The sequence below is a fragment of the Acinetobacter sp. YH12145 genome (genome assembly GCF_013418335.1).
In the GTDB taxonomy this organism is placed as follows: Bacteria; Pseudomonadota; Gammaproteobacteria; order Pseudomonadales; family Moraxellaceae; genus Acinetobacter; species Acinetobacter amyesii.
Map to the genome: position 1 here is coordinate 57,672 of NZ_VPCE01000014.1, position 45,671 is coordinate 103,342.

The window sequence follows — 45,671 nt, forward strand, 5'->3', positions numbered from 1 at the left end:
GCCGAGTTGATCAATATTTGGAAAAGCTCGAAAAAAACCATTGTTTTTATTACTCACAGTATTGATGAAGCAATTTATCTGAGTCAGCGTGTGGCGATTATGACCTCAAGACCGGGGCGAATTAAGGAAGTGATTGAAATTCCTCAAAGCCTGCGCAGCTCCAGTGAAGATGTCCGTTCATTGCCTGAATATGGCCGAATTCGCCATAAAATTTGGTCATTGCTCAGTGAAGAAGTGATTAAAGCGCAAGCCCTCGAAAAACATAAACAGCTTGCACATAACTAAAATATTCAGAGGATTTATTTATGTCATCGACTAAACAAGCCATCAGTTATACGCAAACCTATAACGACATTAAACCCCGACTACAGTTCACATGGTTAAACATGGTCTTTAAACGCACCATTGCCATTGTGGCTTTTTTCTTGCTGTGGGAGATTCTGCCGCGGAGTGGTGTGGTCAATCCGGCTTTTTTACCGCCGTTATCTGTAGTGTTGGAAACCACATGGCAGCTATATCAAAGCGGTCAATTAGGCATCCATTTCTTGGCCAGTATAAAGCGTTCAATTATTGGTTTCATTTTGGCCCTAGCGATCGCTATTCCTTTAGGTCTCATCATTGGTTGGTACAAGCTCGTGGCTGAAACCTTAAATCCATTGTTAGAATTGTTTCGAAATACCACAGCATTGGCATTAATGCCGCTGTTCATCTTATTTTTAGGTATTGGTGAAACTTCAAAAATCAGCCTGTTGGTGTATGCATGCACATGGCCGATTTTATTGAACACCATTACAGGCGTACAAACAGTCGATCCTTTACTGATTAAATCGGCACGAACCATGGGCCTAAAACCCTATCAATTGTTCCGAAAAGTGATTCTGCCTGCATCGGTTCCGACGATTTTTGTCGGTATCCGTCTGGCAGGGGCGATTTCGATTTTGGCCTTAGTTGCAGTAGAAATGTTTGGTGCCAAAGCAGGTCTGGGATATCTGATTATTTATTCGCAATTTAGCTTTGAAATTCCACAAATGTTTGTGGGTATTTTAGTCATTACCCTCGTAGGCTTATCCTTTAACTACTTCTTGATTGGACTAGAAAAATACTTTACAGCGTGGAAACGAAACCCCGTGGAATAATCTAGACAAAATGGAAAAATAAATAAAAAACCTCGGGATATACCGAGGTTTTTTATTACTGATTTTTTATACTTAAAATAATGCAATGAATAAAGAATAATGTAGATGAATATTTATTTATCAGTTTTTGGGATTATTATTTTAATGTGGAATAAATAAAAATATGACTTATTTATAATAAGCCATATTTAATTAGGCGAGTGCGAATCACGTTCCTTGTCACTCCAAGCAAACGAGCCGTATGCACTTGATTGTATTGACAGTGCTGATACGCACTTCGGATAAATTTTTCTTCAATCAGCTCATTAATATTGTCATGCTTAAGTTGATTTGCGGCTTGAAAAATTTGTAAAAAGGTCTGCTCAAGTAACTGTCCAGCATCTTGAATATCTTTGATGTTGGCTACAGCAGAGGTGGCATTTTGTAAGTTAAAAGGTTCTGCACGCGAAAACGACGATGCACTTTGAATACTTGAAAAACTAATATCTTCTGGTTCAATTACACCTTTTTCACTGACTAAAATCGCATGTTGAATGGTATTTTCTAATTCACGAATATTTCCCGGCCAGCTATGTAAATGGAGTTTCTTGAGCGCCAATGGGCTGAGGCGTAATGGTGTGTCATGTGGGTTGGTTTGATAGACCTGAATGAAATGTTTAACCAAAGGCAAAATGTCACCACGACGCTCTGAGAGACGTGGAATGCGTAGCAACGCCACATGTAAGCGGTAGAATAAATCTTCCCTGAAACGCCCGTCCTGTACGGCATGCTCTAAATCGACATTGGTTGCGGCTATGATTCGGACATTAATTGGAATAGATTTGAGTGAGCCGACTCGAACGATCTCTCTTTCTTGTAAAACACGGAGTAATTTGACTTGCATAGGCAAGGACAGATCACCAATTTCATCTAAAAATAAGGTGCCATTATGGGCTGCTTCAAACCAACCGACACGGCTATTAATTGCCCCTGTAAAGGCTCCTTTTTCATGTCCAAATAATTCGCTTTCGACTAATGATTCGGTAAAGGCACCACAGTTCACTGCGATAAATGGACCTTTGGCACGATGGCTCAATTGGTGGATTTGGCGTGCAACCAATTCTTTACCTGTGCCTGTATCACCAATGATGAGTGCATTGGCCTCACTTGGTGCAATTTGTTCAATTCGAGACAACAACGCTTGCGATAACGGATCTGCAAAGACCGTTGCTGTTGCCCGTTTATGTTTCAGTGCAGAGGGCACTGCAGGGTGGGTCAAAATAGACATATCGTTTCTTATAGTTGTTGAAAATGCAGATCATGATGAAAGATTTAAAAATAAAAGATAAATAATAATTCGATATTTAAATATCAGTTTCACCGATAAATTCATGCGTGGATTATTTATCTGATTTTAAGATAAATAAAATCGGGATAACTAAAGGATAAATCAAGATATAGCAAGTGATTGAACTGTTTTATAGTAAAGCTCTCTAAATAACAAAAGGCATAATTAAAATGGCGATTACTTCAGTAAATGTGCGAAACCAATTCAAAGGCGTGATTAATGAAATCGTAGAGGGTCCTGTGGTTTCAGAAATTGATGTGGAAACCAAAGCAGGCTTTTTTACGTCTGTGATCACGACGCGTTCGGTGAAGGATTTAGATTTAAAAGTAGGTTCAGAGGTGGTGGTGTTAATTAAATCGACGGAAGTGTCGCTGGCTAAACTCTAAGGTTTAGTCCAGCAAAGTTTGTCAGCACAAATAGAGAATAATGATATGAGCGTAGAACAAGCTGGTTCGGTTTCTATTCAGCAGTTAACGAAACATTATCCCACACAAAAGCAAGAAGACTTAACCGTACTTAAGGACATTAACCTGAATATTCAGCCGGGTGAGTTTATTAGTATTGTGGGAAGTAGTGGCTGCGGAAAATCCACATTATTACGGTTGTTGGTTGGTCTAGAGCGTCAGTTTCAGGGCCAGATTTTGGTTGATGGTCAGCCTATACAGGGCACGAGTTTGGAACGTGGTATCGTGTTTCAAGATCATCGCCTGTTTCCATGGTTGACGGTACGGGAAAATGTACGGATTGCATTGCATAAAAGCCAGTTTAGCCGTGCAGAAGAAGATGTATTGATTGATGAACATTTAGAGTTGGTCAAATTAACCCAATTTAAAGATGCTTATCCTTCGCAGTTGTCTGGTGGGATGAATCAACGTGTGGCGATTGCCCGTAGTTTGGTGAATCGACCACAGATTTTACTGCTCGATGAACCCTTTGGCGCACTTGATGCGTTGACGCGTCAAAATTTACAGGATGAATTACAGCGAATCTGGCAAAGTGAAAAAATCACCATGATCATTGTCACCCATGATGTCGAAGAGGCTGTCTTTTTGGGTGATCGGGTGGTGGTCATGCAGCCACATCCGGGACGAATTAAACGTATTGTAGATATTCATTTAGCCCATCCGCGTAAACGCGAAGATGTCCGTCTGACCAATATTAAAAATGACATTTTGACTGACTTTAGTGATCCAGTAAAAGATCAGTTGCTTGAACCTTTATCTCACCGATTTGCCGATTATAAATTTGCATGGTAAGTCTGAATTGACCATCACCTAAACTTTTAAAAGCCCTGAATTCAGGGCTTTTTTAGGCTTATCAAATATAGGTCAGTATGATCATCGCTTAAGTTGGATCAATATCAGTCCATAAAAATGCCCCAGTTGGGGCATTTGTTTTTCAGTTTTATCAAACGTTGGTTTATGAGGCTTGGGAGGTATGTCTTTTTTCTAAAACATATTGGTTTTCAGGTCGTTTTAAACCTAAGTTTTCTCGTAAGGTCTTGCCTTCGTAGGCCGTTCGGAATAGACCGCGACGTTGTAGTTCAGGAACGATGAGATCGACAAAGTCATTTAACCCCGCAGGTGTTGTTGGCGGCAGTACATTAAAACCATCGGCAGCGTCATTCTCAAACCATTCCTGCAGTTGGTCTACGACTTGTTCCGGCGTGCCGATCAAGGTCCAATGTCCACGGGCTGAAGCGATATATTGATAGAGCTGACGAATACTAAAATTGTGCTTCTGGGCAATATCAATCATCATCTGCTGACGACTGGAGAAATTAATGTCTGCATCTTCTATTTTCGGGAAAGGGGCATCTAGATCAAATTTGGCCAGATTAATGCCACCTGCCAAAGCAGACAATAAACTTAAACCCACTTCTGGGTGAATTAAACTATTTAAAAAGTCATATTTTTCTTGGGCTTCTTGCTCTGTTTTGGCAACAAAAATCGAAACCCCCGGCATAATTTTCAGGTCATCTGCATGGCGGCCATATTTCACTAAGCGGTTTTTGACATCACGATAAAAGGCTTGGGCATCTGCTAAATTCTGCTGTGCTGTAAAGATCACTTCGGCATATTTACCGGCTAGTTCACGACCGTCTTCAGATTGCCCAGCTTGAACAATCACCGGATAGCCTTGCGGTGGGCGAGAGACGTTGAGAGCACCCAGTACCTGATAGTATTGGCCCTGATGATTGGGCTGATGTTGTTTTCGGGCATCAAAAAATTGCCCAGTTTCTTTGTTGTAATGGAAGGTATCATCCTCCCATGAGTCCCAAAGTTTTTGAGTCACCTCAATAAATTCATCGGCACGTTCGTAACGTTCTTTGGGTTCAGGGTGCTGCTGAATGTTAAAGTTTTTTGCGGCATCGGCAGAAGCTGTCGTTACCACATTCCATGCAGCACGACCTTTAGAAATATGATCTAAAGAAGCAAATTTACGCGCCAAAATATAGGGGTCTTCATAAGTCGTAGATGCTGTGGCAATAAAGCCAATATTTTGCGTCACAGCAGACAAGGCTGCAAACAATGTGACGGGTTCAAAGCCAACGCCTTTATCGCCCAAACCTTTCTCACCTTCGACAGCAGAACTCCAACGGACAGACAGACCATCGGCAAGAAAGTAGGCATCGAATAGACCACGTTCTGCGGTTTTTGCCAGTTCAATTGCATAATCAATATTGAGATGATCTTGTGGGCGAGATTCAGGATGACGCCAACCCGCGACATGCTGTGAGGTGGTTGGAATAAAAGCCCCAAGCTTTATTTGACGTTTAGACATAAAAAATTTCTCATCCCAATTATTCTTAAAAGATAAAAGGGATAAGAACAAAATCTATGCCAAACCGTAATTGTTTGAAAATATGCAATTTTTAATTTTAATTGGTTCTAGGTGTAGATAAATCAACAGGATATAAAACCAAATGTTGAAAAATAAACAGCAGTTTAACGGCAAACTTTATGCATGGATCTGTACAAGATTTTCCATATGTAAACTTAAAGCGTGTATTGGCATTGAACGCTATTAGCAAACTTTATAGCAATACTTTGATGGCTTTTCGTCTCCATACCAGTTGGTAATACAGCCCTTGTAAAATACATAAGCTGACAAAAGCCAAAGCATAGGCATACCAAATGCCTTTTAAGCCCCACCATTCACTAAATAGGTAGGCACACGGCACTTCAATGCAAATAATCGCCATAATATTAATAATCATCGGCACGGTCACCGTTCCGCTAGCCCGCATAATCGAAGCAAAAATCGCACTGGCACCAAAAAATAAAATCGACCAAAGCACAATGAACAGCAATTCTTGACCGAGAACCACAACTTCAGGGTCTGTAATAAATAGCGCCATTAAATATTTAGAGAATAAATAGCCTAATGCCACAAAGATGCCAGTAATAATGAAATTCATCCCGATGGCCGTACGTTTCACGCGATTAATTAGTTCAGATTGACCCGAACCGATGGCTTGCGCGGCAAAAATAGAAGCTGCAATCGCGATGGACAAGGCCGGGAATTGGATATAGTTCAAAACCTGATTGACCGCGCCATATGCAGCAGTGGCATCAGCACCATGGCGGTTAACTAAACCGACAATCACGAGACCGGCCACAGAGGTCGTGACCATCTGTATACCCGTAGGAATGCCTAGTTTTAAGATAATTTTGCTGAGATCATGTTGATGGCGAATATGACGAAGCAATGCGAAGTCGAGTTTGAGCGGGTGATCTTTCTTTTTTAAGTAGAAATATAAAAATACCAAGGCAATTAAAAAGCCGATATGACTGGCAATGGCAGGGGCAATAATACCTAAACTTGGAAATCCAAATTTTCCTGCAATTAGTACTGGTGTAATGATCAGCCCTGAACCAATGGTCATACCCGATGCAATCAGCGGTGTTGTACTGTCACCGACCCCACGCAAAATCGAGGTGTAAATAATATAAATAAAGAGTAGTGGACTACCCGCAAGCATCCATTGCACATAAGGCAAAGATAAATGCATCACGTCAGGGGCTGTGCCTAAGGCCAATAAAATGGGCTTGGCAAATATCACCCCTAAAAAGGCAATGATGCTGCCACCAATCAAGGTCATAAAAAGGGTGGAACCCACCACAGTACGAACTTTTTCAAGGTTTTGCGCGCCCCAAGCTTGACCCACCAACACGGTTGCACCTGCCGAGAGTCCAATCACAAAAGCCATTAAACAGAACAAGATCGGGAAAAATACCGCAACGGCTGCAATGGCATGCACCCCAAGCATCTGACCGACAAAAACGGTGTTAATAGTCCCAGATAAATTCTGCAAAATATTGGTGGCGATCAAAGGCACCAGAAAAACTAAAAACGTTTTCCATAAATTTTGCTGAGTAACGAGGGACTGTTGTTTTGACATGCTCAGGTCCTAGACGCGGCTTTTTATGATTTTAAGTTACTGATAACACTATCATGTTGGCATTCAAAAAAGCCTTAGTTTTTGAGTAACCAAGGCTTCATTATTTCTACATGTCTGTTTTAAAAAAACGTTTGGGCAGATACGGCTTTAAACCGCGGAGAGAATCTCTGCAGCTTGATCTAAGGTGGAATCTTGTTTGGCAAAACAGAAGCGTAATAATCGTAAATTTTCCGGCGGTTTTTGATAGAACACTGAGACAGGAATCGCCACGATTTTATGTTGCTCTGCCAACAACTGACACATTTCCACATCGCTTAAATCTGGGCGTATGGCACTGTAATCAAGGTTTTGGAAATAGGTACCTGCGGACGGAATCAACTCAAATTTAGAGTGGCTTAAGCCCGCATTGAAACAGTCACGCTTGGCTTGGTAAAAATCGGCCAATTCAGCAATGTGCTCAGGATGTTCTGCCATAAAGTTAGCCAATGCCATTTGTACGGGCGTAACACCACAGAAATTGGCAAATTGATAGATTTGGCGAAACACTTTCATCAAGGCTGGCGCTGCAATGCAATAACCGGTTTTCCAACCTGTGACGTGAAAGGTTTTACCAAATGAGCCCACGACAAAACTGCGTTCACGCAGCTCAGGAAATGACAAAGCAGATAGATGCTGACGACCATCAAAAATTAAATGCTCATAGACCTCATCTGATAGCACAATAATATTTTTATCTTGAATCAGTTCGATCAAGTTGAGCCAGTCCTCACGATCCCAAATAGCACCTGTTGGATTATGCGGTGTATTGACAATAATCATCCGGGTTTTATCGTTAATCGCAGCGGCAACACGATTCCAATCCACAGTAAAATGTGGCGTCTCTAAGGCAATGTGAATGGGATGAGCCCCAACCAATTTTACACTGGGCGCATAACTATCATAGCTCGGATCAAAAATAATCACTTCATCATCCGCATGAACCACGGCTTGAATGGCACTAAAAATACCAATGGTTGCACCCGGGGTAATGGTCACTTCGGTGTGAGGGTCAATATTTAATTGGTCTCGATGGGCAAACAGTTGGACCAATTGCTCACGTAAATGCATCAGTCCATCGCCGGGTGCATATTGGTTAAAACCCTGTTGCGTCGCATCACTTAGCGCATTTAACAGCGCTGGAGGTGCAGGAAAATCAGGAAAACCTTGAGATAAATTCAGTGCATTTAGACGCTGCGCCATTGCGCTCATGACGCTAAAAATAGTCACACCTTGTGCAGGCAGTTTGGATTCAATTGTGATCATGGAGCTTAAAATTTTTTATAGATTGCATTTTGAGTGTAGCAGCATCTCAGCGGCTGCGAAAAGTTAGCTCAGCAAAAATGATCCAGTATTGATGTTCCTATTCACTTGAATCCTAAAGTGATGTGAAAGCCAAAAAGAAGAATTCAACAAATTATTTGCAAAATAGGGTAGACGAAAAAATAAACATTTCCTAAAATGCCGTCATTAAAAAAAATTAAATACATAATAACAATGCTTAAAAATATTCACGCCATGGTGGAAAACTTTGGCTTTAGCGTACAGAAACGTGCGCTACACATTCATTTCTCAAATGAACATCTAAATTCTGAAGTTTTTATTCAACGGATTGAAGGTCAACACCGTATTAATCAAGGCTTTCGTGCAGAAATTATTTGTCTCTCGACCAATGTTCATCTGGCTTTAAAGCAGTTTATCGGTGGCCGAGTGGCTGTCGATCAAGTGACAGATTTGGGACAACTCAGTCGCCTGACTGGTGTGATTACTGGGGCTAGCCAAGGTCAAAGTGATGGTGCACTGACCGTTTATAAACTGGTGATTGAGGATGCGACAGCACTCTGGCATAAGCGTCGTAATAGCCGTGTCTTTATGAACAAATCGGTACGGGAGATGACCGAGATTATTTTTAGTGAATGGCAGAAAAAAAGTGCGCTATTTGCTGCCAGTTTAAGTCTGAACTTAGAGGGGCTGGCACGTACTTATGATGTACGTCCATTCACCATGCAGGCGAATGAAAGTGATTATGCATTTTTAACTCGCCTTTGGCGCAGTGAAGGGATCAATTGGTTAATTGATGAAGCGGAGTTATTTGTCGCATTTTCGGCTGCACCGATGCAAGCACAGAGGCTGCGTTTAATTGATACGAATCAGGCTTATAGTGCTTTAGAGCGGAAAAAGATTCGCTTTCATCGGAGTCATGCCACGGAACGTTTAGACACGATCACCAGTTTTGTGGCAGAACGCTTTTTACAATCGACCACCATTCAAACGCAGCGTTGGCAAGCTCAACATTTGGCACAAGACCAAAGTAATCCGCTCTTAAGCGCCCATGCACAGAGTGAGCAACAGCACAATGAAACCTTAAGTTTAGAGCAGGCTTGGACCGTAAGTTCGGCTTGGACAACTGACCTTAAAGGTGCAGATCAGGCGACCACTTCAAATACACAGCAATTGGATCAGTTGAATCGGCAACTCAATCAATATCAGGAATTACAAGCCAAATATTTTACCGCCAGCAGTAGCGTAAGGGATGCACAAGTTGGGTATTGGTTTGAATTAGAAAATCATCCTGAAATCGATCAACATCAAACGACAGATCGTGAATTTCTCATATTGGGCAAAGCATTTTATAACCAAAATAATTTACCCAAAGATATTTTGGTTCAATTAGAAAAGTTACTTGCCGTAAGCCGTTGGCTATCTTTAGGGGATGAACGGCAGGCCAACGAGCTGTATGTGGTCCGTCGGCAAATTTCTGTTGTTCCTGAATATGATCCTTTATTACACCGGCCACCTGCGTTTCCACAGCGGGCTAAAGTGGTCGGTCCAGAAGGTGAAAGTATTTATGTCGATGCTTGGGGGCGTATCAAAGTTCGGTTTACGTTCACCCGCAGCGATGACCATAGTCATGATGGTGGAGCAGGGAGTAATGATAATGACAGTGACTCAGCTTGGGTTGATGTGCTGACCCCATGGGCAGGTGAAGGTTATGGCGCACGTTTTCATCCTCGTATTGGCGAGATTGTGGTTATCGACTTTTTTGAGGGAGATGTCGATCGTCCCTTTGTAGTAGGACGAATACATGAAGCTGAACGATCTCAGACAATGTTTGACCTCAAAGGTCAGCTTCCTGAAACCAAAAAACTCAGTGGTATCCGCTCGCAAGAAGTTGCGGGAGCAGGCTTTAACCAACTGCGCTTTGATGACACGACGGGGCAGATCAGTACCCAATTACAAAGTAGTCATGCGGCGACACAGCTGAATTTAGGTAATCTCAGCCATCCTAAAGAACAAGACAGTAGCCATGGCCGTGGTGAGGGGTTTGAGCTACGAACGGATGCTTGGGGGGCAATGCGTGCAGGTAAAGGTTTACTTATTAGTACCTATGCACAGGATAAAGCAGTTGCCGATCATCTTGCTGCTGCTGAAGCTCAGTCTCTTTTAAATCAAGGGCATCAGAACATGAATATGCTGAGCGGTTTAGCCGTAAAGCAGCAGACCGATGCATTAAATGTGATTAATCGTTTGCCGAAGTTAATAAACTCTTTAGAAATCAAAAGTACTGCCGAAGGTGTCAAAGCGACTTTAAATTTGTTCAAAGAGGAGCTAAGTCGAGACCCATTGGCAGCGTTAAAAAACTGCAAAAGTTTTGTCAAAGAAATGGGCTCAATCGCACATGATGTCAAAAGTACAGTAAAAGAATTTAAAGCATTCTTTAATGATGCCGAAGATGCCTTTGATAACTTAAAGTCTGTCATAGATCATATTGAAGAAAATGGTAAAGATGTGATTCAGGGGAGAGTCGCAAGTCTGAAAAGCAACCTAAAAGAGGATCCATTAAAAGCATTAAAAGATGTGGGTAAATTGATCGAAGACATCAAATTTAACCCCGATGATTTGTTAAATAATGGTGGTTTTGGTTTGCCACCAGCGATGACACCCATAAAAGCATTAGAAAAAGTACAAGGCTTTATGGAAGGCTATGCACAAGGTTTAGAAAAATCTAATACAGCGGCAAAACAAGAACAAGGCAAATTATTCCGCCAAGCGTTGATGTTGCTTGCATCACCTAATGGTATTGCACTCACTACACCGGAAGATATTGTTTTACAAGCCTCGCAGGATATTGCAGAAAGTGCGCAAGGTTCGATTAATTTCAGTGCTCAAAAGAATATTGTCGGTCATGCACAAGACAAAATCAGTCTGTTTGCGGCTCAAAAGGGCCTGAGTGCTTATGCCGCAAAAGGGAAAGTTGAATTACAAGCCCAAGATGATGCTATTGAAGCAATTGCACGAAAGGTGATTAAGCTCATTTCAACAGAAGATAAAATTGAAATTACCAGTCCTAAAGAAATCGTGCTGACCGCAGGGGGCTCGCAACTGAAAATTAATGGCAGTGGAATATTTACAACAACAGGCGGCAAGTTTGAGAGTAAGGCGGGGCAGCATAGTTTTGTGGGGGGAGCGACTGTAAATGCACAATTACCTAAGCTGCCTGAAAGTGGGCTGTATAGTATGAGATTTGACTTAAGTCAAATATTTGATACTAATATATTAAAAAATATGAAATATAAACTTATTAACCATTCTAAAAAAATTGAAGCTGAGTACCAGTTTGAGCAACAAAGTAGTGCACGTATTTATAGTGATGCTATTGAAAATGTAGAACTGGCATTAGTACCAGGTGCTTATATAACTCTATATCAAAAAAATGCAGCAATGGATGCAGAGTCTTTAGATGAAGAAATTCAAGGTTGCGGATGTGATGACGAAATGCATCTTTGTGATGAAATTAATTTAGAAATATAGAAGGTATTATCTTGAATAAATATATTTTAATTGGATTGTTTTTGATAAATTTCTTTTCTATCAACAATATAATATACGCCAAAGGGCCTGATTTTGAAATAGTTTCAAAATGCACAGACGAATATGAATCAAGTTGCAATATTTACCGAGTAGTTGATGGGGACAATAAATTATTGCTAGAAGATGTTAAGTCTCCAATTATCACAAAGATTAATAGTGATATATTTAGGGTTAGAGTTTCGTGTGGATCTCCATGCCAAGTAAACTTTTTTTATGGAGAAACTAGTGAAGATTCTACTAATGAATTTATTGCTTTTAATGAAAATAATCATTGTTTGATAGAAAGTGATAGTGTTAAGAAGAAAATATATGCAAGGATAATTTTCACTGGTAGGAAAAAAATTATTGCTGATTTAAATGATAAGGAATACTTGGGGTTAAATCAAAGATTTGATTATTATAATTATTTTAAAAAGAAAAGTAAATTTTTAGAAAATGGTAATTTAATATTGTTGGCAGATGATTATTCAAGTTTATTAATTAAAAAAACAATAATAAAACCATGCGGAGAAAATAATGAAGTATTCAGATGAATTTATAGCATTTGTTGCAACAATCTCTGGAGAAGCAGGTGTTTGTAGCATTACTTCAAAAAAAGCAGTTGCACATTGTATTATGAATCGATTAGGGTTTGGTGAGTGGGTAGGTCATCCAAGCATTATACAATATTTATATGATGATTTTGATGCTTTAACTGAACAAACGGCTGCTGTAAAAAAGGTTAAAGCTGAAATGAATTCTAATAAGGTTTCAAAGGATACTCAAGATATTATAGATGCTGTGTACCCTATTTACATGAGGGAAGAAGAAGATTTCACAAATGGAGTGGTATTATATTATAGCCCAAAAGCTCAAAAATTTTTGAATAATAAGGACCCAAAAAATTATAAATATCCACCAAATTTTGTCAACGAATTAACAGAAGAAGTGAAAATAAATGGTACTGAAAATGATGATATGTGCTGGATAAGGTATAAAGGAACTTCACGATTTTTTATTAAATTCATCGATCAATCTGCTAAAAGATTAATGGGATCAAGAGTCAATGTAAGTTATAAGAAGACAAAATATATTCCAACAATGAGTAATTTGTTAATAGATGAAGAGGGCTTTATTAGATCTATTTTAGTAAAGGGTGGATGGGGAGCAAGATTTTCTGTTGATGGCTCATCTGTGAAAGATGAAAATAATAAAGAATTAATGTTGATTGCTGATGGAAAAAACCATCATGTCATAATTGTAGTAGATAATGGAATGGGTGGTATAAAAACACGAACAGATAAACATAACCAGGAGCTACCACAAAATAATAAAGATGGAAGAGGAAATACTGAAAATAGTAATAATCAAGAAAATAATTCTAATAAATTGGATGTAAAATTTGATCTTAGAGTTTTAGATAGTGATGGAAAACCGATTTCAAGAATTTCTTATTTTTTAAAATATAAGGGAAAAGAGAAAAAACACTCAACTGAAAATGATGGTGTTGAAAAAGGTATTCAGGCAGAAAGTGGAGAAAAAATCGCAGTTTTAGTTAGTGGAAGAGATTCCAAACAAGAAGTTGGAATTTTCACTGTATTAAATGATAAAAAAATATATGATATACAAATTAAGTTACATAAATTTGAAATAATTTTTAGGCATAAAAAAAGTGGAAAATCTATAAAAAATTTAAATTTAGTACAATGGTACAGAGGTAAAGAATACCCTAAAAAAACTAATGATGAAGGTAAGATAATTGTAAATGCTATGCCAGGTTTTGATTTAAATTATAAATTAAGAAATGGTCAAAATTTATTAACAATAAAAGTCGATAAAAATAAAACTATTAGATTCATAGATGTTGACTCTCAGGTGTTGGAACAAGCAAGTAAAGATTTAGATTTGATAAATGCTGAAAAAAAATCATCAAAAACCAAAAATACTAGCCAAGAGCAACAAACTCGAGATGAAACTCCCAAAAGAGATCAAACACAAGCAACAAGTCAAGATGGACACCCAAAAACTACAGTTAATGACAATAATGAAGAAGCAGAGTTCAGTGTTCTTACATATGATAAAAAAACTGATCAGCTATTTAGTGGTGGTAATTATTTAATAGAATATAGAGGTAACAAAAGAAATCATTCAAGTGGTACTCATGGATTAGGAAAAAAAATACATAAAGCTAATGTTGGTCAGAATATAAAAGTTATCACACTTGAATCTGAAAAGGAGATAGTCCATTTTAATGATGTAATCAGAAATGGAATGAAAGATATAGATTTAAAAATAGATAAACCTTCAATACCATTGGCAGTACAAGGAGTTAATGTTGGATTTAATGGTGTAGCTGAACAGTGGAGGAAAGATATTGTTAGTCAAAAAACAAAAAATGTACTAGCGTATCTTGCGAAGGAAGCGGGAATGAAAGAAATTCTGATCACAAGTACTATAAGAACTCCAGAATCACAAGCAAGAGCAATGTACAACACAACTATTAGTTACAGTGCACCTGGTGAGGCAGTAAAAAGAGTACGTGATGATTGTAAGAAAAAAGGCTTATCTAAAGATGCTACCATAAAAAAAATGGTTGAAAAAATTATTGAGTTTCAAGGTAAAGGACTAAGAGTTTCGCTGCATTGTGTATCTCAAACTCAGTATGAAAAGATGAATGTAGTAGACATTGGATTAAATAGTAATGGATTTGGTTCGAATACAAACTTAAGTAATTTAGGGCAAAAATTTAAAAATGTCTGTATTAAAGCTAAGTCTGAAGGAAAAATTTCTGGATTTATTCCGGGTGATGCAAAAGGTGAGGGCGCTATGCATATTGAGATTATGCAATGAATTTTTATCATATAATAATAGCTTGTAGTTTGTTAGTAGGATGTAATTCATCGGATCGCGAACAAAATATTGATTTAAATGCAGTTAGTAATAAAAATGAGAAAATATATGAAAGAGTTGATTTTTATTATGCGTTTAAACAATGCAATGTCAAACGGAATTGCAGAATTCTTAAGCCTAGTGTGCTAGATGAAAGTTATTTTCTAAATGCTTACAAACCAAATAACGATGAGTTTTTTATCAAAAAAAATGGTGAAAATTACGAAATTTTTTACAAAATTTTTATGATAGAAAATATTGAGATGGGATGGGCCAAGTTAACTCGGTTAAACAATAATGAAAATCTGATTTTTAATGTCGATAAAATATTTCAATCCTATGGAAAGATGAACCCAATAGGAGGAGGTGATTCTTTTAAAGATGTTGAATCATCTAAATCAAAAGAAAGTATTTATTACCTTAATGAATATTATGATGAATATTCATTTAAGCAACCGCAAAAAATTATTTTGGAAAAACAAAAAGACAATACTTACTTATTGGATTGTAATTCTTATATGAGTGATTTAGATCCAAAAAACAATTTTTCCGGAATTTTTTATAGAGTATGTTCTGAGGGAGAGAAAATTTATTTTAAAATAATTTGATTTTCTAAGAATAAAAAGCCGACTCTCGTCGGCTTTATTTATTTATTTAACCTTCTAAAACTTCTTCTAATAACTCTTCACTCGGTGCAAAGTAATAAGCGCCATCCATAGGAGTGACAAAGTGAAGTAAGCGGTCATGAATGCTGTCACCACTGGTGCCAAACATACGTACTAGCATGCTGTCGATAATGCTGAGGTCATGGGTATAAGCAATAAAAAACAAACCTTGGTCACCGCGGCCATCGCCATAAGGCAATGAATGACGCAAAATTGCTAGTTCTTCACCTTCGCCATTTTCAACAACGGTACGTGATACATGTGAGTTTTCAGGTTGTTCGTCTTTATCCAACTCAATCGACTCAAGTTTGGTACGCCCAATGACATGTTCCTGAGCATCTACCTTTAACTTTTTCCATTTATCTAAGTTATGTGCATAACGCTGTGCAAAGACAAAAGAACCATCAGCAAAAATACCCGCATCTTCTGCTAATAATGCTGTTTCAGCACGGTCATCTGGAAATTGAGGGTTTTCAGTACCATCAATAAAGCCAGTTAAGTCACGGCCATCGAAATTACGGAAGCAAACACGCTCATCTAAAACCTCAACTTTATCTTGAATGCCATCAAAGAAAGCTTGGCTTAAAGCAAAGCAAATATCTGTACGCTGTGCCGCAATGTGAATTAGTACATCTGCTGGGGCTACAGGCATGTTAAATGAACCTTGAATTGGATCAAGTTGTTTAAAGCCTGCTGGAGATTGAATATAAAGTTGTGCCCAAAGTTCAGGTCCAAAAGCTACAGCTGTTTTAATCTGTGCATTAGGATGTTGGGTAATTAGACGATCACGAGTGCTAAATAAGTCTTCAAGTTGTTCTTTTAATTCGCTAATCGTTAAATCTTTTAAACGTAAAACAATAAAACGAGCATGATCTGAGGGTAATGGCAAAATTACAGATTGAGCAGACATTCATGGCTCCTAAAAATTATAATTTCTGAGTGGCTGTGTATATTGTGCCTTAAGCAGCGCTGAGAGTGTAGCCTTCATTTGGCCTTTTAGCGTGCATTATTGTCATGAAAATAGAGTAAATGTCATATAATACAGACCCATTTCAAACTTGAGCTAATGATGTCCTATCAAATCTGGATTGCATACATGTTGGCATGTTGGGTGATTAGTGTTTCCCCAGGTGCAGGTGCAATTGCGTCTATGTCGAGTGGTTTGAATTATGGGTTTAAGCATGGGTATTGGAATGCCATCGGCCTGCAATTGGCACTTTTGGTTCAGATAGTCATTGTTGCAGCTGGGGCAGGGTTCTTATTTGCGACGACACCATGGGCTTTTCTGATCGTGAAATGGTTTGGTGTGGGCTATTTATTGTATTTGGCTTATTTACAGTGGACAGCGCCAACAGAGTCAATTGAAATCCAACAAGATTTACCAAATAAATCACGTTTAAAATTAGTTGTACATGGCTTTTTGGTCAATATGAGCAACCCTAAAGCGATTGTATTTTTGTTGGCGGTTTTGCCGCAGTTTTTAGATTTATCCAAACCCCAATGGATTCAATATGTCATCATGGCGGCAACGATGATTAGTATCGATCTGATTGTCATGGCGGGGTATACCGGTCTCGCTGCAAAAGTGCTGCGGTTGTTAAAATCACCCAAACAACAAAAATATTTGAATCGTACCTTTGCAGTTCTATTTGCTTGTGCGGCGAGTTTATTGAGTTTGGTGCATCAATAAATCCAGTTAGATGATTCTGAGCATCGTATTTGACGTGCAAAAAAAAGCCATGCAACTGCATGGCTTTTTTATTTTGATATGTGGCGAATTGAGCAATGAACGTTGCTACTCAAGCGACTTTCTTAAATTTTTGCATAATAAAAATCAGGGCAAAGAGCAGCGCCATAGTTAATACAATGGTCAGTCCTGTAGAGGTGTTTAAACCAGCACTTGACCATAAACCTACAGTTACACCGACTTGGGCAATGATGAAAGACCACAGTACCATTTGCTTCGGGGAATTTGCCAATAAACGAGCGGTTAATGCAGGAATCACTAACAATGCACCCATCAGCAATGAACCGACAGCACGTAAAGCCAATACGGTAAATAATGCCAGTAATAACATAAAAATCAGACGTTGCCATTTGGCACTGACACCTTCACTGACAGCAATATCGGGATCAATGGCAATCTGAATCTGAGATTGCCAACTTTTATACAGCACCGTCAGTGCCACAATGATCACCACTGCAAAGACAGGCAAATCTGACCAAGAAATGGTGAGCAAATCACCAAATAAATAGCTGAGTAATTCAGGTCTTAAGCTGGGCAAATGTTGTATGAAGAGTAAGCCTGAGCAAAGGAGTGTTGCTGAACATAGCGCGAGCAAGGCGTCATTGGGCAAGCGTGGATCGTGTAACACCCATAAGATTGCTACCAATAAAAGTGCAATCAATGTAACGCCCGTCCAAAGCGGTAGACTCATCGCACCAGCAATGGCGACACCGAGTAAAGTGCCATGTGCCATGGTATCCGCAAAAAATGACATGCGACGCCATAGCATTAAACAGCCGAGGGGTGCAGTCAGAAACACCAGCAAAGTGCCCATGATCCATGCTGGCAAAAGGAGTTGTAGCCATTCCATCATGGATTATGCTTCCGGTTCAGGGTGAATATGAGGACGAGAGTCATGCTGGCAAGGCGTTGCACTATCGCCATGTGCACAGTGATCGTGATGGTGTTGATAGAACACACGGTTTGTCCCAAAGATCGCTTGATATTCAGGATGTTGCTGTACATTTTCAGGCAAGCCACTGCAACAAATATGTTTGTTCAGGCAAACCACACGGTGCGTGCCTTGCATGACCCATTGTAAATCATGAGAAACCATCAAAACTGCACAGCCATATTTTTCTGGCAAGCTACGCACGTAGTCATACAGTTCCGCTTCAGACTGGATATCCAGACCTTGCATAGGTTCATCCAGAACCAATACATTCGGTTGACGCAATAAAGCCCGTGCAATCAGAACGCGTTGACGTTCGCCGCCCGACAATTGCTGAACTTTAGATTGTTGTAACTTGGCAATGCCTGTATCACGAATAATTTCTTGCTTGATATTGGCATCACATTTTTCTAGGGCCAATAAATCACACACACGTAGCGGTAAGCTGTGTGATGGATTAAATTTTTGTGGCACATATGAGAATTTTAATTTTTGTGTGCTGATCACTTTGCCAGATACAGGTTTTACAATACCCAACAACACTTTGATGAGCGTGGATTTGCCTGCACCATTGGGACCAATCAATGTGACAATTTCTTTTTCGTGTAAGGCGAAATCTACATTTTTTAAAATGTCACGTTCATCGATTCGGACATGAACATGCTCTAAAGCCACAATGGGCTTCACATTTAGTGTTTGCTGCGACACTGCTGACAGATCCCTGAAATTTCAATAATACTGTGATGTGCAGTAAAGCCATCGGATGCAGATAATTCATCAAGTTGCGCCATCAAGCCTTGAGCAGATGCTTCTTTGACTATTTTACAGTCTGTGCAAATCAGAAATGCTGCTTGATGTCCTTCGCGCGGATGACAACATGGGATATAAGCATTAATCGACGTTAGGCGGTGAATCAAACCTTTTTCAAGCAGAAAATCCAACGTACGGTACACCGTCGGCGGCGCTGCAGGTCGGTCAGACTCGCTTTTGATTTTAGCCAAAAGGTCATAAGCGCCCATTGGTCCTGTTGCATTTAAGATCAGTTCCAATACTTCTTTACGCAAGGGCGTAAGTCGAGCACCCGTCGCACTACAGAGACTCTCAGCTTCAGCAAGGCGCTGTTCGACATTATGATGATCGTGTACACCATGCAAAGCATTATGATGTTCGTGTGAACATGCGCTCATAGCCAACCTCGAGTACGAAACTGTATAAAGAAAAAGACTTTAAATCTTAACATGAAGCGTAAGGACTTACGAACAGACGTAGGTTTTTTTACGATTTTGTTATATTATAACACTATTCATTTTATGGTGCTCTCTCCCCATGTCCCGTGTAATTCTTTTTTGTAGTTTGGCTTTATTTAGTGTGATGAGCTGGGCGCAAGGCCTCGTTGTTTCTACACAACCGATTTATCTAATCGCGAAGGATGTACTCAAGGGTGTAGAGCAGCCAAAACTATTGCTTGACCATCAATCTGGACATGATGTGAGTTTGACGCCTGCGCACCGTAAAACCGTGCAAGATGCCAATCTCGTTTTATGGCTAGGCCAAGCGCACGAAGCGCCATTGGCAAAAATGTTAGGTGAAAGTGGCAAAAGTATCGCTATTTTAGACTCAGGCATTATCAGTGCTTTGCCATTACGGGATGTCCGTGGCAATGCATTAAAAGGCACAATCGATACCCATGTCTGGCTTGAACCTAACAATGCGGTTCGAATCGGCTTTTTTATTGCTGCTTTACGTTCACAACAGTTTCCAGAACATCGTGAAAAATATTGGGCTAATGCGCGTGCATTTGCGCAGAAACTCTTGATCACAGCCCAAAAAACAGATGTGTCGAGCCGTGCTCAGCCTTACTGGTCTTACCACGATGCCTATCAATATCTTGAGCGCTCACTGAATTTGAAATTTACCGGTGCGTTGACAGATGATCCACATGTCGCACCGACATTGGCACAAATCAAATACCTGAAAGACCATCGTGCACAGCCCAAAGTATGCTTACTTGCAGAAGCACATGCCAGTCAAAATCAGTATCAAAAGCTCGGTGGTATCATCTTTCAACCTGTTGACGAAACCATGAGTGGGGCAGGGGATTTTGTAACAGCATGGAAGAAGTTGGCTGATAAAACCCTTAAGTGCACACTAAATGCGCGAAAGTAATGTAAAAAACAAACAACTATTGATTAGTTTGAAAGCAGTTTACCAATTTAAAAAAACACGACTAAGGTCGGGAAAAGATTGCAAGTTAAGGGGTGTAACTCTATAATGCCTGCGATTAAAAATAATCATCAGTTAAACTTGTCAAGCAGAATTGCTGTGAGTGAACAAAAATGAGTCGAACTAGTCGCATGATTGATCGACGATTAGCGAAAGCTTTAGTCATCTTACAAGCAGTAATGATTCCTGTTTCAGCCCTGATTGGTTGGGTCCTTAAAGACACAATCACAGCATATAGTGCAGCTTTGGGTGCGTTGGTATGCTGGCTAGCAAGTAGCTACTTTTCATGGCAGTCGTTTCGTGCGGCTGGTGCCCGTGCCTCTAAACAGGTGCTGTCAAACATGTATCGTGGCTTAATGGGCAAGTTTGCAATCGTGATTGTTGGATTCATTTTGATTTTGATCAATGTCAAACCGTTGTCAGCGGTGGCATTGTTTTGTGGTTTTATGCTCGTACAAAGTATGTCGTGGGTCGCTCCTTTTTGGGCAACACGCTTAAAAAAACGAGTATAAGCACAACAAAAAATTGAAAAGTTTTTTGGAGAGTAACGAGATATCAGGCAGCACGCGATATTCGTTTTCTCTATTAGTTTTGACATTGACCAGGTGTGATTTATGGCTGCTGAAGAACATGCCCTTACTTCGACCGAGTACATTCAGCATCACTTGACTAACATGACCTATGGCAAAATGCCAGATGGTACTTGGAAGTTAGCTGAGACTGCTAAAGAAGCTCAAGAGATGGGGTTCACTGCTATTCACTTGGATTCAATGGGTTGGTCTATCGGCCTTGGTATTGTTTTCTGTTTGTTGTTCTGGGTTGTGGCGAAAGCTGCAAACTCTGGTGTTCCGACCAAGTTCCAGTCTGCAATCGAAATGATTATCGAGTTCGTTGACTCAAGTGTCCGTGACACTTTCCATGGCAAATCGCGCTTAATCGCGCCGTTAGCGTTGACCATCTTCGTGTGGATTTTCCTCATGAACTTGATGGACTTGATCCCTGTTGACTGGATTCCTTATACAGCTCAATTGATCGGTGCTAACGTGTTTGGTATGGATCCTCACCACGTTTACTTCAAAATCGTTCCATCTACTGATCCTAACATTACCCTTGGTATGGCATTGTCAGTATTTGCGTTAACTATTTTCTATAGTATCCGTGAGAAAGGTCTTGTCGGATTCGGTGCAGAATTTGCACTTAACCCATTTAACCCAAGTAACCCAGTTTTAAAAGCATTACTTATTCCAGTAAACATTATTCTTGAATTAGTAACTTTTATTGCACGTCCAATCTCATTGGCTCTACGACTGTTCGGTAACATGTATGCGGGTGAGTTGATCTTCATCTTGATCGCATTATTGCCGTTCTGGATCCAGTGGGCGTTGTCTGTGCCTTGGGCGATCTTCCATATTCTTGTTATTACGTTACAAGCATTCATTTTCATGATGTTGACTATCGTATATATGAGTATGGCTAGCGAAAAGCATTAATGGTATTGCTCAACTGTCAAAGGGTGGTTGGGCACACAATTTTTTAACTTAATTTGGTATAAACCTAACCTCTGAGGAATTATCATGGAACTCACTTTAGGTCTAGTTGCAATTGCATCTGCTATCTTGATCGCTTTTGGTGCTTTAGGTACTGCGATTGGCTTTGGTCTTCTAGGCGGCCGTTTCTTAGAAGCTGTTGCTCGTCAACCAGAATTGGCTCCACAACTTCAAACTCGTATGTTCTTAATCGCGGGTCTTCTTGATGCTGTGCCTATGATCGGTGTTGGTATTGGCTTGTTCTTCATCTTCGCTAATCCATTTGTAGGTTAATCAGCTTAATTCCTAAATTAAACTATTGAGGAATAGCAATGAATATCAACCTCACATTGATTGGCCAAGCGATTGCTTTTGCGATTTTTGTCGCATTCTGCATGAAATTTGTTTGGCCACCACTAATCAATGCGATTAGTGAGCGTCAGCGTAAAATCGCTGATGGCTTAAACGCTGCTGAAAAAGCGAAAGCTGACCTTGCGGATGCGCAAGCACAAGTGAAAGCTGAATTAGATGCGGCTAAAGCACAAGCGGCTCAATTGATCGAACAAGCGAACCGTCGTGGTGCGCAATTGGTAGAAGAAGCGCGTACTCAAGCTGCGGCTGAAGGTGAGCGTATTCGTCAACAAGCTAAAGAAGCTGTTGATACTGAAATCAATGCTGCTCGCGAAGAATTACGTCAACAAGTTGCTGCTCTTGCAGTTACTGGCGCAGAAAAAATTCTGAACCAGCAAGTTGACGCAGAAGCTCACAATGCCATGCTGACTCAGCTGGCTGCTAAACTTTAAGAGAGGCGGATTATGGCTGAACTCTTGACGTTGGCACGCCCATACGCTAAAGCAGCATTTGCTTACGCTTCTGAGCAAAATGCAACTGACGCTTGGTCAAATGCATTAAACTTGCTCAGTGCTGCGGTGCAAGACGAAGCATTTTCAGCTTATCTAAATCGCCCTGAGCTTACTCCTGCTGAGCAGGTAAGTGTTTTCGCAAAAGTTTTAGGTGAAGACCAGACTGCAGCAGTGTCAAACTTTTTGACATTGCTTGCTGATAATGACCGTCTGGCACTTCTTCCTGAAATTTCAGAAGAATACGAACAGCTCAAATCACAGAATAACAATACTGTGGATGTAGTGATTGAATCTGCATTCCCATTGACTTCTGTACAAGAACAATTACTTGCGCATGCATTAGAGAAAAAATTCGAAGCTGCCGTAAATGTTTCAGTAGAAGTTAACCCAGCGTTAATCGCGGGTGTAGTTATTCGTGCAGGCGACCAAGTGATAGATGATTCTGCGCTTAACAAGCTTGAAAAAATGCGGACTCGTCTTCTTGCTTAACAGCTTGAAGACTGAACTTTAAAAAGATTGAGGTATAGCGCAATGCAACAACTGAATCCATCCGAGATCAGTGCGCTCATTAAACAGCGTATCGGCGATCTGGACACCAGCGCGACCGCTAAGAACGAAGGGACCATTGTTATGGTTTCCGACGGTATTGTGCGCATTCACGGCCTTGCTGATGCAATGTACGGTGAAATGATCGAATTCGACGGCGGCTTATTTGGTATGGCACTGAACCTAGAACAGGATTCAGTGGGTGCCGTTGTCTTAGGTAACTACTTAAGCCTTCAAGAAGGTCAAAAAGCTCGTTGCACAGGTCGTGTATTAGAAGTTCCGGTTGGTCCAGAACTTTTAGGCCGTGTAGTAGATGCTTTGGGTAACCCAATTGATGGTAAAGGCCCTATTGACGCAAAACTTACTGATGCTGTTGAAAAAGTAGCACCAGGCGTAATTTGGCGTCAATCAGTGGATCAACCTGTACAAACTGGTTATAAATCAGTAGATACAATGATCCCTGTTGGTCGTGGTCAACGTGAGTTGATCATCGGTGACCGTCAAACTGGTAAAACAGCTATGGCGATCGATGCGATCATCGCTCAGAAAAACTCTGGCATTAAATGTATATACGTAGCAATTGGTCAAAAACAATCGACTATCGCTAACGTTGTGCGCAAGCTAGAAGAAACTGGCGCTATGGCGTACACAACTGTTGTAGCAGCTGCTGCAGCTGATCCTGCAGCGATGCAGTATCTTGCTCCGTATGCTGGTTGTACAATGGGTGAGTACTTCCGTGACCGCGGTGAAGACGCGCTTATCATTTATGATGACTTGTCTAAACAAGCTGTTGCTTACCGTCAAATTTCATTGCTTCTACGTCGTCCACCAGGTCGTGAAGCATATCCTGGTGACGTATTCTATCTACACTCACGTTTACTTGAACGTGCTTCACGTGTATCTGCTGACTACGTTGAGAAATTCACTAATGGTGAAGTTAAAGGCCAAACTGGTTCATTAACTGCATTACCGATTATTGAAACTCAAGCCGGTGACGTATCTGCATTCGTACCTACAAACGTAATTTCGATTACTGACGGTCAGATCTTCTTAGAAACATCATTATTCAACGCAGGTATTCGTCCTGCTGTGAACGCGGGTATCTCTGTATCACGTGTTGGTGGTTCTGCTCAGACTAAGATCATCAAAAAATTGTCAGGTGGTATCCGTACCGCTCTTGCGCAATACCGTGAATTAGCTGCGTTTGCTCAGTTCGCTTCTGACCTTGACGAAGCAACTCGTAAACAGCTTGAACATGGTCAACGTGTAACTGAGCTTATGAAGCAAAAACAATATGCTCCATACTCAATTGCTGACCAAGCTGTTTCAATTTATGCATCTAACGAAGGCTATATGGCTGACGTAGAAGTGAAGAAAATCGTTGCATTTGATGCTGCGTTGATCTCTTACTTCCGTTCAGAACATGCTGCGTTAATGCAAAAAATTGACGAGACTGGTGCTTACGATAAAGAAATCGAAGCAGCAATCAAAGCAGGTATTGAAAGCTTTAAAGCGACTCAAACTTACTAAGATTCAACGATGTTGAATCTGGTTCTGGTTTGGTTCACGGATCAACCTTCGAAAGCTCGAAAGGGCTTTCGAATACTAGGTTAAGCGTATGGCAAATTTAAAAGAAATTCGCGCCAAAGTAGCTAGTATCAAAAGCACGCAGAAAATTACTCGCGCGATGCAGATGGTAGCAGCTTCTAAGATGCGTCGTGCGCAAGAGCGCATGGCTCAAGGCCGTCCGTATGCCGAAAATATGCACCGTGTAATTGCTCATTTGGTACAAGCGAACCCTGAATACAAACACCGTTATATGGTTGAACGTCCTGTAAAGCGCGTTGGCTATATCATTGTTTCTTCAGATCGCGGCCTTGCTGGTGGTTTGAACATTAACTTGTTCAAAAAAGTGGTCAAACACGTACAACAGCAACAAGAGCAGTCAATTGAAGTTCAATTTGCTTTAATTGGTCAAAAAGCGGTTTCGTTTTTTAAAAACTACGGCGGTAAAGTTCTTGGTGCAACTACAAACGTAGGTGATGCTCCGAGTCTTGAACAGTTAACTGGTTCTGTACAGGTGATGTTAGACGCGTTTGATAAAGGCGAGTTAGATCGTATTTATCTAGTGTCAAACGGCTTTGTCAACGCCATGACTCAAAACCAAAAAATCGAACAGCTTGTTCCTTTAGCAGCTGCTGAGGAAAGCGAAGGCCTAAATCGTCAATACGGTTGGGACTATATCTATGAACCAGAAGCTGAAGAGCTTCTAAATGGTTTATTGGTTCGTTACATTGAGTCTATGGTTTATCAAGGTGTGATTGAAAACATCGCATGTGAACAGTCTGCTCGTATGGTTGCAATGAAAGCTGCAACTGATAACGCGGGTGAATTGATCAAGAGCCTACAACTTATTTATAACAAGCTGCGTCAAGCCGCGATTACTCAGGAAATCTCTGAGATCGTTGGTGGTGCCGCTGCCGTTTAACATTATTAGTTTGAATTGAGGAGACAGCAATGAGTAGCGGTCGTATCATTCAGATCATCGGCGCGGTTATCGACGTCGAGTTTGAACGTAACAGCGTTCCTAAGATCTATGACGCTCTCCATGTTGATGGTACTGAAACTACATTAGAAGTTCAGCAGCAACTTGGTGATGGCGTAGTTCGTACTATTGCAATGGGTTCTACTGAAGGCCTTAAGCGTGGTCTTACTGTAACTAACACTGGCGCGCCTATCTCTGTACCTGTAGGTACTGCATGTTTAGGTCGTATCATGGACGTTCTTGGTCGCCCTATCGACGAAGCTGGTCCTGTTGGTACTGAAGCTCGTTTACCAATTCACCGTCAAGCGCCTTCTTATGCAGAACAAGCGGCTTCTACTGACCTTTTAGAAACTGGTATTAAAGTCATTGACTTACTTTGCCCGTTCGCAAAAGGTGGTAAAGTTGGTCTGTTCGGTGGTGCCGGTGTTGGTAAAACTGTAAACATGATGGAGTTGATCAACAACATCGCGAAAGCTCACTCAGGTTTATCTGTGTTTGCTGGTGTTGGTGAACGTACTCGTGAAGGTAATGACTTCTATCACGAAATGAAAGACTCAAACGTTCTAGACAAAGTAGCAATGGTCTACGGTCAGATGAATGAGCCACCAGGTAACCGTTTACGTGTAGCGTTGACTGGTTTGACTATGGCTGAGTACTTCCGTGACGAAAAAGACGAAAACGGTAAAGGCCGTGACGTTCTATTGTTCGTTGACAACATCTATCGTTATACACTAGCGGGTACTGAAGTATCAGCACTTCTAGGTCGTATGCCATCTGCAGTAGGTTACCAACCGACTCTTGCAGAAGAGATGGGTGTTCTTCAAGAACGTATTACGTCTACTAAGTCTGGTTCTATTACGTCAATCCAAGCGGTATACGTACCTGCCGATGACTTAACAGATCCATCGCCTGCGACTACCTTCGCTCACTTGGACGCGACTGTTGTATTGAGCCGTGACATCGCATCTTCTGGTATTTACCCAGCGATCGATCCACTTGACTCTACTTCACGTCAGTTAGATCCACTTGTAGTGGGTACTGAGCATTACGAAATCGCTCGTTCAGTTCAAAACGTTCTTCAACGTTACAAAGAATTGAAAGACATTATCGCAATTCTTGGTATGGACGAATTGGCAGAAGAAGACAAACTTACTGTATACCGTGCACGTAAGATCCAACGTTTCTTCTCTCAACCGTTCCACGTAGCTGAAGTGTTTACTGGTGCTCCTGGTAAACTTGTACCGCTTAAAGAAACAATTCGTGGCTTTAAAGGTCTTCTAGCTGGTGAATACGACCACATTCCAGAACAAGCGTTCTACATGGTTGGTGGTATTGACGAAGTTATTGCTAAAGCTGAGAAACTTTAATTAGTTCCCTAATTTAGGAGATTCTCATGGCGACTATGCAATGTGACGTTGTAAGTGTTAAAGAGTCTTTGTACTCTGGCGCTGTAACTATGCTAATTGCTAAAGGTGCTGGTGGTGAGTTAGGTATTATGCCTGGCCATGCGCCACTAGTAACTTTGCTCAAGCCGGGCGCAATCCGCGTTCTGCTTGAAAATGGTACAGAAGAATTAATCTATGTATCAGGTGGTGTACTTGAAGTTCAACCGCACGTTGTTACTGTACTTGCAGATACTGCAGTACGTGCTGACAACCTTGATGAAGCAGCAATTATTGAAGCTCGTAAACAAGCTGAACAATTGTTAGCAAATCAAAAGAGCGACTTGGACTCTGCTGCTGCTTTGGCTGCTCTTGCAGAAACTGCTGCTCAGTTGGAAACCATCCGCAAAATCAAAAACCGCGCTCAATAAGACGCAGTTTGAGATTGAAAGAGCCACCCGAAAGGGTGGTTTTTTTATGCCTGAATAATAAATAAATTTGATTATATTTTGATTAATTGTTATTTTTCATATGCTTAAAAATATATCAATGGAATTAATGATGTCTAATAAAATCTTTTGTACATTACTATTATCTTTGGGATTTGTTGGGTGTGCATCCGTACCTAAAGCAGATCAAAATGCTTCAACAGCAGTAAAACAATTTAATGCCCCACAAGAAGGCAATGCAGGAATTTATGTGTATCGTTCAGCTTCTGTGAAAGGCGCTGCCTTAAAGAAAGATGTATGGGTAGATGGGGAATGTTTAGGTGAAACCTCTCGTGGAGTATTTTTTTATAAAGAAGTAATGGGTAATCAAAAACATACAATATCGACTGAATCAGAATTTTCACCTAACCATTTGGATATTGAAACTGAAGCAGGTAAACAATATTTTGTTCAGCAATTTATTAAAATGGGCGCATTTGTAGGTGGGGCAAATTTAAAACTGGTTGATGAGCAAACAGGCAAAAAGGCCGTAAGCGAATATGCATTTGCACAAGGTGGTAATTGCAGCAAAGCCACCATCGCATTGAAATAAAGGTTTATATGTAGATAAAAAACTACTCGAAAGGGTAGTTTTTATCCCTAAATTATTTGAAATTGATCAATCTAAAGTTGAATATATTTTATTCAATACAATCTTTATGGTGATTAAATTCAATCAGCTAGCATTGCACCATGAACCTTATCGCCTATGAGCCGCATTTTTGGGAACTTTATCAAGACTTTGATCAATATTATTTGAGCATTGCGGTTGATCTAAGTTCTGTCGTGTCATGTTGGGATGTTGAACTCACCCATGAAGAAGTCCAGCAATATGAACACCGTGGGCGCGTGAGTATTCAAGAACTGGCAAAATCGATGGTCGCTGCTGCCTATAAAGGTGATTTTGCTTCATTAGAAAGTCGTTTAGTGAAACCATATGAGCGTCAGGCCATGCAATCAGCTTTTAAAAAATGGCAAGATAGCCAAAAAGCAGGTTAATGCTCGTTATTCATACATGGGTAAAATTGAAAATTCGCCGTGACTGATAATTTTAATTTTAAAAATTTGATCAAAGCCTTCATCCCGTGACGGAACTTGAAGCTTTCGATAGGTCGCATGCACGCCAACTTCTGGAATATGAGCTTTGCCTTCACGTAAACTGTTGCGCTTTAAGGTACTGTCCAAATCGGTTTCAAAATAATAAGCAATGACTTCAAACCCTGCATCAACTGCGCGTTGGATATAGCGAGCACGAGCTTCCTGATCTGGGTTGGTATTGTCAATCACCATTTTGGTTTTGGATGCCAAACCTGCTTCAAAGATCATATTTTCCCGATGTCGGGTTTTCAACATATCCAAATTAATACGTAAATGGCTATGATATAAATTCAACATGTAAAAGGTTGATTTGCCAGAGGCTTGAACGCCTGTAAAAATAATCAGCTGCATAGTATTTGCAATGAAAGCACGGAATGAATAGTAGAGTATTAAATCAGCAACCTAGTTTTGCTACAATCTCTGCAAAATAAATAAGAACAAGTTGCAAAGGTCCGTATGCACAAATTTTTCAACAGTTTATCACTGTGTCTTTGTTGTAGTTTGCTCGTTGCATGTCAAAGCCAATATGTCACGACACCCAATCTTCCCACTGAAGCTGCACTTGTCGCTGAATCGGTTGATAATGGCATCAGTACGGAGCTTAAAATCCCATATATGACCGCCTTTCGAAATCTGCGACAAGCCTATAATCACTGTGTTGCGTTTACCGCGAACAATCGATACGTCTATACCGATAATCGTTTAGAAGAGCATTTGGAGCAGGGGACATTGATGGCACGAACTGAGCATGGGGCGTATTTGCATAAAATGTTGGTCGAAAGTTTAGATCCACAGACGACACGTATTACCTTATTTTTACCGAAGCAATATACCTTTGCCCAAGCACGTTTTAAACAAGATGTTCAGCGCGCACTTGGACAAGATAAAAACTGTAATACCTTTGAATTTGCTCAATCCAACTAATTGAACTTTAAGACGCTTGTGAGCTTTCCTGCTCTGGGTGCTCTACACGTTTACCGCCTTCATAACTGGCAAATCGAGCCTGATCACGTTTGAAGACCGGTGCAGGTGTTGGCCAAGGCCAATCTCCAAAATGGGTTTCACGATAGCGTTTAAAAGCCGCATCGAGTTCTTCCGTGGTATTGAGCACAAATGGACCGCGCATCGCCACGGGTTCATTAATCGGTTCACCTTCTAACCACAGAATCCGTGCTTCTAATCCACCTGCTTTGAGATGGACGTCGGCATCTGATTGGAGTTCAACCAAATGCTTCATCTGAATGGTTTGACCTTCTATTTCTAATGTATTGCCTTGATAGAAATAAGCAAAACGGTTGGAGCTACTTGTTGTTGCGGGAATCACCAACTCTGCACCTGCTTGCATGGTGATTAAATAAATGTTGACCTTATTTTCTGCGGCAGCCGCCCATGAGTGTGGCGGTCGGGAAATAGCATCAGTGGATTTGAACTGCCCTGAAATCACGCGAATATCCGATTTTTTTCCTTCATTATCCGTTTCAAAGACGTGAGGAATCTCTTCACGCCAAAACATTTTATAGTCAGCATCATGGGTTTTCTGTTCAGCTGATGAATTAAACCAAATTTGGAAAAGTTCAAAAGGATTGGCTTTATCTTCATGCAGTAGGGGGAACATTTCACAGTGTTCAACGCCATTGCCTGTAGACAGCCATTGCACATCACCCGCAGCATAGCGTCCGCCATTGCCTAATGAGTCAAAGTGATCGACATAGCCTTGTTCAACCAAGGTAATGGTTTCAAAGCCAGTGTGTGGATGCTCTGGGAAACCTGGAACCACATCGCCATAGTACATATTGAATTCATCATTCTCTGCGGCTGTTTTTGGCCCCATGTCTGCATTTGCAGCAGGAAAATGATCGATATGATGAGCAGTAAATAAGAAAGGATCTTTTAAATCTAAACGAAAGGTAGTGGGTGTAATGTTATAAATCACAGCGTTTGACATAACTGTTCCATCATTGGCTTTATTATTTAGCATTAATCTAAAAGGAAAAACAGTCGTGTTCTATAGCGGAACTGTAAGAAAAAAGCGTTAGCTCAAGGTCTAACGCTTTTTTGATTTACAACAGGTGGAATGCAATGGAAATACTAAATTTCGCTACTTATTCAGTTTTAGTGGTTGCATTAGATGAGCTTTTAGCTGCTTGGTCTTGGATCAACATACCTGCCAATTTCAGCATTTCCGCTTGAATATTTCCCATTTGATTTTGAATTTTCTGAAAATCAACTTTGCTTAAATCGACTTGTCCATTGAGAAAAGGTGAGGCCAATACTTGCTGATTCGCTGCCTGTAGATTGCTGCGAATATCATTAATCTCAGTGCTTTTTAGATTTAAATCATTCAATGCTTGATTGAAACCTTTGAGCTGCTGTTGCAGCTGGGTTGCTGCTTTTTGCAATTGGAGATGATCTTGGTTGCTGACTGCGGCTTCTAAATCGACCTGCGTTTGTTTGAGTTGTTCAACATAATTGCCGGCTTTAAGTTGCATATCCGCAACATCGCGAACGATATAAAACATATTGCCGCTTTTTAATTGGCTTTGATCTGTCGCCTGACTTTGTGTCGCAGATTGATCTTCGTTTGTTGATGTTGTTGCAGGGCGATCATTTTCTGCTGCGATTTCTTGTTCCTGTTGCGGTGCTGTGGCAGGTTCACAACCAATCAGCACCAAAACACCACTAAAAATGGCAAAAGGGAGAAGGGCATTCTGCACAAGCTTTTTCATTCAATCATCACTATGTGTTAAGTCTCTGCTTTGAATATAGGGGCAAAATGTGGATTAAAAATAGATTGTTGCAAAGCAATAACAAAATAATCGCTTGAACAAAAAAAAGAGGGCATTTGCCCTCTTTTGATGTTTTGGTGGGTTTAACCCGCAATGATTTTGATCATGGCGTGACTGATGGCATTCATTAAAATGTAGTCGCCATTCACTTTAATCCATTGTTGGTTTTTGCCTGGTTTAGATAATTTTTTGTATTTGGTGTGGTCACCTTTGTAGCGATGACCACGGTATTCAGAAGGTACTTTTTGTCCAGAACGCCAATCATGTGAAGGATTTACGGCTTTTTTCTTGTTCTGGCTTTGGTTTTTACCCGTGTGTATTGTTTAGTGTGCTGTTGGGTTTTCGTCTTTTGAGTTTTTTGCCGTGCATCTATTGTTAGCGCAGAAACACGTGCTGTCAAAAAATACATAAAACGATAGCTTTGATTAATGTATTTTAAGTTCACCTGTTTACTGCTGGATGTGAATTGATAAGACTCATCATAATGAGTATTTACAGGGAAGCTTTGAACAATGTGTATATGAAATATTAAAACAATGGGTAAAATGTGTAAATTATCAATATGTGATAATTATTAAATATTATTGTGATAATTTAAAATGATTAATCTCAGTTAAAATCACAATAATCTTAACTGAGAGATTGAAATATTGTCGAATTATTTGGCTAATTCAGCGTTAATGGCATCGACAATACGAGCATCATCTGCCTTGATGTCAGGTGCAAATCGTGCCACAACTTCGCCTTGTTTATTCACGAGGAATTTTTCAAAGTTCCAGAGCACTTCAGGCTTTGGATTTGGTGTTAATCCGTATTCGACTAAATCATCCCACCATGGGCCTTCACCAATGCGTTCAGGAATGGCTTGGGTTAAGGTTTGATAAAGTGGGTGTTTATCTGCGCCTGCAACAGAAATTTTTGCAAAAAGTGGGAAATCGACCTTGTAGTTGATCGAGCAAAATTCTTGAATTTCAGCTTCAGAACCAGGTTCTTGTTCTAAAAAGTTATTGGCAGGAAAGCCTAAGACTTCAAAGCCTTGCGACTTCTTCTCTGTATAGAGTTTTTCTAGGCCTTCATATTGCGGTGTTAGCCCACATTTAGAGGCTACATTGACCAATAATAAAACCTTGCCTTGGTATTGATTGAGTGTGGTGTCATCACCTTGGATCGTTTTTACTGGGATATCGTAAACTGAAGCTGACATATTCGTTCCTAATTGAAGTTGTGCCTTTCATCCTTGTTTTAAAGGGAAATCTGGTGAACAGCAAGCTTTTATCGATAGGCTTTTCGCATAATTTTTGTAGTAGTTTGCAGAATTCGAGCTGATGCTTGCTTGAGTGCTTGACGTTTAACTAGTGGCGCGGTGTTGGTTTGGGGTTTTTCCTGTATAGCGTTTAAAAAACTCAATAAAGCTTGAGCTATGTTGATACCCTAATTCATAGCTGAGAGCTTTAATAGACTGACCAGCGCGGAGTTGTTGAATGGCATAAATAATTTTTGCACGGTTTCGCCATTCAGAAAGGCTCATTTGCAGTTCGTTCTGACTCAGCCGCAATAACTGACGCTCACTCAAACCGACATTGGATAAGCATCGCTGTAGGCTCAAACTAAAATGATCTACATCTGTAAGCTGCGCCAAGATCGGCTTTAACACCGCATCATGGCTTTGCGGTAAATAATGTTGATGTTTGGGCGCAGTTTTTAACTGGTCGAATAAGACCTGTAGCAGGTGTCGATAGGGTGGTGTGGTATGTTGCTCTGTAGGAAAGGCCAAAATTTCTTGCACCAACAAACGAAAGAAAGGCTGGATGCTAAATACTTCCGTCTGCTTGGGGAAATTTATGCAGAGATCTGGTGCCAGTCGGATTGCCACATAATGAATGGGTTGTTCATCAATCGCGACCGAGCAATGTTCTGTATGTGGGGGAATCCACACCCCATAACTGGCAGGTGAGAGATGGTGTTGTCCTTGTATCTCATATTCGAAAATACCATCGAGACAAAAATTAAAATCACCCCAAAGACAACTGTGCGGATAGACCGTATCTAATGTGGTGTAGTGCGCTTCAAAAAGCTCGATCTGCTGTTCAATCGGTGATGACGTCATATAAGCCTAAGTTTCGATGTCTGAACTACAATACAGATGTCTGAAATCATGTATTTCAATTAAAACAGACATCACTCAAAATATCTAGACCAATCTTTGCACGATACATTGAGGAGTTAGACATGTTGCTTCAAGCACGTTGGGCGAAATTTGCAATTTGTTTGCCTCTGATTGCGGTATTTATATGGTCGCTGAATATTACCGTCACTCGCTATGTAACTAATTATATTTCACCGGTCAGTATCAGTTTTTATCGATGGTTTATTGCATTTTTGATCTTAACCCCCTTTATGCTGAAAACCGTTTGGCAGCAAAGACAGCTGATCAAGCAGCATTGGCAGCAATTGGCTGTGCTGAGTGCGTTTGGCATGGTGTTATATCAAGGCTTGGGTTATACCGCTGCGCATTATACGACTGCGACCAATATGGGCATCATCAATGCCTTTATCCCTGTTTTTACGATTGCCGTTGCATTTTTCTTAATTAAAGATGTGCCCAACCGCTATGCCATCCTAGGCTGTGCGATTTCATTTACGGGGCTATTGTTTGTCATTGCGCAAGGAGATTTCAGTCAATTACTGAATATGGGCGGACATTTCGGCGATATCCTCATGATTTTCGCAGTGTTCTTTTATGCCTTTTATGGGGTGTTTTTAAAAAAATGGCAATTGAAACTTCCGCTACTGTTGAGCTTATATGTACAAATTTTCTTTGCCGTTTTATATCACTTGCCATTCGTATTGTATTTAGGCATAGACGCGATTAATCCTGCCAATGCGCCAAGTGTATTTTATGCGGCAATTTTTCCATCACTGATTGCACCATTGGTATGGATGTTGGCTGTACAACATCTCGGCCCGAATCGCACCAGTATTTTTATGAATTTGATGCCGGTATTTACCGCAATTATTGCCTATTTCTGGTTGGCTGAGCAGTGGATGATTTATCATACCGTCGGCACAGTGATGGCGATTACTGGGGTGATCTTGGCGCAGCGTAAGTAAATCTAGTAAAAAGTTGAAAATTTATGAGAATTATTGATTAAAAAATAGGCAAACAAACTTATTTTTTATAGAGCAAATCTTTTGAAAATGGATTTTTGAGTGTAAAACTGAATTAAAAAAACAAATTCTCGTCTTAAAAATCAATCAAAAATAGATACATATTTTGACTAAGTTGTTATAAAATCACAAATAAAGTGCTTATCAGTAGTTTTATTTATATAAAAAATATATTTGTTAAATTTAAAAAAATATTACATAATACTTTCATCGTAAATGAGGAAGTAATTCTTAATAATTACTTGATATTTACCCAGAGATTGCAAGACCCTCTGGATGTGATTTTATACACATCCTTTTTTATGCTCAGCCATCCCTATATGGCTGAGCTTTTTTTTGTCTGTATTTCCCCGAAAGGCAGGTGTAGACAGGCATCCGAGCTTATGCGCGGATGATTTCACCTGTTTCAGCATCAATAATTTTACTTGGTTCTTGGCTTAGGCCGAGATCACCATTTAAATAATTGAGTTCATTGGCAAAATACTGATTGGCTTCTTGTAAGGAACGTGCAGGGGTTAATCCCGCAGGATTGGCACTGGTAGACACAATAAAGCCATTAAAAGCTTGGCATAAAGCCACACATAAAGAGTGGGTCGTCACACGGACTGCGACTTTTGGATGATTGCCTTTAATCCATGTTGGAATATGGTCGCCAGCCGGTAATAACCATGTGGTTGCACGTTCATTGGGTTTACGGTTGGTCCATGTCGCAATGACTTGCTGACGCATATCTTCTGTTAAGCCTTGGAGCAGGTGTTCAACTTGAGCGACATTGGCAGCCAATAAAATCACGCCTTTTTCAATGGGACGTTGTTTTAAGCGCAAAATTTCGAGAAAGGCTTGCTCATTGTAGGGATCACAGCCCAATCCCCAAACAGCCTCTGTAGGATATGCGAGAACCTGACCTTTTTTAAGACAGGAAGCTGCTTCTGCAACAGAGGTGGTAATCATTTCTATAGACCTTAACTGATTCGACAAAGGACTATTGTGAACCTAATTTACCCATTCGACAACGTAAGTAGTGTCCGGCTTGTTGTGTGGCATAGCCCATTAACTCTAATTCCATCAGTTGACTGGTCAATGTCGCGGTATCAATTTTGAGTTGAATGGACAATTGATCAAGGCCTTGGCCGACCCAATCAAGCTGCCGATACAGCGCAATTAAATGTTCTGGGATAGGTTCGGGTGGCGGGGTGTCCGGTATTACTGTTTCGGGTGTCGCTATTTCGGTGGTTGTTAAGGTTTTAGCAGCCTGCGATTGCCATTGTGTAGCCAATGCCAAGTCTTCAATGACCTGTTGTGGATGATCAATCAAAATTGCACCTTCGCGTATGAGTTGATGGCAACCTTGATGTGACTCACTATAAATATGGCCTGGAATGGCAAAAATAGATTTGCCTTGTTCGGCAGCGCGTTGAGCCGTGATCAGTGAACCACTTTTTAACGCTGCTTCCGCCACGATGACACCAAGACTAAGCCCACTGACGATACGATTTCGATGTGGAAAATGGTGTTGTAAGGGGGGAGTGTGTGGGAGAAACTCACTGATTACTGTTCCCCCATGTTGGATGATCTCTTGTCTTAAACTTTGATGTGCAGTCGGATAAGTTTGATCTAAACCTGTGCCCATCACGGCAATAGTTCTGTGGTGTTGTATGGCAGCGCGATGCGCCGCTTCATCAATTCCTTGTGCTAAACCGCTATTGATGTAGAACCCTTGCTCACTCAGATAATAAGCAAAATCATAAGCAATTTGCCGACCTTGGGGACTAGGTTTGCGGCTACCCACAATCGCAATTTGGGGTTGCATCAAGGCTTGGGCATTACCTTGCCCAAATAGAATGGGCGGCTTGTCACTATAAGGTAAAAGCTGTTGTGGATAGTTGAGGTCTTCAGGAATCAGTACAAAGTCACTGTATTGTTCAATATCCTTGAGACATTTTTTAAAGTTAAGCTGTCCACTTGGGCTATGAAATTCTTCAAAGCGCTGTAAATGATTTTTATGCAGTCCCAATTTTTGCCATGTGGTGATTTGATCAGGCTTAAGGGCGTGGTGTAGGGCAGGATAGTACTGCTGAATTTTATAAAAACTACGAAGTGAGTGTTGCACCAAAAACCACAGGCGAATGTAATCTAAATGCAAGTCAGTCAATGAGTTGAGCATAATGAGACCTTTGAAAGTGTCTTCTTTTTATGGTTTAAAATTATCAGTGATATCGTTGTTGGATAATAAAAAATGAGGCTGAAATACAACCTCATTTTTGTGGATTTAGAATTAGTCATCCATCAGTGGGGGCTGAATTGTTGCACCTACGTTGATTGGTAATTCGCTTTCAAGTACATAAGCATAGCTTAAGTTATCAAACGTTTTGAATACCATGATGTTACCAATACGTTGTCCTGGAAGTTGAACACGTTCTTTGGTTTTTGGATCAGTCACGATTTCACCTTTTTGGTTCACGCTAAAGACTTGACCAGATTGAACGCCTTGCAAGCTACCACGGTCGATCGTCACAACACTGTGAACCGCTGCAGTACCAATCGAGCCCATGACACGAACAATACTACCGCCAGCAGTGACATTTTCAGCATTGGTTGGATAGAACAGCGTTGGCAGCATTGGGTCATATTCAGGAAGAACACGATCGCCACGACGAACTTCGGCATTATAAGTATCGGTCAGTTCTAAAGTGGTAATGTCATTTTCACCACGAACGGCAACACCTGAAGCGACTTGAGTCAGTTCTAAGCCTGCATTGTATTTTTTGCCGTTTGCATCGGTAAAGATGTACGGTTCGCCTTCACGGTAAACAGCATAACGTTGACCGACTTGCATACCTTGGCCGCGTGCATAAACTGTTTGGCCTTTGGCAGCTAATACACGTTGATCAGCTGTACCTAAAATGTAAGGTGTGCCTTCCACAGAATCAGCTGCAACAATCATGCTACGCTCAAGCCATTGCTTAATATATTCTAATGGGATAACCGGAATCGCACTGTTGAGGGACTCAACACGAACTTGTGGTTGAAGTTTAGTGCCACCTGTATAGCGACGAATGATACCTTCACAACCATCACCTTCATCTTTACCGATGATTGGGCGGCCATTGTAGGTACACATTAATAGGCGGTCACCTGGGAAAATCCAGTGCGGATTTTTCACGTGTTTATTGCTCGCCCAGATTTCAGGCCAGCGCACGGGATTTTTTAAGAAACGCTTGGAAATATCCCACAACGTATCGCCTTTTTTCACCACATAAACTTGAGGGGCACCTGCCTTCAATGACGGTGGATTGACGTTACGAGCAGGGGCAGCTTCTGCAACACTGACCATTCCCATCCCCACACTTACACAGACTGTAAGTGCCAATAATTGTTTTTTAAACCCCAAGGCACTAAAAGTTGGCATGCCCTTCAAAACCTTTTTCATTATCATAATTCCTAAAATTATGTATGTAACTGCGTTATAATAACGATATTACACACAATTTTTTGATGAAGCATTCCTTCATTTTGTTTTTTGATCAATGGCATAAGTGAGGACGTCGTATGGCCTTATTACCTATTTTAAGTTTCCCCGATCCCCGTCTTCGTACCATTGCAAAACCAGTCGAAGAAGTTACTGATGAAATTCGTCAGTTAGCAGCCGACATGTTTGAAACTATGTATGAAGCACCGGGAATTGGCCTGGCAGCAACACAGGTAGATCACCATATTCAGCTGATAGTCATGGATTTATCTGAAGAAAAAGATCAACCCATGGTGTTTATTAACCCCAAAATTACGCCATTGACGCAAGAGACGCAGCCCTATGAAGAAGGCTGTTTATCAGTGCCTCAAATATACGATAAAGTTGAGCGCCCGTCACGTGTAAAAATTCAGGCAATTAACCTTGAAGGTCAATCATTTGAAGTGGAAGCGGACGGACTTCTCGCAGTTTGTATCCAACATGAAATGGATCACTTAAATGGTAAGTTATTCGTCGACTATCTATCGCCTTTGAAACGTCAACGTGCACGTGACAAAGTGGAAAAATTGGTTCGCCAGCGTCAAAAAGATAAAGTCGCAGTTAAGCGTTAATTGATCGCGGTTAAAAAATACCTGAGACAAGCCCAATTTCGATTGGGCTTTGTTATACTTGGGTCAGACAAATGTTAGGGTTTGCCTGTATTGTTTCGTAGTGGAGTGCTGCTGTCCTTTGCAGCCGTTTTTTTGCAGATTGCTGTTTTTTTACAGCCATTGTTGCCCAAGCAATATCAAGTTGCTCCGGTCTGCGAAACCATTACGCGTGCACTTTTACTTCCCAATGTTCATGCTGAACATACCGCACATTCAGACCAATCATCTTCCGCTCACGCTGAGCAAGTTCAAGTCGATCATTCTGCCCATGAACATGATGCCAGTCATCAATGTCAGTATTGTACGGTCTATGGCAATTTGGTTTTGCCCCCTGAACTTGATGTGAAAGAAGTGCTTGATCGAATTCAAGTTCGTTTAATTGCTTTTCAAAAAGCTTTCAAGCATGTCTGGTTTGTTCTTCAACAACTCTTTTTACTTCCGCAAGGTCGAGCCCCACCACTCGCTGCATAAATCCGACGTTTTTTTTAAACTTGGGTCTTTGAGGACTCAGGTACGCCTTTATTTATGTATTTTGTGAGATAAACATGGCTCAGCCTAAATTTTTTCTACAGCCTCTTGCGGCTGCAATTTGTATTGCCTGCTATTCAACTTCTGTGATGGCTGACGAGATGCCCGTAGAGATGACGGAAACCAATGCAGTACAGACTTTGGCACCGATTGTGGTGACATCACATCAAGGGAATGATGCCAATGGTTTAATTGTCCGTGCCAATCCCAAACAGCCGATTCAACCGATACCTGCCAGTGATGGGGCAGATTATTTAAAAAGTATTGTAGGGTTTAGTGCCATTAAAAATGGGGGAACCAATGCAGATCCAACCTTCCGTGGCATGTTTGGTTCACGCATTAAAATTTTGACCGATGGCACAGAAAATCTCGGGGCGTGTCCAAGTCGTATGGATGCACCAACGTCTTATATTTCCCCTGAAAGTTATGACCGAATTTCAGTGATTAAAGGACCTCAAACGGTTCAATATGCCAATACAGGTTCTGCTGCAACAGTCTTGTTTGAACGAAAACCTGAACAATTCGATGCTGATAAAAACTACCGTGGTCAAGCCAGTGTGATGATCGGTTCTTATGGTCGTTTAGATCATAATGTCGAAGCGGCTGTGGGCGATGAACATAAATATGTGCGTCTAAATGCCAGCCGTTCTGTTGCAGACAGCTACCAAGATGGAGATGGCAATACTGTGCCGTCAGACTGGGAGCGTTGGAATACAGATTTGGCTCTCGGTTGGACACCGAATGAAGATACATGGGTAGAACTTACCGGAGGTAAAGCCGATGGTGAGGCGGTATACGCAGGCCGTTCAATGGATGGTTCGCAATTTGCCCGTGAAAGCTTAGGCCTTCGTGTCGAGAAAAAGAATGTCACAGAGGTGATTAAAAAAATCGAAGCACAGGTCAACTATAGTTATAACGACCATATCATGGACAACTTTAGTTTGCGTGAGCCACCTTTAGCTGAAATGACTCATCATGGTATGACTATGCTCATGCCGAATCCAATGGCGATGCAGGTTACACGCCGTACATTAAATGCACGTATGGCGGTAACCCATGAATGGGATAAGCTGCAGTTCATTACTGGACTGGATACGCAGAATAATAAGCATGCCGGCAGCATGACGTCGAAAATGATGCCTTCGATGAATAAGCCCTTAACGCAAGATATGGCATTTCAGTCCTATGGCGGTTTTGGAGAAGTCAGTTATCAATTGAGTGATAACAACAAGTTGGTTTCAGGACTTCGTCTCGATCAAGTGCAAGTGAAAGATGAGCGGGCAGCTTCGAAAGCGAGTGGCTATAACACGGAGCTGAATGAAACTTTGCCAAGTGCTTTTATTCGTTTTGAAAATAAGCACCCTGAACATGACAATGGTAAAACCTATATCGGTCTAGGTTATGTGGAACGCATGCCTGATTATTGGGAGTTATTTAGTCCTAAACACGGTAATGCAGGCACAACAAACACCTTTAATGGCGTTGAGACTGAAAAAACCTTGCAGTTAGATGCGGGCTATCAACATGAACATGGGGCATTCAGTTCATGGGCGTCTGCCTATGCAGGGCTGATTCAGGACTTTATTTTGATGAGTTATCACGATCATCCAAATACAGGTGAGCATGATCATGGTTCAACCTTTAGCGCGGGTGCGAAAAATGTTGATGCCACCATTGCGGGAGCTGAAGCGGGGATTGGCTATCAATTTAGCGATCATATTCAAGCCGATGTCAGCGCAATGTATGCGTGGGGTAAAAACACCACAGATGGCAAGCCATTACCGCAAATCTCACCTTTAGAAGCGCGTATTAACTTACGATATATCCAAGATAATTATACTTTGGGAGCATTTTGGCGTGTGGTTGATGGGCAAAATCGTATCAGTGCGTACCAAGGCAATATCGTGGGTTATGACCTGAAAGAAAGTGCAGGTTTTGGCACACTGTCTTTAAATGGTACTTATCATATTGATGAGGGTGTAGATGTATCTGTGGGTGTAGATAATCTCCTGAATAAAACCTATACCGAACATCTAAATAAACTGGGTGATGCAGGGACAGGTTTAGCGACCGATCAACAGTTTAATAATATTGGTCGCAATTATTGGGCACGTATTTCGATGAAGTTCTAAGTCCGGACATTTGTCATCCAAAAAGCAGAGCGATCGCTCTGCTTTTTTTATTGGTGCATACTTGCCAGTTGTTTGGCCTTACTTTGATACAGTGCTAAACCGAGTTTTTGAATCGCACGGCCTTTTTGCTGTAATTTTTGATTTAAACTCGGGACATGCTTAGCACCTGAATACAGGACGAGATTTCTAGCTAATAAATAATAGGCAAACCATGCGGCGGATTGGGGTTTGAGCCCTAATTTATGCATGCGTTTTTTGCCAATAAAAAATTGTGTCAGCTCCAGATGTTGTCGATAAGCCAGTTTTTGCTGAAATGGTCGGAGGTATTTGTATTGTCTTTCAAAAGGTTCTTTAGATAGACTTGTACCGAGAGCCATACTGCTTGCATCGGATTGAGGATGTACAAATTGCATCCAATACAGCAGTTTCCAACCGTCAGATTCTTTTTCAATTAACCATTTTTCATCAATACCCATCAACCAGCCGACATAGCGCCAAAAATGCAAAAAGCTTTCAGTTTCTTGTTTTGACGGAAAAATTCCTAAAGCACGAATGCCCACAAGCACCACACTGCTAAAGGCAAGATTGGTCATCGCCAAGTCAAATTGATTGATCGGCACCCCCCACGTTGCAAAATCCCAGTCTTTACCTTTTTGGAGTTGATGCCGTACCAAAGCATGAATAAAACGCACATAAATCGTCGATGTAAATCCCGCATGCAAACGTTCGAGTCCGCGTTCTTCAGTGATATCTACCCACCATTTAGTGGTCTCAGCCAGACGTGTACCGGCTTGTTTATTTAAAGCACCGGTCAGCATGAGCGGCTGATTGAAACCGGGGAAGAGATAACCGACCATGAGTGAAAGGTCGCGCAAAATAAAGCCATTGTTAATCCCGAGGCGATGGGTGAACTCAAGGGCTTGCTGTATTTTTTCTGGCTCTAACCAAGGTGGTGTTTGTTCAACATGCTTAAAAAAATGCTCGAGTTCGGGAATAGAAAAGGGAAGCTGTTCTACACCTTTAAATAAAGCAATTTCAAAATATTCACGATGCTGCTTAGGGTTCTGCATCATCCACGTGAGCACTTTTTCCAACTGTGGATCACCACATTGCAAGGCTTTATTGAGGGCAAGATATTGAGGGTAATTCGGCTGTGCAGCTTGGCCCGTCAAATGAGACAGCAGAAAACTTAGCAGATTAGATTGCTGCGTGGCCTGAAATGAAGACAGCCGGGTATTGAAGTGAGTGGTCATGTTTTGATCTTCAATGTTATTGTTTCATACCACACTAATATGAATATTTATTCGCATTCAATTCGCATAACACTATCGCATTGGAGAGCAATAGAATGAGAAAAAGACCACAACAACAACGCGCGAAAATGATTGTGGAAAGCATTTTGCAAGCTGCGCAGTTGTGTATTGTAGAACAAGGCTTACTGGAGTTGACGACGCCCAAAATTGCGGAAAAATCTGGCGTGAGCGTTGGGTCGATTTATCAATATTTTGAAAATAAAGAACAAATCGTAGAAGAATTACTGCTCAGAAAATCAGAACAATTGGGGTTGGCACTAAAAAATATAGTCGTGGAGCAAGAGCAGCACAGTATTTATGAGGTGATCCCACTTTGTATTCAGTTTGGCTTTGATATGTTGAAAGCTGATCGTGGCTTCTTCATTGAGATCTTAAAACATTGGCATCAATACAGTCATTCAGATGCCTCTCAGGTTTTGGAAAAGCATTTTTTTGAAGTTGGGATGTATTTATTTAATCGCTATTATTCACATTGGAACTTTGAAACGCTGAAACATCGCTCTTTTGTGATCATTAATAGTACCTTATTTACCATGATGCGCTATGTGAGCAATAATAGTTTTTTAATTACAGAACAGCAGATTAAAGTAGAATTATCAAAGATGATTTTGGCGTATTTAGATAGTGAATGACACTTAAAAAATTAAAGTTGTCTCTTAAATAATTTATTTAATTCAGATTCAAGATATGTGAAGATAGATCAATAATAAATCAATAACTTAAGATAATAAATCAGGAAAATCATGATGGTTTCTTTGAGCTTGCAGCAATTGTCCAAATCTTTTGCGGGAAAACGTATATTTTCAAATCTAAATTTAGAGTTAAACGAATTCGGAATTGTCGCTGTTGTTGCTGAGAATGGAGTAGGGAAGTCCACCTTACTTGCGATGATTGCTGGGATGTTGGATTTTGATGCAGGCAATATTTTGATTAATGATCAGCAATATGCCCCTCACAACAATGAATACAAGAAACTTGTGGCCTATGTGCCAGATAAAAGCCCTATTTATGATTTTTTACAAGGGCAGGAGTTTCTGAATTTAATATGTAATATTCGAGGGATAGCGCATGCGCAGTATCAAATCTTCATTGAAAAATTTAAATTAGAAAACTATTTAGCCACGCCATTTGCTGACATGTCTTTTGGTACAACCAAAAAGTTTTTATTGGTTGCAGCCTTAATGACTTCGGCACCTTTACTGATTTTGGATGAACCGAGCAATGGCTTAGATCAAAATGCCTTGGCTGAATTAACAAGCATACTTTTACAGCAGAGCCAATCAAAATTGATTCTATTGTCTTGCCATGATCCTGTATTTAGAGACAGTCTTGCAGCAAAAATCATCGAGCTAGATCGGTTAAAGTCCAATGAGCAGACGGCATGAATAAACAAAGACCTGTTGGGCAGCGAACAATTATAAAAACGCTTTTGAAATACCGATGGACATTTTATGTCAAAACCACAGCAGACGCAGTTGCACGGCAAAAGCATTTACTTATTTTAATCACATTAATTCTCGGGCCAATGCTATTCGGACTGCTCTTATCTTTAGTACAGCCCATTATTGATTTGGTTTATTGCAAATCATTAATCACGAATCTGTTTCTTTGGACAGGCTTTCTTGCCTTAAATGTATTTTGGTGTGCGATACAGCGTAAAGCTTTGAGTGGTGGGGAAGGGTATCACTATCTAGCGCTATTGCCCATCATGCTCAAAAGTCGCTTTGCAGTGGAAATCAAATTTTTAGGCAGTTTAAGCTTTTTGATGTTATTGCCATTTGTTTTGGCGCTTCTATATGTTTGGGTTGAGTATGAACTTTTAGCTTCCATTGGCATCAGTGTATTGATGCTACTTTGGATCTTTAATTTATTAATTATACAAATGCTGTTTTTACAACAGAATCAATATTGGGTTTTAGTCTGTCTTTTGACATATTTGCCCATTTTGAGCCTAGCGATATTGGACGCTCAACACATTGCAGTATTGTTATCTACTTTCATCTGTATAGCGGCAATAAAATTCTGGCTGCTCGGTTGGAAATCAAAACCAATTAAGCTGCAAGTACCTAGGGTATTTCTGATACAGAAATATAGTCCCCTCTGGCTCAATCAAAATAAACTCATTATTCGTCAGGCATTTCATAAAAGATTTCTAACCCATCGTATTGTTAGTATCGGTATGTCAGTTACAGCGGTCGTGATTTTGTATTGGTTTGCCACACAGGCAGATACTTGGAACATCATGAGTCTTGATTTTACCGCTTCACAATTATTCCAATTGATGTGTGCCATCTATATTGCACTGAGTTTATTCAATCTGGGTGTGATCAAAATGGACTTAAAATCAAATTTTGAATCTGCAGAGCGATTCTGGATCATTCAGGGGTTCACACTTTGGCAGCTCAGGAAATACGAATACTGTGTTTTATTGATAATTGGCTTGTTGATGAGTGTGCCAGTTTTACTGTGGCTACTGCTGACAGGTGGATTTGTAGATGTGCTATTGATGGCGACATTATTTGGTATCGGCATTCCATTTATTCAGTGGTTGTATAGAAAACCTGAAGAAGTGCACGGTATTATGCCAATTTTAATGTTTATCTTATGGGTGCCTGTGGCATATTGCATGCTTTCTGTACGCTAAAAACACTTTTTTAAGTAAAAAACGCTGATTTAGTAGAATAAATAAACAAACGTAATGAAAAATTAAAAATAAATGGAAAAGGGTGTTGCAACGGTCCTGAAATGCTGTAGAATGCACATCCATCGGCGGTGATGAGGATTAAAACTTCTGATAAAACAATGACTTGGTTGAATTGATTAAGTTGGGTTTTATTTTTTAAGTTTAAAAATAATTTGAATTACCAGTTGACTCTTTAGAAATAAAGAGTAATATAGCCGACCTAGCTTGCTGGTGACGAACCAACAAGAAGATCATTAAGAGATTATGAAGAACAACTTGTGTGG

47 protein-coding genes (1 of these 47 only partly in view) are annotated in these 45,671 nt (G+C 40.6%); 29 read left to right on the plus strand and 18 right to left on the minus strand.

Annotation, left to right across the window (positions count from 1 at the left end; all coding sequences use genetic code 11):
- On the plus strand, positions 1-285 hold the 3' portion of the coding sequence (locus FTU80_RS13715) for an ABC transporter ATP-binding protein (RefSeq protein WP_180010785.1). It extends 549 nt beyond the left edge of the window; the window shows 285 of its 834 coding nt (coding positions 550-834); its start codon lies beyond the left edge, outside the window; the stop codon is at positions 283-285.
- 20 nt (positions 286-305) lie between these two features.
- Positions 306-1,136: an ABC transporter permease gene (locus FTU80_RS13720; RefSeq protein WP_180085664.1), complete on the plus strand. Its 831-nt coding sequence runs from the start codon at positions 306-308 to the stop codon at positions 1,134-1,136.
- Between the two features lie 172 nt (positions 1,137-1,308).
- On the opposite strand, the gene FTU80_RS13725 is transcribed toward FTU80_RS13720, so the two are convergent.
- Entirely contained in the window at positions 1,309-2,403 is a 1,095-nt protein-coding gene (locus FTU80_RS13725; RefSeq protein ID WP_078194038.1) for a sigma-54-dependent Fis family transcriptional regulator, read from the minus strand.
- A 230-nt stretch (positions 2,404-2,633) separates the two neighbouring features.
- On the opposite strand from FTU80_RS13725, the gene FTU80_RS13730 reads away from it, so the two are divergent.
- Both FTU80_RS13730 and FTU80_RS13735 read left to right on the plus strand, forming a co-directional pair.
- Positions 2,634-2,849: a molybdopterin-binding protein gene (locus FTU80_RS13730; protein ID WP_067765474.1), complete on the plus strand. Its 216-nt coding sequence runs from the start codon at positions 2,634-2,636 to the stop codon at positions 2,847-2,849.
- A gap of 45 nt (positions 2,850-2,894) precedes the next feature.
- Positions 2,895-3,719, plus strand: coding sequence for an ABC transporter ATP-binding protein (locus FTU80_RS13735; protein WP_078194037.1), 825 nt, complete (start codon positions 2,895-2,897; stop codon positions 3,717-3,719).
- Positions 3,720-3,882: 163 nt separating this feature from the next.
- Here the strand turns inward: FTU80_RS13735 and FTU80_RS13740 are convergent, their stop codons facing one another.
- The 3 genes from FTU80_RS13740 to FTU80_RS13750 form a co-directional block, all read right to left on the minus strand.
- A complete protein-coding gene (locus FTU80_RS13740; protein WP_180085666.1) occupies positions 3,883-5,247 on the minus strand; it encodes an LLM class flavin-dependent oxidoreductase in 1,365 nt (454 codons plus the stop codon).
- A 253-nt stretch (positions 5,248-5,500) separates the two neighbouring features.
- A complete protein-coding gene (locus FTU80_RS13745) occupies positions 5,501-6,868 on the minus strand; it encodes an MATE family efflux transporter (protein ID WP_180085668.1) in 1,368 nt (455 codons plus the stop codon).
- Between the two features lie 147 nt (positions 6,869-7,015).
- Positions 7,016-8,170: a methionine aminotransferase gene (locus tag FTU80_RS13750; RefSeq protein ID WP_180085670.1), complete on the minus strand. Its 1,155-nt coding sequence runs from the start codon at positions 8,168-8,170 to the stop codon at positions 7,016-7,018.
- A gap of 231 nt (positions 8,171-8,401) precedes the next feature.
- Here FTU80_RS13750 and FTU80_RS13755 point away from each other — a divergent pair, with 231 nt between their 5' ends.
- The 4 genes from FTU80_RS13755 to FTU80_RS13770 are packed head-to-tail and all read left to right on the plus strand — an operon-like array spanning position 8,402 to position 15,252.
- Entirely contained in the window at positions 8,402-11,716 is a 3,315-nt protein-coding gene (locus tag FTU80_RS13755) for a type VI secretion system Vgr family protein (RefSeq protein ID WP_180085672.1), read from the plus strand.
- An 11-nt stretch (positions 11,717-11,727) separates the two neighbouring features.
- Positions 11,728-12,309: a hypothetical protein gene (locus tag FTU80_RS13760; RefSeq protein WP_180003511.1), complete on the plus strand. Its 582-nt coding sequence runs from the start codon at positions 11,728-11,730 to the stop codon at positions 12,307-12,309.
- Positions 12,293-14,605: a hypothetical protein gene (locus tag FTU80_RS13765; RefSeq protein WP_180085674.1), complete on the plus strand. Its 2,313-nt coding sequence runs from the start codon at positions 12,293-12,295 to the stop codon at positions 14,603-14,605. The genes FTU80_RS13760 and FTU80_RS13765 overlap by 17 nt, the downstream gene beginning before the upstream one ends.
- The gene (locus tag FTU80_RS13770; protein ID WP_180005344.1) at positions 14,602-15,252 is read left to right on the plus strand and encodes a hypothetical protein; all 651 of its coding nucleotides are present in this window, start codon (positions 14,602-14,604) and stop codon (positions 15,250-15,252) included. The genes FTU80_RS13765 and FTU80_RS13770 overlap by 4 nt, the downstream gene beginning before the upstream one ends.
- A 46-nt stretch (positions 15,253-15,298) precedes the next feature.
- Here FTU80_RS13770 and FTU80_RS13775 read toward each other — a convergent pair whose 3' ends face one another.
- Entirely contained in the window at positions 15,299-16,219 is a 921-nt protein-coding gene (locus tag FTU80_RS13775) for a Dyp-type peroxidase (protein ID WP_180085676.1), read from the minus strand.
- A gap of 159 nt (positions 16,220-16,378) precedes the next feature.
- Here FTU80_RS13775 and FTU80_RS13780 point away from each other — a divergent pair, with 159 nt between their 5' ends.
- Positions 16,379-16,999, plus strand: coding sequence for a LysE family transporter (locus FTU80_RS13780; protein ID WP_180085709.1), 621 nt, complete (start codon positions 16,379-16,381; stop codon positions 16,997-16,999).
- A gap of 109 nt (positions 17,000-17,108) precedes the next feature.
- On the opposite strand, the gene znuB is transcribed toward FTU80_RS13780, so the two are convergent.
- Genes znuB through FTU80_RS13795 form a run of 3 tightly spaced genes read right to left on the minus strand, consistent with a single transcriptional unit; the run spans position 17,109 to position 19,174 of the window.
- Positions 17,109-17,909, minus strand: coding sequence for a zinc ABC transporter permease subunit ZnuB (gene znuB, locus FTU80_RS13785; RefSeq protein WP_078191483.1), 801 nt, complete (start codon positions 17,907-17,909; stop codon positions 17,109-17,111).
- 3 nt (positions 17,910-17,912) lie between these two features.
- Positions 17,913-18,695, minus strand: coding sequence for a zinc ABC transporter ATP-binding protein ZnuC (gene znuC, locus FTU80_RS13790; RefSeq protein WP_180085678.1), 783 nt, complete (start codon positions 18,693-18,695; stop codon positions 17,913-17,915).
- Positions 18,677-19,174, minus strand: a complete 498-nt coding sequence (locus FTU80_RS13795) for a transcriptional repressor (protein ID WP_078191481.1) — start codon at positions 19,172-19,174, stop codon at positions 18,677-18,679. The genes znuC and FTU80_RS13795 overlap by 19 nt, the downstream gene beginning before the upstream one ends.
- Positions 19,175-19,313: 139 nt before the next feature.
- Here FTU80_RS13795 and FTU80_RS13800 point away from each other — a divergent pair, with 139 nt between their 5' ends.
- The 12 genes from FTU80_RS13800 (at position 19,314) to FTU80_RS13855 (ending at position 28,559) form a co-directional block, all read left to right on the plus strand.
- The gene (locus FTU80_RS13800; protein ID WP_180085680.1) at positions 19,314-20,153 is read left to right on the plus strand and encodes a metal ABC transporter solute-binding protein, Zn/Mn family; all 840 of its coding nucleotides are present in this window, start codon (positions 19,314-19,316) and stop codon (positions 20,151-20,153) included.
- A gap of 170 nt (positions 20,154-20,323) precedes the next feature.
- Positions 20,324-20,722 carry an ATP synthase subunit I gene (locus FTU80_RS13805; RefSeq protein ID WP_078194025.1) on the plus strand — a complete coding sequence of 133 codons (399 nt, stop codon included), beginning with the start codon at positions 20,324-20,326 and terminating at the stop codon, positions 20,720-20,722.
- Positions 20,723-20,824: 102 nt separating this feature from the next.
- The gene (atpB, locus tag FTU80_RS13810; protein ID WP_078194024.1) at positions 20,825-21,700 is read left to right on the plus strand and encodes a F0F1 ATP synthase subunit A; all 876 of its coding nucleotides are present in this window, start codon (positions 20,825-20,827) and stop codon (positions 21,698-21,700) included.
- 84 nt (positions 21,701-21,784) lie between these two features.
- Positions 21,785-22,030, plus strand: coding sequence for a F0F1 ATP synthase subunit C (gene atpE / locus FTU80_RS13815; protein ID WP_000424060.1), 246 nt, complete (start codon positions 21,785-21,787; stop codon positions 22,028-22,030).
- 38 nt (positions 22,031-22,068) lie between these two features.
- A complete protein-coding gene (locus FTU80_RS13820) occupies positions 22,069-22,539 on the plus strand; it encodes a F0F1 ATP synthase subunit B (RefSeq protein ID WP_078191477.1) in 471 nt (156 codons plus the stop codon).
- Between the two features lie 12 nt (positions 22,540-22,551).
- Complete coding sequence (locus FTU80_RS13825; RefSeq protein ID WP_078191476.1) at positions 22,552-23,088, plus strand: F0F1 ATP synthase subunit delta; 537 nt, start codon at positions 22,552-22,554, stop codon at positions 23,086-23,088.
- A gap of 42 nt (positions 23,089-23,130) precedes the next feature.
- Positions 23,131-24,675 carry a F0F1 ATP synthase subunit alpha gene (gene atpA / locus FTU80_RS13830; protein WP_078194023.1) on the plus strand — a complete coding sequence of 515 codons (1,545 nt, stop codon included), beginning with the start codon at positions 23,131-23,133 and terminating at the stop codon, positions 24,673-24,675.
- Between the two features lie 88 nt (positions 24,676-24,763).
- Complete coding sequence (gene atpG / locus FTU80_RS13835) at positions 24,764-25,633, plus strand: F0F1 ATP synthase subunit gamma (RefSeq protein ID WP_078191474.1); 870 nt, start codon at positions 24,764-24,766, stop codon at positions 25,631-25,633.
- Between the two features lie 29 nt (positions 25,634-25,662).
- The gene (atpD, locus tag FTU80_RS13840) at positions 25,663-27,057 is read left to right on the plus strand and encodes a F0F1 ATP synthase subunit beta (RefSeq protein ID WP_078191473.1); all 1,395 of its coding nucleotides are present in this window, start codon (positions 25,663-25,665) and stop codon (positions 27,055-27,057) included.
- Between the two features lie 26 nt (positions 27,058-27,083).
- Positions 27,084-27,503, plus strand: a complete 420-nt coding sequence (locus tag FTU80_RS13845) for a F0F1 ATP synthase subunit epsilon (RefSeq protein WP_078194022.1) — start codon at positions 27,084-27,086, stop codon at positions 27,501-27,503.
- A 130-nt stretch (positions 27,504-27,633) separates the two neighbouring features.
- Complete coding sequence (locus tag FTU80_RS13850; protein WP_180085711.1) at positions 27,634-28,113, plus strand: DUF2846 domain-containing protein; 480 nt, start codon at positions 27,634-27,636, stop codon at positions 28,111-28,113.
- 140 nt (positions 28,114-28,253) lie between these two features.
- Positions 28,254-28,559, plus strand: a complete 306-nt coding sequence (locus FTU80_RS13855) for a hypothetical protein (protein ID WP_168378803.1) — start codon at positions 28,254-28,256, stop codon at positions 28,557-28,559.
- Between the two features lie 6 nt (positions 28,560-28,565).
- On the opposite strand, the gene FTU80_RS13860 is transcribed toward FTU80_RS13855, so the two are convergent.
- Entirely contained in the window at positions 28,566-29,009 is a 444-nt protein-coding gene (locus FTU80_RS13860) for an AAA family ATPase (RefSeq protein ID WP_180024700.1), read from the minus strand.
- A 105-nt stretch (positions 29,010-29,114) separates the two neighbouring features.
- Between FTU80_RS13860 and FTU80_RS13865 the strand changes: the two genes are divergently transcribed.
- A complete protein-coding gene (locus FTU80_RS13865) occupies positions 29,115-29,582 on the plus strand; it encodes a hypothetical protein (protein WP_180085682.1) in 468 nt (155 codons plus the stop codon).
- A 7-nt stretch (positions 29,583-29,589) separates the two neighbouring features.
- On the opposite strand, the gene FTU80_RS13870 is transcribed toward FTU80_RS13865, so the two are convergent.
- From FTU80_RS13870 to FTU80_RS13890, 5 genes are all read right to left on the minus strand, one after another.
- The gene (locus FTU80_RS13870; protein WP_180085685.1) at positions 29,590-30,603 is read right to left on the minus strand and encodes a pirin family protein; all 1,014 of its coding nucleotides are present in this window, start codon (positions 30,601-30,603) and stop codon (positions 29,590-29,592) included.
- A 157-nt stretch (positions 30,604-30,760) separates the two neighbouring features.
- Positions 30,761-31,384, minus strand: a complete 624-nt coding sequence (locus FTU80_RS13875) for a hypothetical protein (RefSeq protein ID WP_111885879.1) — start codon at positions 31,382-31,384, stop codon at positions 30,761-30,763.
- A 143-nt stretch (positions 31,385-31,527) separates the two neighbouring features.
- Positions 31,528-31,764, minus strand: coding sequence for an RcnB family protein (locus tag FTU80_RS16535; RefSeq protein WP_180085713.1), 237 nt, complete (start codon positions 31,762-31,764; stop codon positions 31,528-31,530).
- 338 nt (positions 31,765-32,102) lie between these two features.
- On the minus strand, positions 32,103-32,648 hold the full coding sequence (locus FTU80_RS13885; protein WP_111885877.1) for a glutathione peroxidase: 546 nt from the start codon (positions 32,646-32,648) through the stop codon (positions 32,103-32,105).
- 144 nt (positions 32,649-32,792) lie between these two features.
- Entirely contained in the window at positions 32,793-33,551 is a 759-nt protein-coding gene (locus FTU80_RS13890) for a helix-turn-helix transcriptional regulator (RefSeq protein WP_180085687.1), read from the minus strand.
- Positions 33,552-33,673: 122 nt separating this feature from the next.
- On the opposite strand from FTU80_RS13890, the gene FTU80_RS13895 reads away from it, so the two are divergent.
- On the plus strand, positions 33,674-34,555 hold the full coding sequence (locus FTU80_RS13895; RefSeq protein ID WP_180085689.1) for a DMT family transporter: 882 nt from the start codon (positions 33,674-33,676) through the stop codon (positions 34,553-34,555).
- Positions 34,556-34,993: 438 nt separating this feature from the next.
- On the opposite strand, the gene FTU80_RS13900 is transcribed toward FTU80_RS13895, so the two are convergent.
- The 3 genes from FTU80_RS13900 to FTU80_RS13910 form a co-directional block, all read right to left on the minus strand.
- Positions 34,994-35,563 (minus strand): L-threonylcarbamoyladenylate synthase, encoded by a 570-nt coding sequence (locus tag FTU80_RS13900; protein WP_111885874.1) that lies wholly within the window; start codon positions 35,561-35,563, stop codon positions 34,994-34,996.
- Between the two features lie 31 nt (positions 35,564-35,594).
- Positions 35,595-36,776 (minus strand): DNA-processing protein DprA, encoded by a 1,182-nt coding sequence (gene dprA / locus FTU80_RS13905; RefSeq protein ID WP_180085691.1) that lies wholly within the window; start codon positions 36,774-36,776, stop codon positions 35,595-35,597.
- Between the two features lie 111 nt (positions 36,777-36,887).
- Entirely contained in the window at positions 36,888-38,042 is a 1,155-nt protein-coding gene (locus FTU80_RS13910) for a LysM peptidoglycan-binding domain-containing protein (protein WP_180085693.1), read from the minus strand.
- 119 nt (positions 38,043-38,161) lie between these two features.
- On the opposite strand from FTU80_RS13910, the gene def reads away from it, so the two are divergent.
- The 3 genes from def (at position 38,162) to FTU80_RS13925 (ending at position 41,391) form a co-directional block, all read left to right on the plus strand.
- On the plus strand, positions 38,162-38,692 hold the full coding sequence (gene def, locus FTU80_RS13915) for a peptide deformylase (RefSeq protein ID WP_078191459.1): 531 nt from the start codon (positions 38,162-38,164) through the stop codon (positions 38,690-38,692).
- An 81-nt stretch (positions 38,693-38,773) separates the two neighbouring features.
- On the plus strand, positions 38,774-39,202 hold the full coding sequence (locus tag FTU80_RS13920) for a DUF2946 family protein (protein WP_111885871.1): 429 nt from the start codon (positions 38,774-38,776) through the stop codon (positions 39,200-39,202).
- Positions 39,203-39,348: 146 nt separating this feature from the next.
- The gene (locus FTU80_RS13925; RefSeq protein ID WP_373685229.1) at positions 39,349-41,391 is read left to right on the plus strand and encodes a TonB-dependent copper receptor; all 2,043 of its coding nucleotides are present in this window, start codon (positions 39,349-39,351) and stop codon (positions 41,389-41,391) included.
- 47 nt (positions 41,392-41,438) lie between these two features.
- Here FTU80_RS13925 and FTU80_RS13930 read toward each other — a convergent pair whose 3' ends face one another.
- Entirely contained in the window at positions 41,439-42,644 is a 1,206-nt protein-coding gene (locus FTU80_RS13930) for an oxygenase MpaB family protein (protein ID WP_180085697.1), read from the minus strand.
- Between the two features lie 95 nt (positions 42,645-42,739).
- On the opposite strand from FTU80_RS13930, the gene FTU80_RS13935 reads away from it, so the two are divergent.
- The 3 genes from FTU80_RS13935 (at position 42,740) to FTU80_RS13945 (ending at position 45,348) form a co-directional block, all read left to right on the plus strand.
- Positions 42,740-43,336 carry a TetR/AcrR family transcriptional regulator gene (locus tag FTU80_RS13935; protein WP_180085699.1) on the plus strand — a complete coding sequence of 199 codons (597 nt, stop codon included), beginning with the start codon at positions 42,740-42,742 and terminating at the stop codon, positions 43,334-43,336.
- A 111-nt stretch (positions 43,337-43,447) separates the two neighbouring features.
- Positions 43,448-44,089: an ABC transporter ATP-binding protein gene (locus tag FTU80_RS13940; protein WP_180085701.1), complete on the plus strand. Its 642-nt coding sequence runs from the start codon at positions 43,448-43,450 to the stop codon at positions 44,087-44,089.
- Positions 44,086-45,348: a hypothetical protein gene (locus FTU80_RS13945; protein WP_180085703.1), complete on the plus strand. Its 1,263-nt coding sequence runs from the start codon at positions 44,086-44,088 to the stop codon at positions 45,346-45,348. The genes FTU80_RS13940 and FTU80_RS13945 overlap by 4 nt, the downstream gene beginning before the upstream one ends.
- Positions 45,349-45,671: the final 323 nt, after the last annotated feature.

Coding starts and splice junctions, on each gene's coding strand:
- znuB (WP_078191483.1), bottom strand. CDS start 17,909: ATGATGGAATGGCTACAACTCCTTTTGCCAGCATGGATCATGGGCACT.
- FTU80_RS13825 (WP_078191476.1), top strand. CDS start 22,552: ATGGCTGAACTCTTGACGTTGGCACGCCCATACGCTAAAGCAGCATTT.
- FTU80_RS13865 (WP_180085682.1), top strand. CDS start 29,115: ATGCACAAATTTTTCAACAGTTTATCACTGTGTCTTTGTTGTAGTTTG.
- atpA (WP_078194023.1), top strand. CDS start 23,131: ATGCAACAACTGAATCCATCCGAGATCAGTGCGCTCATTAAACAGCGT.
- FTU80_RS13940 (WP_180085701.1), top strand. CDS start 43,448: ATGATGGTTTCTTTGAGCTTGCAGCAATTGTCCAAATCTTTTGCGGGA.
- FTU80_RS13875 (WP_111885879.1), bottom strand. CDS start 31,384: ATGAAAAAGCTTGTGCAGAATGCCCTTCTCCCTTTTGCCATTTTTAGT.
- FTU80_RS13935 (WP_180085699.1), top strand. CDS start 42,740: ATGAGAAAAAGACCACAACAACAACGCGCGAAAATGATTGTGGAAAGC.
- FTU80_RS13720 (WP_180085664.1), top strand. CDS start 306: ATGTCATCGACTAAACAAGCCATCAGTTATACGCAAACCTATAACGAC.
- FTU80_RS13885 (WP_111885877.1), bottom strand. CDS start 32,648: ATGTCAGCTTCAGTTTACGATATCCCAGTAAAAACGATCCAAGGTGAT.
- FTU80_RS13945 (WP_180085703.1), top strand. CDS start 44,086: ATGAATAAACAAAGACCTGTTGGGCAGCGAACAATTATAAAAACGCTT.
- FTU80_RS13755 (WP_180085672.1), top strand. CDS start 8,402: ATGCTTAAAAATATTCACGCCATGGTGGAAAACTTTGGCTTTAGCGTA.
- FTU80_RS13805 (WP_078194025.1), top strand. CDS start 20,324: ATGAGTCGAACTAGTCGCATGATTGATCGACGATTAGCGAAAGCTTTA.
- FTU80_RS13900 (WP_111885874.1), bottom strand. CDS start 35,563: ATGATTACCACCTCTGTTGCAGAAGCAGCTTCCTGTCTTAAAAAAGGT.
- atpD (WP_078191473.1), top strand. CDS start 25,663: ATGAGTAGCGGTCGTATCATTCAGATCATCGGCGCGGTTATCGACGTC.
- FTU80_RS13925 (WP_373685229.1), top strand. CDS start 39,349: ATGGCTGACGAGATGCCCGTAGAGATGACGGAAACCAATGCAGTACAG.
- FTU80_RS13895 (WP_180085689.1), top strand. CDS start 33,674: ATGTTGCTTCAAGCACGTTGGGCGAAATTTGCAATTTGTTTGCCTCTG.
- FTU80_RS13845 (WP_078194022.1), top strand. CDS start 27,084: ATGGCGACTATGCAATGTGACGTTGTAAGTGTTAAAGAGTCTTTGTAC.
- FTU80_RS13770 (WP_180005344.1), top strand. CDS start 14,602: ATGAATTTTTATCATATAATAATAGCTTGTAGTTTGTTAGTAGGATGT.
- FTU80_RS13820 (WP_078191477.1), top strand. CDS start 22,069: ATGAATATCAACCTCACATTGATTGGCCAAGCGATTGCTTTTGCGATT.
- FTU80_RS13725 (WP_078194038.1), bottom strand. CDS start 2,403: ATGTCTATTTTGACCCACCCTGCAGTGCCCTCTGCACTGAAACATAAA.
- FTU80_RS13800 (WP_180085680.1), top strand. CDS start 19,314: ATGTCCCGTGTAATTCTTTTTTGTAGTTTGGCTTTATTTAGTGTGATG.
- atpE (WP_000424060.1), top strand. CDS start 21,785: ATGGAACTCACTTTAGGTCTAGTTGCAATTGCATCTGCTATCTTGATC.
- FTU80_RS13775 (WP_180085676.1), bottom strand. CDS start 16,219: ATGTCTGCTCAATCTGTAATTTTGCCATTACCCTCAGATCATGCTCGT.
- FTU80_RS13735 (WP_078194037.1), top strand. CDS start 2,895: ATGAGCGTAGAACAAGCTGGTTCGGTTTCTATTCAGCAGTTAACGAAA.
- dprA (WP_180085691.1), bottom strand. CDS start 36,776: ATGCTCAACTCATTGACTGACTTGCATTTAGATTACATTCGCCTGTGG.
- FTU80_RS13910 (WP_180085693.1), bottom strand. CDS start 38,042: ATGAAAAAGGTTTTGAAGGGCATGCCAACTTTTAGTGCCTTGGGGTTT.
- FTU80_RS13850 (WP_180085711.1), top strand. CDS start 27,634: ATGTCTAATAAAATCTTTTGTACATTACTATTATCTTTGGGATTTGTT.
- FTU80_RS13740 (WP_180085666.1), bottom strand. CDS start 5,247: ATGTCTAAACGTCAAATAAAGCTTGGGGCTTTTATTCCAACCACCTCA.
- FTU80_RS13750 (WP_180085670.1), bottom strand. CDS start 8,170: ATGATCACAATTGAATCCAAACTGCCTGCACAAGGTGTGACTATTTTT.
- FTU80_RS13870 (WP_180085685.1), bottom strand. CDS start 30,603: ATGTCAAACGCTGTGATTTATAACATTACACCCACTACCTTTCGTTTA.
- FTU80_RS13860 (WP_180024700.1), bottom strand. CDS start 29,009: ATGCAGCTGATTATTTTTACAGGCGTTCAAGCCTCTGGCAAATCAACC.
- atpB (WP_078194024.1), top strand. CDS start 20,825: ATGGCTGCTGAAGAACATGCCCTTACTTCGACCGAGTACATTCAGCAT.
- FTU80_RS13795 (WP_078191481.1), bottom strand. CDS start 19,174: ATGAGCGCATGTTCACACGAACATCATAATGCTTTGCATGGTGTACAC.
- FTU80_RS13890 (WP_180085687.1), bottom strand. CDS start 33,551: ATGACGTCATCACCGATTGAACAGCAGATCGAGCTTTTTGAAGCGCAC.
- FTU80_RS13780 (WP_180085709.1), top strand. CDS start 16,379: ATGTCCTATCAAATCTGGATTGCATACATGTTGGCATGTTGGGTGATT.
- FTU80_RS13855 (WP_168378803.1), top strand. CDS start 28,254: ATGAACCTTATCGCCTATGAGCCGCATTTTTGGGAACTTTATCAAGAC.
- atpG (WP_078191474.1), top strand. CDS start 24,764: ATGGCAAATTTAAAAGAAATTCGCGCCAAAGTAGCTAGTATCAAAAGC.
- FTU80_RS13765 (WP_180085674.1), top strand. CDS start 12,293: ATGAAGTATTCAGATGAATTTATAGCATTTGTTGCAACAATCTCTGGA.
- FTU80_RS13730 (WP_067765474.1), top strand. CDS start 2,634: ATGGCGATTACTTCAGTAAATGTGCGAAACCAATTCAAAGGCGTGATT.
- FTU80_RS13745 (WP_180085668.1), bottom strand. CDS start 6,868: ATGTCAAAACAACAGTCCCTCGTTACTCAGCAAAATTTATGGAAAACG.
- def (WP_078191459.1), top strand. CDS start 38,162: ATGGCCTTATTACCTATTTTAAGTTTCCCCGATCCCCGTCTTCGTACC.
- FTU80_RS13930 (WP_180085697.1), bottom strand. CDS start 42,644: ATGACCACTCACTTCAATACCCGGCTGTCTTCATTTCAGGCCACGCAG.